At 66.9% G+C, this 54,848-nt stretch carries 48 protein-coding genes and 1 pseudogene; 24 read left to right on the top strand and 25 right to left on the bottom strand.

Annotated elements, in window-relative coordinates; all coding sequences use genetic code 11:
- Positions 1–49 precede the first annotated feature (49 nt).
- Entirely contained in the window at positions 50–661 is a 612-nt protein-coding gene (locus AC0MAZ_RS00285) for a DapH/DapD/GlmU-related protein (protein WP_475859752.1), read from the bottom strand.
- Positions 662–1,003: 342 nt separating this feature from the next.
- Between AC0MAZ_RS00285 and AC0MAZ_RS00280 the strand changes: the two genes are divergently transcribed.
- The 3 genes from AC0MAZ_RS00280 (at position 1,004) to AC0MAZ_RS00270 (ending at position 4,082) form a co-directional block, all read left to right on the top strand.
- Positions 1,004–1,375: a translation initiation factor Sui1 gene (locus AC0MAZ_RS00280; RefSeq protein ID WP_203650329.1), complete on the top strand. Its 372-nt coding sequence runs from the start codon at positions 1,004–1,006 to the stop codon at positions 1,373–1,375.
- 152 nt (positions 1,376–1,527) lie between these two features.
- A complete protein-coding gene (gene speA, locus AC0MAZ_RS00275) occupies positions 1,528–3,441 on the top strand; it encodes an arginine decarboxylase (protein WP_028691191.1) in 1,914 nt (637 codons plus the stop codon).
- A gap of 185 nt (positions 3,442–3,626) precedes the next feature.
- Complete coding sequence (locus AC0MAZ_RS00270; protein ID WP_203650338.1) at positions 3,627–4,082, top strand: REP-associated tyrosine transposase; 456 nt, start codon at positions 3,627–3,629, stop codon at positions 4,080–4,082.
- A 116-nt stretch (positions 4,083–4,198) separates the two neighbouring features.
- Here the strand turns inward: AC0MAZ_RS00270 and AC0MAZ_RS00265 are convergent, their stop codons facing one another.
- Positions 4,199–5,536, bottom strand: coding sequence for an MATE family efflux transporter (locus tag AC0MAZ_RS00265; RefSeq protein ID WP_475859749.1), 1,338 nt, complete (start codon positions 5,534–5,536; stop codon positions 4,199–4,201).
- Positions 5,537–5,805: 269 nt separating this feature from the next.
- Here AC0MAZ_RS00265 and AC0MAZ_RS00260 point away from each other — a divergent pair, with 269 nt between their 5' ends.
- Complete coding sequence (locus AC0MAZ_RS00260; protein ID WP_475859747.1) at positions 5,806–10,710, top strand: alpha-2-macroglobulin family protein; 4,905 nt, start codon at positions 5,806–5,808, stop codon at positions 10,708–10,710.
- Between the two features lie 112 nt (positions 10,711–10,822).
- Here the strand turns inward: AC0MAZ_RS00260 and AC0MAZ_RS00255 are convergent, their stop codons facing one another.
- Positions 10,823–11,116 carry a hypothetical protein gene (locus AC0MAZ_RS00255; protein ID WP_110735938.1) on the bottom strand — a complete coding sequence of 98 codons (294 nt, stop codon included), beginning with the start codon at positions 11,114–11,116 and terminating at the stop codon, positions 10,823–10,825.
- Positions 11,117–11,184: 68 nt separating this feature from the next.
- Between AC0MAZ_RS00255 and pbpC the strand changes: the two genes are divergently transcribed.
- Complete coding sequence (gene pbpC / locus AC0MAZ_RS00250) at positions 11,185–13,533, top strand: peptidoglycan glycosyltransferase PbpC (RefSeq protein ID WP_475859746.1); 2,349 nt, start codon at positions 11,185–11,187, stop codon at positions 13,531–13,533.
- Positions 13,534–13,674: 141 nt separating this feature from the next.
- Here the strand turns inward: pbpC and AC0MAZ_RS00245 are convergent.
- Together AC0MAZ_RS00245 and AC0MAZ_RS00240 are read right to left on the bottom strand one after the other, a co-directional pair.
- Positions 13,675–13,937, bottom strand: a pseudogene (locus AC0MAZ_RS00245) (DUF3077 domain-containing protein).
- A 153-nt stretch (positions 13,938–14,090) separates the two neighbouring features.
- Positions 14,091–14,333: a hypothetical protein gene (locus AC0MAZ_RS00240; protein ID WP_046854291.1), complete on the bottom strand. Its 243-nt coding sequence runs from the start codon at positions 14,331–14,333 to the stop codon at positions 14,091–14,093.
- A gap of 638 nt (positions 14,334–14,971) precedes the next feature.
- Here AC0MAZ_RS00240 and AC0MAZ_RS00235 point away from each other — a divergent pair.
- Both AC0MAZ_RS00235 and AC0MAZ_RS00230 read left to right on the top strand, forming a co-directional pair.
- Positions 14,972–16,519 carry a collagen-like triple helix repeat-containing protein gene (locus AC0MAZ_RS00235; protein ID WP_203650349.1) on the top strand — a complete coding sequence of 516 codons (1,548 nt, stop codon included), beginning with the start codon at positions 14,972–14,974 and terminating at the stop codon, positions 16,517–16,519.
- Between the two features lie 84 nt (positions 16,520–16,603).
- Positions 16,604–18,274, top strand: coding sequence for a ShlB/FhaC/HecB family hemolysin secretion/activation protein (locus AC0MAZ_RS00230; RefSeq protein WP_475859744.1), 1,671 nt, complete (start codon positions 16,604–16,606; stop codon positions 18,272–18,274).
- A 185-nt stretch (positions 18,275–18,459) separates the two neighbouring features.
- On the opposite strand, the gene AC0MAZ_RS00225 is transcribed toward AC0MAZ_RS00230, so the two are convergent.
- Both AC0MAZ_RS00225 and AC0MAZ_RS00220 read right to left on the bottom strand, forming a co-directional pair.
- Entirely contained in the window at positions 18,460–18,867 is a 408-nt protein-coding gene (locus AC0MAZ_RS00225; RefSeq protein WP_475859742.1) for a response regulator, read from the bottom strand.
- A gap of 47 nt (positions 18,868–18,914) precedes the next feature.
- Positions 18,915–19,097 (bottom strand): Flp family type IVb pilin, encoded by a 183-nt coding sequence (locus tag AC0MAZ_RS00220; protein ID WP_203650353.1) that lies wholly within the window; start codon positions 19,095–19,097, stop codon positions 18,915–18,917.
- A 289-nt stretch (positions 19,098–19,386) separates the two neighbouring features.
- Here AC0MAZ_RS00220 and cpaB point away from each other — a divergent pair, with 289 nt between their 5' ends.
- The 8 genes from cpaB (at position 19,387) to AC0MAZ_RS00180 (ending at position 26,978) form a co-directional block, all read left to right on the top strand.
- Complete coding sequence (cpaB, locus tag AC0MAZ_RS00215; RefSeq protein ID WP_475859740.1) at positions 19,387–20,334, top strand: Flp pilus assembly protein CpaB; 948 nt, start codon at positions 19,387–19,389, stop codon at positions 20,332–20,334.
- A 19-nt stretch (positions 20,335–20,353) separates the two neighbouring features.
- On the top strand, positions 20,354–21,643 hold the full coding sequence (locus tag AC0MAZ_RS00210) for a type II and III secretion system protein family protein (protein ID WP_475859739.1): 1,290 nt from the start codon (positions 20,354–20,356) through the stop codon (positions 21,641–21,643).
- A complete protein-coding gene (locus AC0MAZ_RS00205; RefSeq protein WP_203650360.1) occupies positions 21,640–22,830 on the top strand; it encodes a CpaE/TadZ family protein in 1,191 nt (396 codons plus the stop codon). The genes AC0MAZ_RS00210 and AC0MAZ_RS00205 overlap by 4 nt, the downstream gene beginning before the upstream one ends.
- Positions 22,827–24,083, top strand: coding sequence for a TadA family conjugal transfer-associated ATPase (locus AC0MAZ_RS00200; protein WP_028691362.1), 1,257 nt, complete (start codon positions 22,827–22,829; stop codon positions 24,081–24,083). Before AC0MAZ_RS00205 ends, AC0MAZ_RS00200 begins: the two co-directional genes overlap by 4 nt.
- Positions 24,080–24,961 (top strand): type II secretion system F family protein, encoded by an 882-nt coding sequence (locus AC0MAZ_RS00195; RefSeq protein WP_254465140.1) that lies wholly within the window; start codon positions 24,080–24,082, stop codon positions 24,959–24,961. The genes AC0MAZ_RS00200 and AC0MAZ_RS00195 overlap by 4 nt, the downstream gene beginning before the upstream one ends.
- A 2-nt stretch (positions 24,962–24,963) precedes the next feature.
- Positions 24,964–25,851: a type II secretion system F family protein gene (locus AC0MAZ_RS00190; protein WP_203650365.1), complete on the top strand. Its 888-nt coding sequence runs from the start codon at positions 24,964–24,966 to the stop codon at positions 25,849–25,851.
- A gap of 151 nt (positions 25,852–26,002) precedes the next feature.
- Complete coding sequence (locus tag AC0MAZ_RS00185; RefSeq protein ID WP_475859735.1) at positions 26,003–26,704, top strand: tetratricopeptide repeat protein; 702 nt, start codon at positions 26,003–26,005, stop codon at positions 26,702–26,704.
- Between the two features lie 13 nt (positions 26,705–26,717).
- Positions 26,718–26,978: a DUF3613 domain-containing protein gene (locus AC0MAZ_RS00180; RefSeq protein ID WP_232857068.1), complete on the top strand. Its 261-nt coding sequence runs from the start codon at positions 26,718–26,720 to the stop codon at positions 26,976–26,978.
- A gap of 161 nt (positions 26,979–27,139) precedes the next feature.
- Here AC0MAZ_RS00180 and AC0MAZ_RS00175 read toward each other — a convergent pair whose 3' ends face one another.
- Together AC0MAZ_RS00175 and AC0MAZ_RS00170 are read right to left on the bottom strand one after the other, a co-directional pair.
- Positions 27,140–27,922 (bottom strand): response regulator, encoded by a 783-nt coding sequence (locus tag AC0MAZ_RS00175; RefSeq protein ID WP_267967213.1) that lies wholly within the window; start codon positions 27,920–27,922, stop codon positions 27,140–27,142.
- Positions 27,923–28,035: 113 nt separating this feature from the next.
- On the bottom strand, positions 28,036–28,506 hold the full coding sequence (locus AC0MAZ_RS00170; protein ID WP_028691368.1) for an A24 family peptidase: 471 nt from the start codon (positions 28,504–28,506) through the stop codon (positions 28,036–28,038).
- 75 nt (positions 28,507–28,581) lie between these two features.
- On the opposite strand from AC0MAZ_RS00170, the gene AC0MAZ_RS00165 reads away from it, so the two are divergent.
- The gene (locus tag AC0MAZ_RS00165) at positions 28,582–29,025 is read left to right on the top strand and encodes a TadE/TadG family type IV pilus assembly protein (protein WP_203650371.1); all 444 of its coding nucleotides are present in this window, start codon (positions 28,582–28,584) and stop codon (positions 29,023–29,025) included.
- Positions 29,022–31,658: a PAS domain-containing sensor histidine kinase gene (locus AC0MAZ_RS00160; protein WP_475859732.1), complete on the top strand. Its 2,637-nt coding sequence runs from the start codon at positions 29,022–29,024 to the stop codon at positions 31,656–31,658. The genes AC0MAZ_RS00165 and AC0MAZ_RS00160 overlap by 4 nt, the downstream gene beginning before the upstream one ends.
- On the opposite strand, the gene AC0MAZ_RS00155 is transcribed toward AC0MAZ_RS00160, so the two are convergent.
- The 7 genes from AC0MAZ_RS00155 to AC0MAZ_RS00125 all read right to left on the bottom strand — a co-directional run bounded on the left by AC0MAZ_RS00155 (position 31,643) and on the right by AC0MAZ_RS00125 (position 38,401).
- The gene (locus AC0MAZ_RS00155; RefSeq protein ID WP_475859731.1) at positions 31,643–33,595 is read right to left on the bottom strand and encodes a pilus assembly protein TadG-related protein; all 1,953 of its coding nucleotides are present in this window, start codon (positions 33,593–33,595) and stop codon (positions 31,643–31,645) included. The genes AC0MAZ_RS00160 and AC0MAZ_RS00155 overlap by 16 nt on opposite strands.
- A 258-nt stretch (positions 33,596–33,853) precedes the next feature.
- Entirely contained in the window at positions 33,854–34,414 is a 561-nt protein-coding gene (locus AC0MAZ_RS00150) for a DUF4136 domain-containing protein (protein ID WP_475859729.1), read from the bottom strand.
- A 19-nt stretch (positions 34,415–34,433) separates the two neighbouring features.
- A complete protein-coding gene (locus AC0MAZ_RS00145) occupies positions 34,434–35,066 on the bottom strand; it encodes a DUF4136 domain-containing protein (RefSeq protein WP_203650385.1) in 633 nt (210 codons plus the stop codon).
- A gap of 20 nt (positions 35,067–35,086) precedes the next feature.
- Positions 35,087–35,836 (bottom strand): methyltransferase, encoded by a 750-nt coding sequence (locus AC0MAZ_RS00140; protein WP_475859727.1) that lies wholly within the window; start codon positions 35,834–35,836, stop codon positions 35,087–35,089.
- Complete coding sequence (locus tag AC0MAZ_RS00135; protein ID WP_203650387.1) at positions 35,833–36,138, bottom strand: MazG-like family protein; 306 nt, start codon at positions 36,136–36,138, stop codon at positions 35,833–35,835. The genes AC0MAZ_RS00140 and AC0MAZ_RS00135 overlap by 4 nt, the downstream gene beginning before the upstream one ends.
- 56 nt (positions 36,139–36,194) lie before the next feature.
- A complete protein-coding gene (locus tag AC0MAZ_RS00130; RefSeq protein WP_234562291.1) occupies positions 36,195–37,046 on the bottom strand; it encodes a MaoC family dehydratase in 852 nt (283 codons plus the stop codon).
- 2 nt (positions 37,047–37,048) lie between these two features.
- Positions 37,049–38,401, bottom strand: a complete 1,353-nt coding sequence (locus AC0MAZ_RS00125; RefSeq protein ID WP_475859725.1) for a 3-oxoacyl-ACP reductase — start codon at positions 38,399–38,401, stop codon at positions 37,049–37,051.
- A 115-nt stretch (positions 38,402–38,516) separates the two neighbouring features.
- Between AC0MAZ_RS00125 and AC0MAZ_RS00120 the strand changes: the two genes are divergently transcribed.
- Together AC0MAZ_RS00120 and AC0MAZ_RS00115 are read left to right on the top strand one after the other, a co-directional pair.
- The gene (locus AC0MAZ_RS00120) at positions 38,517–39,794 is read left to right on the top strand and encodes an acetyl-CoA C-acetyltransferase (protein ID WP_475859723.1); all 1,278 of its coding nucleotides are present in this window, start codon (positions 38,517–38,519) and stop codon (positions 39,792–39,794) included.
- 191 nt (positions 39,795–39,985) lie between these two features.
- Complete coding sequence (locus AC0MAZ_RS00115; protein ID WP_050703629.1) at positions 39,986–40,762, top strand: AraC family transcriptional regulator; 777 nt, start codon at positions 39,986–39,988, stop codon at positions 40,760–40,762.
- A 190-nt stretch (positions 40,763–40,952) separates the two neighbouring features.
- Here AC0MAZ_RS00115 and cueR read toward each other — a convergent pair whose 3' ends face one another.
- From cueR to AC0MAZ_RS00100, 3 genes are read right to left on the bottom strand one after another with little or no spacing between them, the layout of a single operon-like run.
- On the bottom strand, positions 40,953–41,357 hold the full coding sequence (gene cueR, locus AC0MAZ_RS00110; protein WP_050703630.1) for a Cu(I)-responsive transcriptional regulator: 405 nt from the start codon (positions 41,355–41,357) through the stop codon (positions 40,953–40,955).
- Positions 41,354–43,753 carry a heavy metal translocating P-type ATPase gene (locus AC0MAZ_RS00105; protein ID WP_475859721.1) on the bottom strand — a complete coding sequence of 800 codons (2,400 nt, stop codon included), beginning with the start codon at positions 43,751–43,753 and terminating at the stop codon, positions 41,354–41,356. The genes cueR and AC0MAZ_RS00105 overlap by 4 nt, the downstream gene beginning before the upstream one ends.
- A gap of 54 nt (positions 43,754–43,807) precedes the next feature.
- Positions 43,808–44,194, bottom strand: a complete 387-nt coding sequence (locus tag AC0MAZ_RS00100; protein ID WP_203650397.1) for a hypothetical protein — start codon at positions 44,192–44,194, stop codon at positions 43,808–43,810.
- A 146-nt stretch (positions 44,195–44,340) separates the two neighbouring features.
- Between AC0MAZ_RS00100 and AC0MAZ_RS00095 the strand changes: the two genes are divergently transcribed.
- Together AC0MAZ_RS00095 and AC0MAZ_RS00090 are read left to right on the top strand one after the other, a co-directional pair.
- Entirely contained in the window at positions 44,341–44,538 is a 198-nt protein-coding gene (locus tag AC0MAZ_RS00095; RefSeq protein WP_028691383.1) for a heavy-metal-associated domain-containing protein, read from the top strand.
- Positions 44,539–44,786: 248 nt separating this feature from the next.
- On the top strand, positions 44,787–45,968 hold the full coding sequence (locus AC0MAZ_RS00090) for a multidrug effflux MFS transporter (protein WP_198744452.1): 1,182 nt from the start codon (positions 44,787–44,789) through the stop codon (positions 45,966–45,968).
- Here AC0MAZ_RS00090 and AC0MAZ_RS00085 read toward each other — a convergent pair.
- Complete coding sequence (locus AC0MAZ_RS00085; RefSeq protein ID WP_082337625.1) at positions 45,919–46,116, bottom strand: hypothetical protein; 198 nt, start codon at positions 46,114–46,116, stop codon at positions 45,919–45,921. The genes AC0MAZ_RS00090 and AC0MAZ_RS00085 overlap by 50 nt on opposite strands.
- Before the next feature lie 490 nt (positions 46,117–46,606).
- Here AC0MAZ_RS00085 and AC0MAZ_RS00080 point away from each other — a divergent pair, with 490 nt between their 5' ends.
- Positions 46,607–47,317: a transcriptional regulator gene (locus AC0MAZ_RS00080; protein ID WP_475859718.1), complete on the top strand. Its 711-nt coding sequence runs from the start codon at positions 46,607–46,609 to the stop codon at positions 47,315–47,317.
- Here AC0MAZ_RS00080 and AC0MAZ_RS00075 read toward each other — a convergent pair.
- From AC0MAZ_RS00075 to AC0MAZ_RS00055, 5 genes are all read right to left on the bottom strand, one after another.
- Positions 47,314–48,264: an adenosine deaminase gene (locus AC0MAZ_RS00075; protein WP_203650402.1), complete on the bottom strand. Its 951-nt coding sequence runs from the start codon at positions 48,262–48,264 to the stop codon at positions 47,314–47,316. The two genes, AC0MAZ_RS00080 and AC0MAZ_RS00075, sit on opposite strands and share 4 nt — an antisense overlap.
- Positions 48,265–48,351: 87 nt before the next feature.
- Positions 48,352–49,038 (bottom strand): SDR family oxidoreductase, encoded by a 687-nt coding sequence (locus tag AC0MAZ_RS00070; protein ID WP_475859716.1) that lies wholly within the window; start codon positions 49,036–49,038, stop codon positions 48,352–48,354.
- 435 nt (positions 49,039–49,473) lie between these two features.
- Positions 49,474–50,058 (bottom strand): IMPACT family protein, encoded by a 585-nt coding sequence (locus tag AC0MAZ_RS00065; protein WP_198744448.1) that lies wholly within the window; start codon positions 50,056–50,058, stop codon positions 49,474–49,476.
- A gap of 9 nt (positions 50,059–50,067) precedes the next feature.
- Positions 50,068–50,730 carry a TetR/AcrR family transcriptional regulator gene (locus AC0MAZ_RS00060; RefSeq protein WP_023629633.1) on the bottom strand — a complete coding sequence of 221 codons (663 nt, stop codon included), beginning with the start codon at positions 50,728–50,730 and terminating at the stop codon, positions 50,068–50,070.
- An 85-nt stretch (positions 50,731–50,815) separates the two neighbouring features.
- Positions 50,816–51,733, bottom strand: coding sequence for a LysR family transcriptional regulator (locus AC0MAZ_RS00055; protein WP_234562993.1), 918 nt, complete (start codon positions 51,731–51,733; stop codon positions 50,816–50,818).
- Between the two features lie 119 nt (positions 51,734–51,852).
- Here AC0MAZ_RS00055 and aptA point away from each other — a divergent pair, with 119 nt between their 5' ends.
- Both aptA and AC0MAZ_RS00045 read left to right on the top strand, forming a co-directional pair.
- Positions 51,853–53,199: an omega-aminotransferase AptA gene (gene aptA, locus AC0MAZ_RS00050; RefSeq protein WP_203650409.1), complete on the top strand. Its 1,347-nt coding sequence runs from the start codon at positions 51,853–51,855 to the stop codon at positions 53,197–53,199.
- A 71-nt stretch (positions 53,200–53,270) separates the two neighbouring features.
- The gene (locus AC0MAZ_RS00045; RefSeq protein ID WP_279884499.1) at positions 53,271–54,764 is read left to right on the top strand and encodes a CoA-acylating methylmalonate-semialdehyde dehydrogenase; all 1,494 of its coding nucleotides are present in this window, start codon (positions 53,271–53,273) and stop codon (positions 54,762–54,764) included.
- Positions 54,765–54,848 lie beyond the last annotated feature (84 nt).

Raw genomic sequence — 54,848 nt, 5'->3', positions numbered from 1 at the left:
CAAATTTTTCGTGAAATAGCGCAAGCCCGGAGCGCTACAAGGCCCGTGTTCAGTCGTAGGCGTACTGGTCGATCAGCCCGAGGCGCGGCACCTGTGTACCCGGTTGCAGGAGTGCGCCAGGCGCGATAACGGCGTTTGCCCCGATCTTGCAGCCGTCGCCGACCAGTGCGCCGAATTTGCTGACCGCTGTCTCCATGACCCCCTCGCCGTGGCGAATCCTGATGGGGGCGCCGTCCAGCTCGTTGCGATAGTTGGCGATGATGGCGCCGGCTTCGACATTGACCGTTGAGCCGATCAACGAGTCGCCGACGAAGTTGAAGTGCGCCAGCTTGCTGCCGTCGAGCATGAAGCTGCTTTTCAGCTCGCAGCTCGGGCCGACGACGCACTGGCTGCCCAGGTAGACCCCGCCCCGCAGGTAGGCCCCGGCGGCCACGAAGCAACCCGCGCCAATGATGATCGGGCCTTTCAGGACTGCGCCCGGTTCGACGGTCGCGGTCTCGTGGACCACGCAATCGCCCTGGCGCCGGTAGCCTGGCGGCAGCCTGCCCAGCAATGCCAGGACTTGGTTGTGGCTGTCCTGGGTCACCTGCCAGGCCATGGGCGGAGCCAGGCGCAGTTCGTGCCAGCGGGCAATGAATGCGCTGATGGCGGGAATTCTCATTGGGCGGTCTCCTGCATGAGGGCTGGCGAAGTCCGTACTATGGCGGCTGCTCCAGTCATTGCCATAAACGAATCGTTACCGGGTGTTGGAGCAAGGCGTCCTCGCTGCAGGCTCCAGGTTCGAGCTCGCGGGCAAGGTTGTAGCGCCGCAATGCGCCAGGTCGCAAAACATTCGTAAAATGGCGCAATCCTGTACTTAGCAACAGGCAGAATTATCGTTACACTGCGCGCCCTTTTCGGGCTGTCGCAGGACCTTGCGGCAGTAGCGCCGCCCCTGCCAGAGTGGGGCTTCGCGGTCGACACCCGTCGACCAGTTTTTTGTCCTCGGCACAGAGGAACAAAAGTGGCCAAGAAAGCTTCTTCCTTCGCCGCCCTTGGCGGTCTCGTATATTCCACCGACGCCGGTCGGCACTGTCCCGACTGTGGCCAGACGGTGGACGCCTGCATCTGCAAGCAGCAGGTCATCCCCGAAGGCGATGGCATTGCCCGTGTGCGTCGTGAAAGCAAAGGTCGCGGCGGCAAGACCGTGACCACCATCACCGGCGTGCCGCTGCCCCTCGAACAGCTCAAGGAGCTCGCCAGCACGCTCAAGCGTCGTTGCGGCACCGGCGGCGCGCTCAAGGATGGGGTCATCGAGATTCAGGGCGACCATGTCGAACTGTTGCTCGGCGAGCTGATCAAACAGGGCTTCAAGGCGAAAAAATCCGGCGGCTGAGGCCGTCGCGCGACTTTTCGCCCAGCGCTTTCTAAACTCGATGCCGTGGCCAGGGTCTATCCGGGGGCACGGACGATTCGTCATTTTCAGCTTCTACACTGCGCCCGCCACCTGATGGGGCAGTGTCTTGGACTTATCTATAGGGGACTTGAATGTCCGTACGACGCACACGCAAAGACGATGGTAGCCAATGGACCGTGGCCGACAGCCGCAGTGTTTATGGCATCCGCCATTGGGGCGCTGGTTATTTCGCCATCAATGAGGCCGGGCGCGTCGAAGTGCGCCCCAACGGCCCGGACAGCGCGCCGATCGACCTGTTCGAGCAGGTTCAGGAGCTGCGCCAGAGCGGTCTGTCGCTGCCACTGCTGGTCCGTTTCCCCGACATCCTGCAGGACCGCGTGCGTCAGCTGACCGGCGCCTTCGACGCCAACATCGCGCGCCTGGAATACCAGAGCCAGTACACCGCGCTGTACCCGATCAAGGTCAACCAGCAGGAAGCGGTGGTCGAGAACATCATCGCCACCCAGAACGTCTCCATCGGCCTGGAAGCCGGCTCCAAGCCCGAGCTACTGGCGGTGCTGGCGCTGGCGCCGAAGGGCGGCACCATCGTCTGCAACGGCTACAAGGACCGCGAGTTCATCCGCCTGGCGCTGATGGGCCAGAAGCTCGGCCACAACGTGTTCATCGTCATCGAGAAGGAATCCGAGGTCGCCCTGGTGATCGAGGAAGCCGCGGAGTTGAAGGTCAAGCCACAGGTCGGCCTGCGTGTGCGCCTGTCGTCGCTGGCCTCGAGCAAGTGGGCCGACACCGGCGGCGAGAAGTCCAAGTTTGGCCTGTCCGCCGCCCAGCTGATCTCGGTGGTGCAGCGTTTCCGTGACGCAGGGCTCGACCAGGGCATCCGCCTGCTGCACTTCCACATGGGTTCGCAGATCGCCAACCTGGCCGACTACCAGCACGGTTTCAAGGAAGCCATCCGCTACTACGGCGAACTGCGCGCCCTGGGCCTGCCGGTCGACCACATCGATGTCGGCGGCGGCCTGGGCGTGGACTACGACGGTACCCACTCGCGCAACGCAAGCTCGATCAACTACGACATGGACGACTACGCCGGCGTGGTCGTCGGGATGCTCAAGGAGTTCTGCGACGCGCAGGGCCTGCCGCACCCGCACATCTTCTCCGAGAGTGGCCGCTCGCTGACCGCGCACCACGCCATGCTGGTGATCCAGGTGACCGACGTCGAGAGCCACAACGACGAGATGCCGACCATCGAGAACAAGGAGTCGCTGCCCGAGACCGTGCAGTGGCTGGCCGACCTGCTCGGCCCCACCGACATCGAGATGGTCACCGAGACCTACTGGCGCGCCACCCACTACATGGGCGACGTGGCCGCGCAGTACGCCGACGGCAAGCTGACCCTGGCTGAAAAAGCCCTGGCCGAGCAGTGCTACTTCGCCGTGTGCCGCCGCCTGCACAACTCGCTCAAGGCCCGCCAGCGCTCGCACCGCCAGGTGCTGGACGAGCTGAACGACAAGCTGGCCGACAAGTACATCTGCAACTTCTCGGTGTTCCAGAGCCTGCCGGACACCTGGGCCATCGGCCAGGTGCTGCCGATCATCCCGCTGCACCGCCTGGACGAAGAGCCGCTGCGCCGCGCCGTGCTGCAGGATTTGACCTGCGACTCCGACGGCAAGATCAACCAGTACGTCGACGAGCAGAGCATCGAGACCAGCATGCCGGTGCACGCGGTCAAGGAAGGCGAGGACTACCTGCTGGGCGTGTTCCTGGTGGGCGCGTACCAGGAGATCCTCGGCGACATGCACAACCTGTTCGGTGACACCGACTCGGTGAACATCTACCAGAACGCCGACGGCAGCGTGTACCACGCCGGCATCGAGACCCACGACACCATCGAGGACATGCTGCGCTACGTGCACCTTTCGCCGGAGGAGTTGATGACCCACTACCGCGACAAGGTGGCCAGTGCACGGATCACCGCCCGCGAGCGCACGCAGTTCCTTGATGCGTTGCGGCTTGGGTTGACCCGGTCGTCGTACCTGTCTTCGTAATCGCCGGGGCCGCCTTGCGGCCCTTTCGCGGCACAAGGCCGCTCCTACAGGGAGAATGCATACCCTGTAGGAGCGGCCTTTGTGCCGCGAAAGGGCCTCACCGAAAGCACAATCTGAAACGCTTTCTTCTAAAGCTGTCCGCCCCATGCGACTACCTTTGAATGCAATGTTCAAGGGAGTGACTCATGGAGCATCAAGGTAACCACCGACTGCGTAGAGGGCGCTTTTCAGAGGCAGGTCGTCCGTACCTGCTTACAACCACTACCCGCAATCGCACGCCACTGTTCACTGACCTGCGTTTCGCCAGGGCAGTTATCCAGCAACTTCGCTTGAGCGAGCAGGAAGGCACTTGCCAGTCCTTGGCTTGGGTACTCATGCCTGATCACCTGCACTGGCTGGTTGAACTCAGACAGGGCAGCTTGAGCAGTCTGATGCGTGCGTTCAAATCCAGAAGCAGTTGCGCACTCTTTCGTGTCGGAGTGGATCGTCAACGTGTCTGGCAACCCGGTTTTCATGATCGGGCATTGCGTCGAGACGACAACGTCAAGGCCGCTGCCCGCTACATTATCGCCAATCCCATTCGTGCCGGGCTGGTTCAGCGTGCCGGCGAGTATTCACATTGGGACTGTGTTTGGCTGTAAGTCCGCAGGTGAGGGCTGCGCCCTCATTTCGCGGCACAAGGCCGCTCCTACAGAAGACCGCGATCCCATGTAGGAGCGGCCTTGTGCCGCGAAAGGGCCGCAACGCGGCCCCAACGTCACCGAACCCAACGCCCCTTTTCCTGCAACCGCCACCCCACCCACCCCAGCGTCCCCGCCCGCAACGCCATGAACCCCAGAAACGCCAGCCACAACCCATGATTGCCGAACCCACGCATGGCCAACGCCACGGGCAACGCAATCACCACCGACACCAGCATCGCATTGCGCATCTCCCGCGCCCGCGTCGCACCGATGAACAACCCATCGAGCAGGTAACTCCACACCGCCACCAACGGCAGCACCGCCAGATACGGCAGGTACGGATACGCCGCCTCGCGCACGCTGGCGATATCGGTCTGCAGGTCGATGAACAGATGGCCGCCCAGCAGGAACAGCACCGCGAACCCCAGGCTGACGATCAACGACCAACCGCAGGCCACCACCAGCGCCCGTTTCAGGGCGCCGCGATCACGGGCGCCGATGGCATGCCCGCACAGCGCCTCGACCGCATGGGCCAGGCCATCGAGGGCATAGGCGGTGAGCATCAGCCCGTTGAGCAGCAGGGCATTGGCCGCTACCGTCGCTTCGCCCAGCCGGGCGCCCTGCACGGTCAGCAGCAGGAATACCAGCTGCAACGCCAGGCTGCGCAGGAAGATATCGCGGTTCACCGCCAGCAAGGGCCGCCAGGCCTGCCAACGTTTCAGCGCGGCCCAGGCAATGTGCCCGGGGTAGGCGCGCAGCGCCGGGCGGGTGAGGGCAAGGCCGAGCAGGGCGGCGCTCCACTCGGCGATCACCGAGGCCCGTGCCGAGCCGACCACGCCCCAGTCCAGGCCGAGCACGAACCACAGGTTCAGGGCGATGTTCAGCAGGTTGGTGGTCAGCAGGATCGCCAGCGGCGCCCGGGCGTTCTGCGTGCCGAGGAACCAGCCGACCAGGGCGTAGCTGGCCAGCGCCGCCGGCAGGCCGAGCAGGCGGGTGTGGAAGAACGCCTCGGTGGAGGCATGCAGCGCCTCGCTGGGCTGCATCGCGTGCAGCGCCAGCTGGCTGAAGGGCAGGGCGAGCAGGCCGATCAGCAGGGCGAAGGCCAGTGCCAGCAGCAGCCCCTGCACCAGCACCTGGCGCAGCGCGGCGCCGTCGCCGCGGCCGGCGGCCTGGGCGGCGAAACCGGTGGACCCCATGCGCAGGAAGCCCATCAGCCCGACCATGAAGGTGAACAGCGTGGCGCCCACCGCCACCGCGCCCAACTGGTGGGCGTGGGGCAGGTGGCCGATCACCGTGCTGTCGACCAGCGCCACCAGCGGCACCGAGATGTTGGACAGGATCATTGGCGCGGCCAGGGCCCAGACCTTGTGGTGGGTGGGGCGGTCGCGCCAGGCGGTGGACAGTGAAGACATGCGAGGTCCTGAGGAACTCGGGGCTGCTGCGCAGCCCTTTCGCGGCACAAGGCCGCTCCTACAGGAAACTGCATGCCCCTGTAGGAGCGGCCTTGCGCCGCGAAAGGCGTGCGCAGCGCGCCCCATTGACGAATGGCCAGCATTCTACCCGCCCAGCAACCAATCGGCGCGAACAGGGTCTCACTTGCCGCGCATCGCCAGGTAAGCCGTGCACCGTTGCGCTATAGTTGCCCCCCTCACGTACACGCTGCCGAAGAGTCCCCTCTCAAATGCTCAACAAAGGATTGTTGCTGGCCTGCGCGCTGGCCTTGCTCAGTGCCTGTGATTCCTCCACGCCGGACAAGCCATCGGCCCCCGCCGATGCCGCTACCGCCGTTGCGCCCGCCGAAACCAAGGCGGCCAAGCGCGAAGACCCGGCGCTGGTTGCCAAGCGCTACGCTGGTCGCGAGCTGACCGTGCTGGACGTCTCGGAAGTCCAGCTCGACGGCGCCAGCACCCTGTCGGTCAGCGTCTCCGCGCCGCTGGACGCCAACCAGGACTTCGCCGCCAAGCTGCACCTGGTCGACACCGTCAAGGGCAAGGTCGACGGTGCCTGGGAACTCTCCGACAACCAGATGGAACTGCGCCTGCGCCACCTGGAGCCGCAGCGCAAGATGGTCCTGACCATCAACAAGGGCCTGCTCTCGGTCAACGGCAACCAGCTTGAGGCCGAATCGGTCAGCCGCTTCGAGACCCGCGACATGCAGCCCACCGTGGGCTTCGCCAGCCGCGGTTCGCTGCTGCCCACGCGCCTGGCCGAAGGCCTGCCGGTGATCGCCCTGAACGTCGACAAGGTCGATGTCGAGTTCTTCCGCATCAAGCCGGACATGCTCTCCAGCTTCCTGGTCAACTGGGGCCGCAACTCAAGCCTGTACTACTACCAGTCCAAGGAAACCCTGGAGATGGCCGAGCTGGTCTACAGCGGCCGCTTCGACCTCAACCCCGCGCGCAACACCCGCGAGACCGTGCTGCTGCCGATCGCCGGGATCAAGCCGCTGCAGGAGCCGGGCGTGTACCTGGCGGTGATGCGCGCCTCGGGTACCTACGACTATTCGCAGCCGGCGACCCTGTTCACCCTGAGCGACATCGGTGTTTCCGCGCACCGTTACCGCGACCGCCTGGACGTGTTCAGCCAGGCCCTGGAAGGTGGCAAGGCGCTCAAGGACGTCACCCTCGAGCTGCACGACGACAAGGGCAAGCTGCTGGCCCAGGCCAAGACCGACGGCGACGGCCATGCCCAACTGCCGATCACCGCCAAGGCCGACACCCTGATCGCCACCCAGGGCGTGCACACCACCCTGCTGCGCCTGAACACCGCCGCCCTGGACCTGGCCGAATTCGACATCACCGGCCCCCAGGCCAACCCGCTGCAGTTCTTCATCTTCGGCCCGCGCGACCTCTATCGCCCGGGCGAAACCGTACTGCTCAACGGCCTGTTGCGCGACCAGGACGGCAAGCCGGTCAAGGCCCAGCCGGTGAATGTGGAAGTGCGTCGTCCGGACGAACAGGTCAGCCGCAAGTTCGTCTGGGAGGCCGACAAGAACGGCCTGTTCCAGTACCAGTTGCAACTGGCCAGCGAGGCCCCGACCGGCCGCTGGCAACTGCTGCTGGACATGGGCGGTGGCCGCAAGCAGGTCTACGAATTCCTTGTCGAGGACTTCCTCCCCGAGCGTCTGGCGCTGGAGCTCAAGGGCAGCAGCACGCCGCTGGCGCCGGATGAGACCGCCAGCATCCAGGTCAATGGCCGTTACCTCTACGGCGCGCCGGCTGCTGGCAACCGCCTCAGCGGCCAGGCCTACGTGCGCCCGCTGCGCGAAGCGGTGAAGGCGTTGCCGGGTTACCAGTTCGGCGCGGTTACCGAAACCGAGCTGAACCAGGACCTGGAGCTGGACGAAGTCACCCTCGATCAGAACGGCAAAGCCCGCATCGATATCGAAAGCCGCTGGGCCGAGGCCCGCTCGCCGCTGCAACTGACCGTGCAGGCCAGCCTGCAGGAGTCCGGCGGCCGGCCGATCACCCGGCGCCTGGAGCAGCCGATCTGGCCCGCTGACCGCCTGCCGGGCCTGCGCGGCCTGTTCGACGGCGAAGAGACCGACGGCGATGGCCCGGTGGAATTCGAGTTCCTGGTGGCCGACCGCAACGGCAAGAAGCTCGCCGCCGACAACCTGAAGGTGCGCCTGATTCGCGAGCGCCGTGACTACTACTGGAACTACTCGCAGAGCGACGGCTGGAGCTACAACTACAACGAGAAATTTCTCACCCAGGCCGAGGAGACCGTCAGCGTGAAGGCCGGCTCCACCGCCAAGCTGAACTTCCAGGTGGAGTGGGGCCCGTACCGCGTCGAGGTGGAAGATCCGCAGACCGGCCTGGTCTCCAGCGCGCGCTTCTGGGCCGGCTACCGTGCCCAGGACAACGCCGAAGGTGGCGCCGTGCGCCCCGACCAGGTCAAGATCGCCCTGGACAAGCCCGCCTACAAGGACGGCGGCACCGCCAAGGTCACCGTCACTCCGCCGGCCGCCGGCAGCGGCTACCTGATGATCGAGTCCGCCGATGGTCCGCTGTGGTGGCAGGAAATCGACGTGCCCGCCGAGGGCAAGACCTTCGACGTCGAGCTGGACAAGAAGTGGGCGCGCCACGACCTGTACATCAGCGCCCTGGTGATCCGCCCGGGCGAGCGCAAGGCCAACGCCACGCCGAAACGCGCCGTGGGTGTGCTGCACCTACCGCTGGACCGCGCCGAGCGCAAGCTGGCCGTGTCGCTGCAGGCGCCGGAGAAAATGCGACCCAAGCAGCCGCTGACCGTGAAGTTCAAGGCGGTCAACGCCGACGGCAGCGTGCCGAAGCAGGTGCATGTGCTGCTGTCCGCCGTGGATGTGGGCATCCTCAACATCACCGACTTCAAGACCCCAGACCCGTTCGCCAGCCTGTTCGGCCGCAAGGCCTATGGCGCCGACCAGCTGGACATCTACGGCCAGCTGATCGAAGCCGGCCAGGGCCGCCTGGCCAGCCTCGCCTTCGGTGGTGACGCCGCCATGGCCAAGGGCGGCAAGCGCCCGAACACCACGGTGACCATCGTCGCCCAGCAGAGCCTACCGGTGACCCTCGATGAGAAGGGCGAAGGCCAGGCCACCGTCGAGATCCCCGATTTCAACGGTGAACTGCGCCTGATGGCCCAGGCCTGGACCGAGGAACACTTCGGCATGGCCGAAGGCAAGACCGTGGTCGCCGCGCCGCTGATCGCCGAACTGTCCGCGCCGCGCTTCCTCGCCGGCGGTGACCGCACCCGGCTGGCGCTGGACCTGGCCAACCTGTCCGGCCGCGACCAGCAACTGAGCGTGCAGATGATCGCCGAAGGCCAGTTGAGCCTGGTTGGCGGTGCCCAGCAAAACTTCACCCTGGCCGAAGGCCAGCGCACCACCCTGATGATTCCGGTGCAGGCCCAGGGCGGTCTGGGCCAGGGCAAGGTACGGGTGCAGGTCAATGGCCTGCAACTGCCGGGCGAGCCGGCCAACACCTTCGAACGCGAATGGACCCTCGGTGTGCGCCCGGCCTACCCGGCGATGCTCAAGCACTACCGCGTAGCCCTCAAGGACCAACCCTGGAGCCTGCCGGACAGCGACCTGGCCGAGTTCGAGCCAGCGGGCCTGGAAGCAAGCCTGGCGTTGTCGAGCCGCCCACCGCTGAACCTGGCCGAGCAGATCCGCGCCCTGGAAGCCTACCCCTACGGCTGCCTGGAGCAGACCACCAGTGGCCTGTACCCGTCGCTGTACGCCGATGCCGACAGCCTCAAGCGCCTGGGCATCAAGGGCGAGCCGACCGATGTGCGCAAGCGCAAGATCGAGATGGGCATCGAGCACCTGCTGGGCATGCAGCGTTACAACGGCAGCTTCGGCCTGTGGAGCTCGGACAGCGAGGAAGAGTACTGGCTGACCGCCTACGTCACCGACTTCCTGCTGCGCGCCCGCGAGCAAGGCTACGGCGTGCCGGCCGAAGTACTGAAGAAGGCCAGCGAGCGCCTGCTGCGTTATGTGCAGGAGCGCAACCTGATCGAAGTCGACTACAGCCAGAACGCCGACCACACCCGCTTCGCCGTGCAGGCCTACGCCGGCCTGGTGCTGGCGCGCAGCCAACAGGCGCCGCTGGGTGCCCTGCGCAGCCTGTTCGAGCGCCGCTCTGACGCACGCTCCGGCTTGCCGCTGGTGCAACTGGCGGTGGCGCTGGACAAGATGGGCGACAAGCAGCGTTCGCAGCAGGCATTGCAGGCAGGCCTGGCCGTGACACGCGGCAAAGGCTGGATGGCCGACTACGGCAGCGCCCTGCGTGACCAGGCGCTGATCCTCGCCCTGCTGCAGGAGAACAACCTTGCCGGCAACCAGGTCGACCAACGCCTGTTCGGCCTGTCCGACGAGCTGGCCGCCAACCGCTGGCTGTCAACCCAGGAGCGCAACGCGCTGTTCCTCGCCGGCCGTGGCCTGCTGGGCAAGCCGGAAGGCAACTGGAAAGCTCGCCTGGACAGCGCCGGTGAAGTGCGCGAGTTCGACAACAACGACTCGGGCATGAAGCTTGAAGGCCCGCTGTTGGCCTCGCCGTTGACCGTGCAGAACCAGGGTGGCGACACCCTGTACCAGCAGTTGACCCTGTCCGGCTACCCGCGCCAGGCCCCGGCCGCCAGCGGCAACGGCATGGAGATCCGCCGCGAGTACCTGGGCATGAACGGCCAGGCACTGGATGTGCGCAACCTGCGCAGCGGCGACCTGGTGCTTGTGCACCTGGCGCTAAAGGCCCAGGACCAGGTGCCGGATGCCCTGGTGGTCGACCTGTTGCCGGCGGGCCTGGAGCTTGAAAACCAGAACCTGGCGCAGAGCGCCGCCAGCCTGGACAACGCCAGCAGTGCGGTGAAGCAGTGGCGCGAGTCGATGCAGAACGCCAGCGTGGTGCACCAGGAGTACCGTGACGACCGCTACGTGGCCGCGCTCAAGCTCGACAGCTACGGCACCACCCACCTGCTGTACCTGGCCCGCGCGGTGACCCCGGGCAGCTACCGCATCCCGCCGCCGCAGGTGGAGTCGATGTACCGGCCGAACCTGCAGGCGATCGGCGACAGCCAGGGCGAGATGGTGGTACGCGCCCGCTAAGCTTGCGCTGCTCCTGTGGGAGCGGGTTTACCCGCGAATACGTCGGTGATGCCACCATCGCATTCGCGGGTAAACCCGCTCCCACAGGATTCTGTACCCGTCCATGCAATGTTCAATGGACGACCCAACTCAACACCCACAACCCCAGCAGCGCCCAGATGATCCCGAGGATGATCGACGCCCGCATGAACGCGCGAACCGCCGAGTACAGCAGCATCAGGCCAACGATCAGCGCCAGGATGCTGACCAGCGAGGTGTCCATGCCCAGCGTGCGCGCCAGGCCATCGATGAAATTGCCGCCGGCGTTGGCCAGCAGGTTGAACAACCCGCTCAGGCCGTCGACGATGAAACGGATCACCGAACCCAGAACCTGGCCCAGCCACTCGAAAAAACCTTCTACATGCATAGTCGCTTCCTGATCAACGAATCGGCGATTCCCAGCCTTTGGCCATCACCTGGCCCGGTCGGTTCCCGATGCCAAGCTTAGCGCGCCCAGGTCTGCTCAAGCTGCTGCGGCGTGTCGCCATCACCCTGTTGGCGACCATGGCCCTGCTGTGGCTGGCCGACCGGATCTGGCCGCTGCCCATGCCCGGCGACGACCTGGCGCGGGTGGTGCTGGCCGAGGACGGCACGCCGCTGTGGCGCTTCGCCGACGCCGACGGCGTGTGGCGCTACCCGGTCGGCCCGGACGAGGTCTCGCCGCTGTACCTTGAAGCCTTGCTGGCCTACGAGGACCGCTGGTTCTACCACCACCCGGGGGTCAACCCCATGGCCCTGGCCCGGGCGGCCTGGCTCAACCTGCGCGGCGGGCGGGTGGTGTCCGGCGGCAGCACCCTGTCGATGCAGGTGGCGCGCCTGCTTGATCCGCACGACCGTACCCTGGCCGGCAAGCTGCGCCAGCTGTGGCGCACGGCGCAGCTGGAGTGGCACCTGTCCAAGGCCGAGATCTTGCAGTTGTACCTCAACCGGGCGCCGTTCGGCGGTACCTTGCAGGGTGTTGCCGCAGCCAGCTGGGCCTACCTGGGCAAGTCGCCGAAGCACCTGACCCCCGCCGAGGCCGCGCTGCTTGCCGTGCTGCCCCAGGCGCCGAGCCGCCTGCGTCCGGACCGGCATCCCGAGCGTGCCCAGCGCGCCCGGGACAAGGTGCTGCAGCGCCTGGCCGAGTACCAGGTGTGGCCGGCCCAGCGCATCGACGAGGCCCGCGAAGAGCCGCTGTTGCTGGCGCCCCGCCAGGAGCCGGCACTGGCGCCCTTGCTGGCCCGACGCCTGAACACCCCGGACAGCCCGCCGCTGATCCGCACCACCCTCGACGCCGCCCTGCAACGGCGCCTCGAAGACCTGCTGATGGGCTGGCGCGCGCGCCTGCCCGAGCGCACCTCGGCGGCGTTGCTGGTGGTGGAGACCCAGAGCATGGCGGTGCGCGCCTATCTCGGCTCCATCGACCTGAGTGACGAGCGCCGCTTCGGCCACGTGGACATGATCCACGCCCTGCGCTCGCCCGGCTCGACCCTCAAACCATTCCTCTATGCCATGGCCATGGACGACGGCCTGATCCATTCCGAATCGCTGCTGCAGGATGTGCCCCGGCGCTATGGCGACTACCGCCCCGGCAACTTCTCCATGGGCTTCAGCGGCCCGGTGTCGGCCAGCTCGGCGCTGGCGCTGTCGCTCAACCTGCCGGCGGTGCAGTTGCTCGAGGCCTATGGCCCGAAACGCTTCGCCGCGCAGATGCGCATGGGCGGCATGCCGCTGGTGCTGCCGCCGCTGGCCGAGCCGAACCTGTCGCTGATCCTCGGTGGCGCGGGCAGCCGCCTGGAAGATCTGGTCGGTGGCTATGCCGCGTTCGGCCGAGGCGGCAACAGCGCGAAGATTCGCCTGCAACCCCAGGACCCGCTGGTGGAGCGCCGCCTGCTGTCACCGGGCTCGGCCTGGATCACCCGGCGCATCCTCAGCGGCCTGGCCCGGCCGGACCGCGACCCCCATGCCGAACTGGTGCAGCGCCCGCAACTGGCCTGGAAGACCGGCACCAGCTACGGCTTTCGCGACGCCTGGTCGGTGGGCATAGGCCCGCGTTACCTGATCGGTGTGTGGATCGGCCGCCCCGACGGCACCCCGGTGCCGGGCCAGTTCGGCCTGGCCTCGGCGGCGCCGTTGATGCTGCAGGTGCACGACCTGCTGAGCAATCGCGACAGCCAGCGCGGCATCGAGGTGCCGGTCGAGCCGGTGCCGGCGTCGGTGGGCGTGGCGGCGATTTGTTGGCCCCTGGGCCAGCCGATGAACCGCCAGGACCCCAACTGCCGCCGCCAGCGTTTCGCCTGGACCCTGGACGGCACCACCCCACCAACCTTGCTGGCGGCAGACCAGCCCCTGGGGCTGGGCTTGCGCGAGACGGTGTGGCTCAACGACCAGGGGCTGCGCGTCGATGCCGGGTGCCTCGGGGCCAAGGCCCACGACGTTGCCTTGTGGCCGGCCCCGCTGGAGCCCTGGTTGCCCCGGGCCGAGCGCCGTGCCGCGCGGCTGCCCAGCGTGGACCCGGCCTGCCCGCCACAGCAGGTGGCCAGCGCGCCGCCGCTGTCGATCGTCGGCGTGCGCGCCGGCGACAACCTGCGCCGCCCGGCCACCAGTCACGAGCCTTTGCAGTTGCGGGTGTCGGCCCTGGGCGGCGCGGGGCGGCGCTGGTGGTTCCTGAATGGTCAGCCGCTGGGCGAGACCCAGGGGCAGGACAGTCTGCCGGTGCGATTCGAACAGGTCGGCAGCATCGAGTTGAGTGCGTTGGATGAAAGCGGCGAGACGGCGCGGGTGGCGTTTCAGGTCAGTGAGTGACTTGAGTTCACATCCTCTCAAACGCCAAGGCGCCTGCTTCGCGGGTAAACCCGCTCCCACAGGTACAGCGCTCGCCTTGAAGGCAGAGGTGACCCCTGTGGGACCTTGCCCGCGAAGAGGCCGGCACTGGCAGCACAGCCCTCAGTGCTTCATGCCGAGTTCGGCATCATCCATCAATGCCTTGGCCAGGGCGCTCAGGTAATACGACGCCCAGAGCAGCTGGGTTTTTTCCTCCATGATCCCGGTGATGGTCAGGTCGCGTACGCAGCCCATCAATTCCGAGGCCTGGTCGCGGGCGTGCTGGCAGGGGATGCCGGGCTCGATGCAGAACAGCGGGTCGGTCATGCCTTCGCCCTGGTAGAACTTGGTCTGCCGGCGGTGGTGGGGGTGTTGTCGGTAGTCATGATTTTTCTCCCTGAAATGGTGGGTGCCTGTGCGGGCCTCTTCGCGGGTAAACCCGCTCCCACAGGGACAGCGCTGGCCCCAAGGCACAGGTGAACCTGTGGGAGCGGGTTTACCCGCGAAAGGGCCCGACCAGGCAGCACATGCCTTGCGGCCTAGTGCAACGTCGGCGCCTGCGCCGGCATCTGTACCTGGATCAACGCCGCTTCGAGCAACACACGCAGCGACTCCATTTCATGCATCGACGCCATCATCAACACGGCAGCCGGCGACCTGGGTTTGAGCTGCACGGCATGATGGGCCACGGTCAGGGCGCACAGGGCGTATTCGGTGGCCTGTATGAGGGTGTCTTCGAGGGAGTGGGGGTTGTGGGGTGGATCGGGGACAATCTTTAGCATTTTGGGGCACCTGGATAGGGCCACCACACGCCTGCTGTCAAACAAGAAGGTGGCAGCTGTACATGGGTTGACAGACCGGTAGGCATCCCAAAACCCGGCGCACATAAAGTGCCCCACGCACAGCCGCCATGAAGGCTAAGCCACGGGAATAAACCTAGGACGGCCTGTCAAAGCCGGTCGCTGAATGTGCAGCGACTGCCCGAGACTAGAGGCCAACCCAGACCACCGCAATGGCTTGAAAGGGCTTGGGAGTATGTTTGGGAAATGGACTACAGGGAATGGGGAAAGTCTTATAAATAGGTGCCCATTTTGAAATCGCTGGGGCTGCTTTGCAGCCCTTTCGCGACACAAGGCCGCTCCTACAATGGGACGCGATTCCTGTAGGAGCGGCCTTGTGCCGCGAAAGGGGCGCGCAGCGGCCCCAGCATTCTGTCAGCCACCCGTACTAATGACTTATGACTAACTCTTTCGACACTGGGCGTTGTCCACCAAACGAAATCGGCTGAAATTCATACGCTTATGCTCCATCCCCGGCCCTCTCCCACAGGTACTAACACCAAGTTGTAATCTACCCCTCTCACCCCCCTCGGCTTTCACTGCTGGTAGCAAGCACAACAACCAGCAGCGGGAGTCTTCCCATGAACACTCAAGCGTGGATCAAGGCCGCAACGGCGCTGACGATGGTCATGTCCCTGGGCCTTACCGGTTGCAGCAGTGGCGGTGGCGGGCATCACAGCGAGGTCGACGGCTCCTCGGCCGACGGCGGCACGGGTGCAGGTGCGGGAGCTGGAGGTTCGGGCGGCGGGGCCGGTGACGGTGGCGCAGGCACCGGTGGTGGTGGCAGCATTCCGGGCGATGGCAGCGCAGGCACGGGTGGGGGCAGCGGCGGCTCCGGCGGCGGCACCACGCCTGGCGGCGGCGATGGCGGAACCGGTGGAGGCACGACACCCACCGCCCTGGTCACCGGCCAGGTGGTCGATCAGCTGGGCAACACCGTCTCCGGCGTTGGTGACGGCGTGAGTAATCTCGGCCAGGCAATCGGCTCGCTGCCCATCGCCGGCGACACCTCGCTGACCGGCGGCGTGGGCACGCTGGTGTCGTCCACCGGCAACGCGGTGAACAGTGTCGGCAGTGGCCTGAGCGACGGCCTGGGGCAACTGGGCACCGGCAACAATGCCGTGGGTACAACCGTCGGCGTGGTCGGCGCGGCCACCGCCGACCTGGGCACCGGCGTCTCAGGGCTTGGCCAGGGCGTGACCGGGCTGGCCAGCAACGGGCCGGTCGAGCAGGTACCGGTGGTCAACCAGCTGGTCGTCGGGGCCGGGCAGGGCGTCGACCGGGTTGGCCAGGCGGTGACCATGCTTGGCAACACCCTCTCGCCGGTTGGCACGAGCGGCCCGCTGGCCGGGGTGACCCAAGGCGCGAGCGATGCCCTGGTGCCGGTGGTCTCGCTGGTGGAAAACACCACGGCCAACGTCACCCGGCAGACCGGGCTCGCCGGGCCGCTCAACCAGACGTTGAACCAAACCGGCACTATCCTGAACCAGGCCGGCCAGCAACTGGCTGGCACGGGTAATCCACTGGGCACCACGCTCGGGCAGGCGGTCGCCAATACTGGCACCTCCGTGAGCACCGCCAGCGGGCTGGCGCCCGTTACCGGTGGCCCGCGCACTGGGCTGCTGGAAACCGCTGGCGGCGTAGTGGCCGGTGCCGGCAGTGGCCTGGCCGCGAGTATTGGCAGCCCGACGGTCAGCGGTATCGGCGGCAGCATGGTGCAGGCAGGCAACAGCGTCGCCAGCCTGGGCCCGGTGCTCGGCGGCAACGGCGTGACCAACACGGCGGCGGGCACCCCTGCCGCGGCACTGACCCAGCAAGTGGGCAGCGGGCTCAATCCGGTGGTCGCCGGTGTGTCCAGCGTGACCCAGCAGGTCGGCGCCAGTACGGGCGCGGGGGTGCCGGTGGCCGGGTTGCTGAACCAGGTCGGTGGTGCGGTGGGCAGCGTTGGCACGCAATTGACCGGCGCCACTGCCAATCCGACGGTCAGCCAGTTGGGCGCGACGGTAACGGCGGTGGGCGCAACGGTCGGCCAGGCCGGCACCTTGGTCAACGCCAACGGCACGCAGGGCGGTGGCCTCGGCGGTGCGTTGAGCGGCGTGACAGGCGCCCTGGCAGGCGGGCAGCGCTGACGCGACGGGCTACGCTCAAGGTGAGCGAGACCGACCGGTGCGCCGGTCGGTCACCCTGCCACCCGTGGATCATGGAGTGTCCGAATGCGCCGATGGCTGGTGACGATGCTGGCGCTGTCCGTGGCCAGCCTGGCGCGGGCCGAGCCCCTGCCGAGTTTCCTCAACAGCAACGAGACCGAGCGCCGCCTGCCCATGCCGAACCTGCCGGTGGACGCCTATCGCCCCGGCCCCGCCGGCCTGCGCGTACCCAGCGTGGACAGCGCACGCCAATCGCCGCTGCTGATGAGCACGCGGGTGGCGGTGCGCAAGGTGCGCTTCGAGGGCGGCACCGTCTACCCCCTGAGCGACCTGCGCGAGCACTACCAGCCGCTGATCGGCCGCGAGGTGACCCTCGCCGAGCTGATCGAGGTCACCCGCCGCCTCACCCAACGCTACCAGCAGGATGGCTACCTGCTGTCGTACGCCTACCTGCCGCCCCAGGACTTCGTCGATGGCCGGATGCGGGTGGTGCTGGTGGAAGGCTATATCCACGACTATCAGGTCGAGGGCGATATCGGCGCGGCGCGGGCTTACCTGGACCAGTTGATGGAGCGCCTCAAGGCCGAGCGTCCGCTGACCCGCGAGAGCTTCGAGCGCTATACCAGCCTGGCCGGGCGCATCCCCGGGGTGACCTTCCAGGCCCAGGTGCCGCCCCCGGCCACCACCGATGGCGCGACCCGGCTGCTGGCCCAGGTCTCGCGCAAACCGTTTACCACCACCCTGAGCCTCAATGACGGCAGCCGCGATGATCTGCAGGCGCTGCTCGGTGCCAGCAGCAACGCGCAGACCCGTTTTGCCGAGCAACTGAGCGCCAGCGTGCTGGTGCCGCCCGGCGAGGACAAGGAGCATTACTACCGCCTCGACTACAGCCAGTTCCTCGACGCCGAGGGCTCGCGGCTGCTGTTGTCGGCCTCGCGCTACCGCAGCGACCCCAAGGCGCGCATCCGCCTGGACAACGGTATCGACCTGACCCAGCACCGCGAGAACGAACGCTACTCGGTGGGCATCAGCCAGTCGTTGATCGCCTCGCCCAGCGAATGGCTGGAGGTGGTCGGGCGCTTCTATGTGGTCAACGACCAAATCGACTACCAGGTGGTGGGCTTTCCGTTGCGGCTGGACAGCGAGACCGACATTCGCGCGCTGTCCTTCGAAGGCGACTGGCGCAAGGCCGAGGCGCGGCGCCTGCGCATCCTCAGTGCCGGCGTCTACCAGGGGCTCGATCGGCTGGGGGCGAACACCAATGCCGACTACGACCTGGATTTTTTGCGCCTGCGGGTATCGGGGGTGCAGAGCGACAACTTCACCGACAACTGGCAGGGCGTGGCCTCGGCGGCGGCCTACTGGAGCAACGACAGCTTGCCCGACAGCGAGCGGGCGGTGTTCGGTGGGCAGAATTTCGGGCGCGGTTACCCCAGCGACCAGGGCTCGGGCGACAAGGGCTGGGGGCTGGCCTACGAACTCAACTACAGCTTCCACCGCGACGGCGCCTGGCTCAAGGTCGTGCAGCCGTACGTGGCGCTCGACACGGCGCGGGCCTGGTTCAACGAGCTGGACGTGAGGGACACGAAGATGTCATCGGCGGCACTGGGGCTGCGGTTTGGCGATATGCGCTACTACAACATCGCGGTCGAGGTGGCCAAGCCGATGTCGGACATCGCCCTGGACAGCTTCAACCGGCGGCCACGGCTGAACCTGAGTTTCAGTTATCAGCTGTAGGAGATCACACAGCCTTTCCGGGCTGCGCTGTCGCGCAGGGAACTGTTATCTCTGTGGGAGCGGGTTTACCCGCGAAGAATCCAGCGCGGTGTATGGCACCGGCTCCGCCGGTGTTCGCGGGTAAACCCGCTCCCACAGGGTCAAGCAAAATCAATGGGTTACGTGTTGTCCCATTGGGACGCCAGCTATTTAACGGCCTGCATCAACGGCTTGGGAAACAGGTTCTCCAGCGTCTCAAGCAGGCGCGCGTGATAGATCGGTTTGCGGAACAGGTCGAGCACCTGCAAGCGCAGCAGGTCGCTGACATCGTCCATGTCGGCATGCCCGGACATGACGATCACCGGCAGGTGTTGGCGCGCGGTGTGGTCGCGCAGGCGCTGCACCAGGCCCAGGCCGCTCTCCTCGGGCATGCGCAGGTCGGTGATCACCAGGGCGACGTCGGGGTGGCGGGTCAGTTGCTGCAGGGCGCCGCGCACCGAGGTGGCGGTGTGGCAACAGAAGCCCTCGTTCTCCAGCAGCTCGGCCAGCTCCAGCAGGGCCTCTTCCTCGTCGTCCACCAGCAGGATCTGTTGACGCAAGGAAGAGATCGGCATGGTCGGCTCCTGGCAGTGGGACTACGCGTCATGCAGGTGCTGCGCGATCACTGGGTGATCGCGGTCTTGATGGTGGTCATGATCGCCGACACCTCGGTCGAGATCGGCGTGACGAAGCCGGCCAGCACCACCGCCACCATGGCCGCGATCACCGCGTATTCGATACCGGAGGCGCCGTCCTTGCGCTGGAGGAAAGTCTTCACATGGATGAGGATCTGTTGCAGCAGCATGGCACTACTCCTTGCGCTCGATGGGCGCCGGTCGGCGGGGCTTGATAAGTGATACCCCTTTGCCATCAGAGCATCGCCAAGCCGTGGCGACCTGCAAATGTAAGAAAGCATTAATCCAAAAGTATTGGTTGTAATTGGCGGTGCTAAGTTTTTGTTTTGCCGACGCGTCAATTTCATGGCTCTAAAAATGCGATGCAGGTAATGGCGAAAGATAGCGGCTCAGCTACCGTCCAATAGCGAAATAGTTACCTTTTGCCATCATTGGTCCCGGGCGTAGGGGAGAGCGCAGATGAGCAGTCGCCTGACCATGATCCTCGCCGGCCTGTTCCTGATCGCGGCCTTGCTTGCCGGATACTGGGGCCTGCGTCTGAGCCGTCCGGCCGAGCCCGCGCCGGCGCCATTGGCGCCTCCCAGTGCAGCGGTGATCCCCACCGCGCCCGTTCCCGTAGCCGCGCCCGAGCCGCCGCGTTCGCCCATCGTGGTGCTGCGCAGGGCGGTGCCGGCCAACACCCCCTTGAGCGAAGACGATGTGCTGGTCGAGCGCCTGCAGGTGGTGCCGGCCGGCGCCTTCCAGCAACTCGACCAGGTGCTCGGGCGCCGCAGCTCCCGGCCGCTGGCGGCGGGCAGTTGGCTGGACGAGTCGAGCTTCCAGGCCGGTGGCCCGCTGGCGCGCATGATCCGCCCGCATGAGCGCGCCGTGGCGGTGGCCATCGACGATGTGAGCGGTGCCGCCGGGCAATTGCGCCCTGGCGATTTTGTCGATGTGCTGCTGTTCCTGCGCGAAGAGAACAACAACCCGCAGTCTTCCGCCCAGGTTGTGCTGCCGGCCCTGCGCGTGCTCAGCGTCGACCAGCAGACCGGGTTGGCCAACGACGGACGCCCGGCGCAAACGGCCGAAGAACAGAAGGCCCGCCGCGACCAGCAATCGCTGAACAGCAACACCACCCGCACCGTGGGTCTGGCCGTGCCCGAGGCCCTGGCCAGCAGGCTGATGCTGGCGGCCCAGGCCGGGACCCTGCGCCTGGCGGTGCGCAGCGCCGACGAGCCACTGCTGGCGGCCTACTGGTCCGGCCAGGACGCCAGCCCGCAGTTGCAGAGCGCCAACCGCGACCTCTATCGCTTCAGCCAGTTGTCCCAGGTGCCGCTGGCCAGCCAGGCTGCCTCCGCAGTGGCCGGCGCGCCGACCATGCAGATCATCCGTGGTGCGCAGAACGGCGACAACAACAAGACTCCCTGAACCGGCAAGGATGCGATCCATGCGTAGTTCTTTGCGTGTTACTCCACGAGGCGAATGGCTGGCCCCGGCGCTGCTGGCCCTGGTCCTGCTGGCGCCGTCGGCGCAGGCGGCCAAGGGTTGCGCGGCGTTCGGCCAGTTGCCGTCGGTGATCGAGATGGACCAGGGCCTGCAGCAGGAACTGCGCCTGCCGGTGGCCATCACCCGGGCGGCGGTGGGCGAGCCCAAGGTGGCCGATGTGCAGCCCAGCGGCGAGCGCGCCGTGCTGCTGACGGCGGTGGAGCAGGGCACCACCAGCATCATGCTGTGGACCGACTGCGCCGCGCAGCCGCACCGGGCGATGTTGTTCGTCAAGGGCCGGGCCAGCGCCGACATGACGGAAACGGCGCAGCTGCCCTCCGCCCAGGAGGACCTGCCGGTGCAGGTGCAGGCCGATATCCGCTTCGTCGAAGTGCGCCGCCTCAAGTACAAGGAGGCCGGGGCGCGATTGTTCTTCAAGGGCTCGAACAATAGCCTGATCGGCTCACCCGGCACCGTGCCCGACACGGTGGTGCGCCCAGGCTACGTGCCGAGCACCGCCAGCGTGCCGAGCTCGGCCAACTATGCCGACGCACGGCCCGGCATCCCCCTCGACAACAGCGTCTTCAATATCGTCTGGGGCGGCGGCAGCAGCCGCTTCCTGGCGATGATCAACGCCCTGGAGAACAGCGGCTTCGCCTACACCCTGGCGCGTCCCAGCCTCACCGTGCTGAGCGGGCTGACCGCAAGCTTCCTGGCCGGTGGCGAGATCCCCATCCCGGTCCCCAGCAGCGGTAGCGACAACGTGTCGATCGAGTACAAGGAGTTCGGTGTGCGCCTGGCCTTGACGCCCACCGTGGTCAGCCGCAACCGCATCACCCTGAAGGTCGCCCCCGAGGTCAGCGAGCTGGACTTCAACAATTCGGTGGTCATCGCCGGCACCCGGGTGCCGGGGCTGAGCGTGCGCCGTACCGACACCAGCATCTCCCTGGCCGATGGCGAGAGCTTCATCATCAGCGGCCTGATCAGCAGCAACGTGCGTTCGAACGTGGACAAGATGCCGGGCCTGGGCAACCTGCCGATCATTGGCGCGTTCTTTCGCCAGTCGGCGCTCAACCGCGAGGAGACCGAGCTGCTGATGATCGTCACCCCGCATCTGGTCCAGCCGCTGGCCGCCAATGCGCGCCTGCCGGAACTGCCGGGTGAGACGCTGCGCACCTACGACCCCAGCTGGGGCCGCCTGTTCTTCATGGAAAACGGCAATTTCGAAGGCCGTGGCGGGTTGTCCCAATGAACGAAAGCCTGAACCAGACCTACCTGGCCCTGACCCGCACCGACGAGGACCTGCACTGGCTGCAGGGCGCGCTGGCGCCGCTGGGGCAGGTGATCGGCGCCAGCAGCCCGAACCTCGACGAGTTGCTGGCGCTGGTCGACATGACCTTCAGCAACCTGGTGTTCATCGGCCTGGACCGCGAGCAACTGATCGGCCAGTGCGCGCTGATCGAGGGCATGCTCGAAGCCAAGCCGATGCTGGCCATCGTCGCCCTCGGCGATGGCATGGACAACCAGCTGGTGCTGCACGCCATGCGCGCCGGCGCCCGCGACTTCGTCGCCTACGGCTCGCGGGCCAGCGAGGTGGCGGGGCTGGTGCGGCGCCTGGGCAAGCGCCTGCCGGCGGTCACCAGCAACCCCAGCCTGGGCGGCCTGACCGTGCTCTTCGGCACCCAGCGCGGCGCCGACGGCGCGCTGCTCACCACGCACCTGGCGCGGGTGGTGCAGGACAGCGGCCAGCAGACCCTGTTGCTCGACCTGGGTTTGCCCCGGGGCGACAGCCTGGCCCTGCTGGGCCTTGAGGCGTCGTTTCATTTCGGCGATGCGCTGCGTCACCTGCGCCGGCTCGACGCGACCCTGATCGACAGCGCCTTCACCCGCGACAAGGGCGGCCTGCGCATCCTTGCCTATGCCGACAACGACGAGGCCCTGGAGCAATCCAGCGCCGCCGAGCTGTACATGCTGCTCAGCGCCTTGCGCCAGCACTTCCAGCACATCGTCGTGAACCTCACCGGGCAGGTCGACAGCGAGGCCCTGCGCACCATCGTCAGCCATTGCGACAAGCTGATCGTCTACACCGACCAGAACATCCTCGACTGCCGGCGCAACCTGGATGTGCTCGAACAGTGGCGCGACCGCGGCATCAAGCTGGAGCACGCCAGCCTGCTGGTGGACCGCTACCTGCGCCATGTGGCGCCGGATGCCGACGCCCTGGCCAAGCGCTACGGGCTGGCCCTGCTCAAGGTCATGCCCTACAGCCCGGAGGTGAGGCTGAACGCCAAGAACCAGGGCCTGAGCCTGTTCGAGCTGGCCCCGCGCGAAGGCCTGACCCAGGCCCTGCGCGGCCTGGGCGAACGCCTGGCGCAGCGTTCGGAAAACCTGGCGCCGGCAGGCCAGGGCTGGCTCAACCGGCTATGGGGCAACCGATGAGCAACGAAGAACCCTTTGGCGGGCCGCGCCATGCGGCCAGCGATCCGCAGGTGCTCAAGCGCGCCCTGCACCGGCATGTCATCGACGCCATCGAGGACAGCGGCCGCAACCTGCTCGAAGGCGCGCGTCCGGTACTGGCGCAGTTCGTATTGGAACAGGTGGGCGACTATGTGGCGCGCCTGCGCCTGGCTTTGTCGCGCTACGAGATGGAGCGCCTGGCCGAGGAGATCGTCGACGAGCTGACCGGCTATGGGCCGCTGGAGGTGCTGCTGCGCGACCCGAGCGTTACCGAGATCCTGGTCAACGGCCCGTACCGGGTGTTCGTCGAGCGGGCGGGGCTGTTGCAACAGACCGACCTGCGTTTCATCGACGCCCACCATGTCGAGCGAGTGATGCAGCGCATCCTCGCGCCCCTCGGGCGGCGCCTGGACGAGTCGTCGCCGATGGTCGACGCGCGCATGCCCGACGGCAGCCGGGTCAACGCGATCATCCCGCCGGTGGCCCTGGACGGGCCTTGCCTGTCGATCCGCAAGTTCCGCCAGGACATGCTCAAGAGCGCCGACCTGCTGGCCACCCGGGCCATCGACCAGCCGATCTACGACTTCCTCGAGCGCGCCGTGGGCCGGCGCTGCAACATCCTGGTCAGCGGCGGCACCGGTACCGGCAAGACCACCCTGCTCAATATCCTCAGCCAGATGATCGCGCCCCAGGAGCGGCTGGTGACCATCGAGGACGTGGCCGAACTGCAACTGCACCACCCGCATGTGGTGCGCCTGGAGACCCGCCCGCCAAATGCCGAGGGCCATGGCGAGATCAAGGCCAGCGAGCTGATCCGCAACGCCCTGCGCATGCGCCCCGACCGCATCATCCTCGGCGAGATCCGCGGCGCCGAGGTGCTCGATGTGATGACCGCGATGAACACCGGCCATGACGGCTCGATGAGCACGGTGCACGCCAACACTGCCCAGGACGCGCTGCTGCGCCTGGAGACCCTGGTCGGCCTGACGGGCCGCCAGGTGGCCGAGAAAACACTGCGGCAGATGATCTGCGCGGCGCTGGACGTGGTGATCCAGCTGACCCGCCTGGCCGATGGCCGGCGCTGCGTCAGCGAGGTGCTGGAAGTGGTCGGCGTGCGCGACGATGTGTACGTGACCAACACCCTGTTCCGCCTGGACCGGCGCAGCGGCGATGGCTTTCTGCGCGAGGCGCCGAACCCGGCCGGCAATAAGCTGCGTCACGAGGGTGTGCTGTGATGGGCCCATTGCTGCTGGCGCTGTCGCCCTTGTGCCTGGGCATGGCGCTGCTGCTGTTGCGTCTGGGCCTGTACAAGCGTGGCGAGGAGCGCATTCTTGAACGCCTGGGCCGGGCCTACCGCGCCGTGCGCAGCGGTAATGCCCGGCGCGACTGGCTCGACCCGCTGCTGCAGCGGGCGGGCTTGGCCCATGCCGACTTTTCCCCCAGGCCGTGGCTGTTCGGCTGGCTGGCGCTGACCCTGCTCGCCGGCCTGTTGGCGGGCTGGGTGGCGGCGTCGATGGTGCTGTTCGGCCTGCCGCTGCTTGGCCACCTTTACCTGGGTTGGCGTTGCCGGCGGCGCCTGCAACAGATCGTCCAGCAGTTGCCTGGCCTGCTCGACTACAGCGTGCGCAGTCTCAAGGCCGGGCGCACCCTGAACGAGGCGGTGCTTGGTGGCGTCGACAGCACCCGCGAGCCGCTGCGCTCGGCGATGCTGCGGGTACGGCGCAACGTGCAGCTGGGCGTGCCGTTGGAGGATGCGGTCAACGAATTCGCCGAACTGTATGGCCAGGCCGAACTGCGCATGTTCGCCCTGGGCCTGCGCATCAACCAGCGTCACGGCGGCAATGCCAGCGAGCTGATGGAGAACCTGATCAAGCTGATCCGCGAGCACGAGCAGGGCGACCGGCAACTGCGCGCCATGACCGGCGAGACTCGCATTACCGCGTGGATCCTCGGCGCGCTGCCGCTGGCCATGGTGGGTTACTTCCTGTTCGCCAATCCCACCTACCTGTTGGCGATGTGGCACGACCGCAGCGGGCAGCTGATGCTGCTGTTCGCCTTTGCCCTGCAGGCCGTCGGCTGCCTGGTGTTGTGGCGCATGATGAGGAGCCTGTGAGCATGGCCATGTTGCTCTGCGCGCTGTTCCTGTTCGCCGCGTTCGTGCTGCTGGCCTTGCAGGCCGCGCAGCAGTGGCGGGCCCGTCAGCGGGTGGCGCGGCGGCTGCAGGGACGGTTGGCCCGTGACGAGCGGCTCGGCGACTGGTTGCAGTGGTTGGGCAGCAGTCCGCTGGGGCGGCGCCTGCAACGACTGGATGGCGAGACCCAGACGCTGCTCGACCGCCTGGGCTGGCGGCGCAGCCGGCAACGGGCGCTGTTCGCCGCCGTGCAGCTGGGCCTGCCGCTGCTGGCGGTGAGCGTGGCGCTGCTGTTGGCCCATGGCCTGCCCGGGGAAAACCGCGGGCACTGGGGCGTGTTGGTGCTTTGCGCGATGGGCGCGGGCTACCTGCTGCCCAAGCGCCTGCTGGTGCTGGCGGCGGCGCGGCGCCAGCGGCAGATCGCCCAGGAGGTGAGCCTGCTGATCCCGTTGCTGCGCATCCTCTTCGAAACCGGGTTGGCGGTGGAGCAGGCCCTGCGGGTGCTGGCCCATGAAGGCCGCAGCCTGGTGCCGAACATCAGTGAAGAATTGCGCCTGGTCCTGCAGCGGGTCGATTCCGGCCTGGCCCTGGGCCCTGAGCTGGAAAAGACCGCGCGCCTGCTGGCGGTGGATGAGCTGATCGACACCTGCGTCATTCTCCAGCAGCTGCTGGTGCAGGGCAGTGGGTCGATGAAATCGCTGCTGGCGCTCAAGGAACTGCTCGACGACCGACGCCTGACTGGCCTGCAGGAGCGGGTGTCGAAGATGTCGGCGAAGATGTCGGCGGTGATGATGGTGTTCCTGTTCCCGGCGTTGCTGATCGTCCTGGCCGGGCCAGGTTTTTCCGCGCTGGCGCGGGCCTTGGGCTCATGAACATGGAATGTAGGAGCGGCCTTGTGCCGCGAAAGGGCCGCAACGCGGCCCCAGGTTCTCGACCCTGGCGAAAATGGCTGGGGCTGCTTTGCAGCCCTTTCGCGGCACAAGGCCGCTCCTACAGAGGTGGCATTGGAGAGGGGGAAATGCAATGAAAACGATTCTGCTGCTAAGCACCCTGTTGCTGCTCACCGGTTGCGCCGGCCAGCCCCCCGAAGGCCTGGCCCGTCTGCTTGGCGGCGGCACCTGCGGCAAGCCCGATGCCGACCAGCAACTGAGCCTGGACATGGCCGACCAGATGATCAGCGAGGGTCGCCCGCACGCGGGCCTGGCCCACCTCGAGCAGTTGCCCGACACCCTCGACCAGGTCCGCCTGCGCAAGGCCAAGGTGCTGCGCCAGCTCGGGCGCGGCGAGGCCGAGCCGCTCTACCGCAGCCTGCTTGGCGGCTGCCTGGCCGCCGAGGGCGAGCACGGCCTGGGCCAGCTGGCCTCGGCCCGTGGTGATGAGGTCCAGGCCCTGCGCAACCTGCAGCGGGCGGCACGCCTGGCACCCACCGACGAGAAGGTGCGCAACGACCTGGGTGTGGTGCAGATGAACCTGGGCAACCACGAACAGGCGCGCTTCGAGTTTCTCACCGCCATCGAGCTCAAGGACGACAACCCGCTGCCGGCGGTGAACCTGGTGACCCTGTCGCTGGTGCAGGACAACTGGCGCCAGGCGGAGGATCTGGTCAATCGCCTGCGCCTGAAGCCCGAGCAGTTCGCCGAGGCCCAGGCCCGGGCCCAGCGCATCAGGTCCAACGGGCGTGGCCCGCTGGCGGCGACCGAATCCTCGGCCGCGGCCATCAACTGATCGGGAGGTGATCATGTTCAAGCCCTGGATCGTCCTGGCCTGCCTGGCCACACCGCTGCTGGCGCAGGCCGAAGAACCACCGCGCCAACCGCGTCCGCAAACCGCCACCGAGGCCCTGCTGCAGGTGCAGGCGAGCAATCGCCAGGCCTCCAGCGTGCGCCAGGAACAGACCGACAAGGAGCGCGACCAGGCCATGCAGCGCTGGCTGGACAGCTACAAGTACGCGATTCCTGACTTCTATCGCTGGACCAAGATCAGTTCGTCGAACAATTGATATCGCACAACACTGGCACGATGCGTGTAGGAGCGGCCTTGTGCCGCGAAAGGGCCGCAAAGCGGCCCCGCAATCTCTGCATGAACGCAGGAGCCCAGGGGCTGCTTCGCAGCCCTTTCGCGGCACGAGGCCGCTCCTACAGAGAGGCGGTACTCACAAGGTCAGTGCGTGGTAAACCGCTGGTGCACCGGCGACGAACGCGGGGTCAACGCCAGCGCCAGCTGCGTGCGGTTGTGCATGTGGGTCAGGCGCAGCACCTGCGACACATAGAGCTTCACCGTGTTTTCGGTGATGCCCAGCTCGCAGGCGATCTGGTAGTTGGTCTTGCCCTTGCTCACCAGCCGGGCCACCTCAAGCTGGCGCGGTGACAGCTTCTCGAAGGCGGCGGGCAGCTCCGCCTCGCCGTCCTCGGCGTCGCTGGCGCGGCGGTGGGTGCCCTGGCCCCGGGCTTTTTCCAGGTCCTGGTAGAGATCGTCGATGGACTCGGCCAGCTCCTGCAGGCGCTGGTTGAGGCTGCCCAGCTCGCGGAAGTTGCGGCGCCGTTCGAGCAGCGCCGCTTCCTGGCGGCGCACCCCTTCGAGCAGTTCGTCGAGGTCCATGGGTTTCTGGTAGTAGTCGGCGAAGCCCTCGCGCAGGGCGCGAATCACGTCCTGCTTGTCGGCGCGGCCGGTCAGCATGATCGCCTCGAACATACGCTGCGGCCCGGCGATCTGCTTGAGGGTGCGAACCAGCTCGATGCCATCGCGCTCGGGCATGTGCAGGTCGCACAGGATCAAACCGATGGTCTCGTCGGCTTTGAAGCAGTCGATGGCCTGGCCAGTGGAATGGGCGGGGACGCAACGGTAGCCCTCGCTTTCGAGAAACTCGCACAACTCTTCGACGATCACTGGCTGGTCGTCGACCACCAGCACTTTCACCTCACTGACAGATTTATTCACGATCAACTCCCTGTTGTATCGGCTCTGCTCCCGGGCCAGACGCTCTGGCAGGTAGAAAAGTAGTCGCACTTTGCAATTATGTACATGCGCCTTGCCCGTCGAAGCGGCCCACCGGTCGGTTATTGGATCCAGACGGCCGTCAGCAGGAAGCCGGCCAGCACGTAGGGGGCAAAGGGCTGCTTGTCGCCGACCTGTTCGGCCAGCGCCTGCAGGCGCTTTTTCACCTTGGGATTGAGCAGGGTCCACAGGCGTCGCCGGCCGAACATCCAGGCCAGCACGGTGACCCCGGCGCCGATGAAGGTGCCGAGCACGTACTGCGGGCTGGTGGCCAGGGCCAGGGCGCCCATCAGCTTGACGTCGCCGGCGCCGAAGCGGCCGAGCATGTAGCCGGGCAGGGTGAGCAGCATGACGATGGCCAGGGCCCAGCCGGCCTCGCTGGCGTCGGCGCCAATCCAGCTGCGTCCGGTGGCGAACAGCCAGGCCAGGGCGCACGCCGCGACCCCGAGGGTAAGGGCGTTGGAGATTTGCCGTTCACGGACATCTTGTTCGGTGCACAAGGCAAGCCACATCAGGAGAACAATGCTTTGCATTGGCAAATTGCCATCCCTATTCGTTGAACGGTTCTATGCTTTCAGACAGGTCTCACAGTCAGGGTAGACGCGATCATGAAAGCAAGCCCGGCGGGACGGCAAAAAGGCGCGGCAGCCATCGAGTTTGTCGCGGTATTCATGGTGTTTTTCGCGGTGTTCTACGGGTTGGTCAGCTACGCCCTGCCGATGCTGATGCTGCAGTCGTTCAACCAGGCCAGCAGCGAGGCGGTTCGCCGCTGCGTGGCCGTGGACCCGACCAGCCAGACCTTTGAGCTGGACGTGCAGGGGCTGGCCCGCCAGGTGATCGGCCAGCAATTGGCGTGGATGCCCAACGCGTTGGGGTTCAACGTGCTCACCGACACCCGGGTCACGGTCGGTGTGGACAAGGTGCTCACGGTGGTGATCGACTACCCGCGCTCGCGCCTGACGCGGGTGCTGCCGACCCTGGTGCTGCCGGTGGTCGGTGACGTACCGAAGCTGCCCGCGCGGCTGCAGGCCCAGGCGAGCCTGCAACTGTGAGTGGTAGCCTGTTCGATCGCTGGTTTGCCGCGCCGGCCCCGGCCCAGACGCCCGAGGTAACGCCGGCCATTGGCCTGCAACTGTGGCTCGACGATCAGGCGCGGGTGCTGCGCCTGGCCGGCCCGCTGCGCAGCCTGCTGGCGCTGCCCGGCCAGGCAGGCGCGCAGGTGCATGACTATCTGGAACGCCACAGCTGGCTGGTGCTCGAAGGGCAGCCCGCCGACTGGCAGGGCCAGCCCCTGGACCTGGACTTTCACACCGTCATGGGCCATGCGTTGCACACCCGTGGCTGGCTGCAGCGCCATGAACAGGGCTGGATGCTGCAGCTGTTCGATATCGGCGACCTGTTGCGCGAACAGCGCTGGGATCGTCAGCGCCCCCTGCTCAGCGAGATCGGCCACGCCCTGCGCGAATGCGGCAGCGAGCGCCTGCTGCAGACGACCCGCGAACAGCTGCACAGCCTGGCCGAGCACTGGCAGGCGGCCGCGCTGCGGCTGATGCTGCGCGAGCCGGGTGGCTGGCGCCATTACGCCAGCAGCGACGAGACCTGGCCCTGGCCTGACGATCGCAGGCTGCGCGAGCGCCTGGACCGCTGGCCGGCCCATACCCTGATCGATGTTGATGACGACCCCGAACTGCTCGCCCTGTGCGGTGGTACGTCGCTGTTCCTGGTGCCCTGCCGCCAGGGCCTGGAGGCCGAGGCCTGGATACTGTGCGCCGGGGCGCGGCAGGCGCCCCCGGTCGACATGGCCCTGGCGCTGGTGCGGACCTTGACCGAGCCGCTGCTGGTGCGCCATCGCCGCCAGCAACTGCAGCATCAGGCCCATCACCTTGATGATCTGCAGCGCCAGCTGGGCGCAGGTTGGTGGGAATGGCCGGCGCACGGCGAGCTGCAGCTGGACCCGGCCCTGGCCGCGACCCTCGGGCTGGCGAACCGGATCAGCCTTGACCAATGGCTCGCCCGCCTGCACCCGGCGGACCGCGAGCCGGCGCAACTGGCCCTGGACCAGGCCCGTGACGGGCAAGCGCTGAGCCTCAGCGTGCGTTTGCCGGACCCCGATCCCCTGGCGCCGCCGCGCTGGTTCCATTGGGCCGGCCAGGGCCGGGGCGACCAGTTGCGCGGCTTCCTGCTCGATATCAGCGCCCTCAAGGCCCAGGAGCAGCAGGCCGGCGCGGCCCGTGCGCGCCTGGAGAACCTCATCGCCCGCTCACCCGCGGTGATCTACGTGCAGCGCTATGCCGAAGGCGCACTGCACAGCGACTTCTACAGCGCCAGCCTGGCGCCGTTGCTGGGTTGGGCGGCCGACAGCGAGCAGGCGCGCCAGCCGGGCCTGGCGGTGCATCCGGACGACCGCCCGCTGTGGCTGGAGCGCACCCGCAGCCTGTTGCGTGATGGCCAGGTGCGTTGCCGCTATCGCCTGCGCGATCACCTTGGTGGTTATCACTGGATGCTCGACGAGGCCCGCCTGTTGCGTGACGACCTCGGCCAGCCGCTGGAGGTGGTCGGCCTGTGGCTGGACGTCAGCGAAGCCACCGAGGCCGCCGAGCGCATGCGCCAGAGCGAGGAGCGCTACCGCGTACTGGTGGAGGACTCGCCGGCGATGATCTGCCGCTATCGCCCGGACCTGACCGTATTGTTCGGCAACCGACCCTTGGGCGATTACCTGGGCTGCACGCCTGAGCAGTTGCAGGGTGCCGACCTTGGGCAGTGGCTGTCTGCCGGCCAGCGCGAGGCCTTTCTCCTGCGCCTGCGGGCGCTGACCCCGGAGCAGCCGGTGAGCAGCGCGGAGATCTGCCTGCAACTGCCCGGCCGCGAGCACGCCTGGTGGGTCTGGGCCGACCGTGGCTTGTTCGACGCCGACGGCAACCTGCTGGAGGTCCAGGCCGTGGGGCGCGACAACACCGAGGTGCGGCGCAGCCAGCAGCAATTGCTGCAGGGCGCGAAGATGGCGACCCTCGGCGAGCTGGCCACCGGCCTGCTGCACGAGATCAACCAGCCGCTCAACGTGATGCGCATGGCGGTGGCCAACACCCTCAAGCGCCTGGAGAACGGCGCCGCCGATCAGGCCTACCTGCAGGACAAGCTGCGCCGTATCGAGGCCCAGGTCGAGCGCGCCGCCCGACTGGTCGACCATATGCGGGTGTATGGCCGGCGCTCGGCGGTCGAGCGCGAGTGCTTCGCCGCCTGGGCCGCGGTGGAAGGCGCCGGGGCGTTGCTCGAGGAAGGCCTGCGCGGCAAGGGCGTGACGCTGCGCCTGGAACCGCCGGAGGCCTTGGCGCAGGTGCTCGGGCACCAGGACCAGCTGGAACAGGTGCTGATCAACCTGATGGTCAACGCACGTGACGCCTTGCTGGAAAAGCAGGTGGCACAGCCGTGGATCCGGGTACGCCAGGCGCTGCATGGCGGATGCTTATGGCTGCTGGTGGAGGACAACGCCGGCGGGATCGATCCGCAGTTGCACGAGCGGATCTTCGAACCCTTCTTCACCACCAAGCCGGCCGGGGTCGGCACCGGGCTGGGCCTGTCGGTCAGCCATGGCATCGTCAGCCAGATGGGAGGCCGCCTGAGCGTGGACAACGGCGCCGACGGCGCGTGCTTGCGGGTCGAGCTGCCCCTTCACAGCACCAGTTGAGCGTGGCCGCTGGCGCAACTGAGGTTGGTGCCGACCTGGGCGTCGAGCAGGTCGATGCCGAGCACCTTGAGCAAGCCGTTGACCAGGGGGTCGAGCAGGGGGCCGAGCAGGTTCTTGATGACCGGTTCGAGGATGTTCTTCACCCCGTCCAGCAGTCCGGCGGTGAGCACCAGCACCTGGCCGAGGCCGCCATTGCCGGTGGGCTTGTAGGCTTCCAGGTGGATGCCCGCCAGGGTGTCGGACAGGCTCGCCACCACCTGGGCCTGGTCGCTGTCCATGGGTTGGTAGGCAGGTTCCTGGCCGATTTCGGTCGGGGCGTGGGCGCCGCTGAACAGCAGTGTCTTTTCGACCGGGCCATTGCCCAGCAGCTTGCTGTCCACCCGCAGGCCTATGCCACCGCCGGCATAGGGCACCCGTGTGCCGCAGGACGGCGGCAGGATCAGCAGGCGGCTGCAGACATTGGTGCCGATATCGATGACCGGCAGGGCCTTGACCACGGTGGTGCCGTTGCTGAGGAAGTCCGCCGGGGAATCGAACCTGCCGATGGCGATCTTCGCCGCCGAGCGCTGGGTGAGGGTGGTCAGGCTTTTCGGGGTGCAGGTGTAGTTGTCGGGTGGTGCCGGGCGCAGGCGGCTGCTGCCTTCGGCCACTTCGATGCCGATATCGATATGCACCTGGCCGTCCAGCAGCTTGATGTCGCTGACCTTGCACGGAATGCCCAGGGCGCAGGTCAGCGACTGCACGGTGCCCAGCAGGTTCAGGCTGAGCAGGTTGTTGAGCACATTGGTCAGTGGCGCGGCCAGGTCCAGCACGGCGTTGAGCAGCCCGGCGATGCCGCTCAGCAGGGGCAGGTCGAGTGACACCAATGCGCGGATCTGGGCGGTATGAATGCGCAGCTCGTCCGTGCGCGGGTCGCCCACCGCCGAGATCTGCGGGGGCTCGATCACCCGCAGTTGCACGCGGCCATTGACCAGCCCGAGCACATTGATCGGCAGGTTGGCGTTGACCGCGTGCTCGCTGGCTGCCAGCTGGATCACCCCTTGCACCAGTTGCAGCAGCTGGATGCTGGCATCCAGGCCGGCCTGGGCCGTGCCGTTCTGCAGGTCGAGCAGCTCGCCCAGTTGCAGGCCGCCCACCGGCAGGTCCGCCGCCAGCTTGCCCAGGTTGGTTATCACATCGACGGCGGCGCCGCTTTGCTGCAGCACCTTGACCGCGGCCTGCAGCAGCACGGTGGCGCTGGTGTCGGCATTGAGCAGTTGCTGGTAGTCGCCGATATCCAGGTGCAGGTCCACGGCCAGCTGGTCGAGGTACTTCAACAGGTCGAGCTGGGTGTTGGCGATGCCCTGCCAGCCCAGCACATCGAGCTGCGCCGAGCCGCCCAGGGCCTTGAGCAGGGCGTTGAGCACCGAACCCTGGGTCGAGTTGACGGTGGCCAGGGTGGTGCGGATGCTCAGCCGCGCCTGGGGCGTCCCGGGGCTGCCGGCCACCGCGCTGGCGCGCAGGGTGGTGGTGCGGGCGATGGCGCCGCCCTGGACCAGCGCGTACACCCCGCCGGCGACGCTGGTGACCACCACGTTGCTGACTTCGACCTTGATCGCCTCGTTGCGCGCGTTATCGGCGTTGAAGGTGCGCAGGTTGTCGATGCCGGTGCGCAGGTAGCCGCAGCTGGCGATCAGTGGATTGAAGGGCGAGTGGCCGTTGCGGGTGGCCGCGGTGCGGGCCAGGGTGGAGGCCTGTGGGCCGCTGCCGCTGCAGACGCCGCCGTGTTCGGCGGCTTCCAGGGCGGCCATGTCGGCGATGCGCTGCAGCTTGCGTTGTTCGAGGTAGAGGCGGCCGCTGTCGACGGTCAGGAGCATGAACACCAGGGCCAGGCCCATGGTCAGCGCGGCCATCAGGCCGATCGCGCCGCGTTGGCGCACAGCGGAACGGGGAACCACGGGCACTCCTTTGCCGGCCTGTGGCCCGGCAGCGCGGCGGCGGTGCAAGGAGTGTAGTCAAGGTGATGGCAAGTTGCCTTGTCTGCTGTTACGCCCTTATGGAACATACCGAAATTCTTTGATTTGGCTGGAGCCGCGTGGGAGCGGGCTTGCCCCGCGATGTGGTGCATGGCACCGGCTTTGCCGGTGATCGCGGGGCAAGCCCGCTCCCACGCTGGTGGTGCTTGCAACGCTGTCCTCCACGCGACAGCACAAGGTTCAATGCGGCGGGTAGTTGCTCAGCACCTGGGTCACGGTCTTCTGGATCGCCGCGTTGCGCTCCTGCGGGCTGGGCGGGTAGTTGTTCATGATCTGCTCGGCGCTGCCGCGCCATACCAGTTTGCCGTCACGTCCGTCGAACAGGTCGACCTGGATGGTCGCCACCTTGTAGTCGACGCTGCGCGTCTCGTTGTACATCGGTCCGCCCCAGTAACCGCCCCAGTAGCCACCCCAGGCCCCGCCGTAGTTGGTGGTGATCTGCTGCTGGCGGTCCTCGACGATCAGGTAGGCGCGCACCTTCACATCCGCCCGGGCATTGCCCTGGACCGGGCGCAGGCCGCGCTGGTCGAGCTGGCCGGCGACCGCCTGGCGAATGCGTTGCTCGGTCAGGTCGCTCTTGATCCGCGGGTCGTCCGGGCGATATTGCAGGCCCGGCTCCAGCCAGGCCCAACTGCGGTAAGCGGCGAAATCGCGGCTGGCATCGAAGTCGTGCTGCACGTTGTTGCTCGAACAGGCGGCCAGCAGCAGGGCCAAGGACAGTAGAACGAGACGGCGCAACATGGTGGTTCTCCGTTGAACGTTAGCTGGGAGGATAGCCGTTCATCGCCTTGCTCACCGACTCGCGCAGGGCGCCTTCGCGTTCACGCGGCGAGTCCTTGTCGCTGCCGCTTTCGGCGCTGGCGCTCCACACCGGCTGGCCGTTGCGGGCATCGAACAGGTCGATGCGCACCACCATCACTTCGACTTCGTAGGTGCGCACGATCGGCACGCTGGCGTAGCCGCCATAGCCGTTGCGGTAGCCACCGTAGCCGACGCTACCGTAGGGGTAGGGGCCGTAGTAGGGATCGTAGTCGTAGTCGCGCACCTGGCGCAGGCGCCGTTCCAGGCGTACGTCGGCGCTGACCAGCAGGTCGGCGGGGGCATTGTGGGCCGGGCGCAGGCCGTGCTGGTCGAGGGCGCCGCTCACCGCGTCGGCCAGCTGGCCCGGCGTCGCGTTGACCAGGCCTCCGGGTGGCTGGTTGTTGCGCCAGCTCCAGCTGCGATAACGGCCGTAATCGCGTACCGGCGCGGGATAGGCGCTGGCATCGAAGGTCCTGGCGGCCTGGGGCGGCGCCGGGGGCAGCGGCTTGCCGCTGGCGACATAGGGGTTGCTGCCCTGGCAGGCGGCCAGGGCGAGGGGGAGCAAGGCCAGGCAGAGCAGACGATACGGCATGGATCCTCCTGGCAAGCGGGTCAGTGGGGGCGGCACATCCAGTGCAGGTAGCGGCCCAGGCCGGCGAAGCTGGGATGGCGGCGGTGCGCCAGTTCCATCTCCAGCAGATCGAGCAGCTCGGCCTTGTCCTGGAACTCCTTGGGCATGTAGTCGTGGAATACCCGTACACCGCTCTCGCTTTCGACCTTCCACAGAGCTTCAAGTTGCGCCTTGAGCTCGCGCGGATCAAGTGGTTTCTGTGGCGTGAGACTCTGCTTTTCACCGGCCAGGCGATTGTGCCGCAGCTTGCGGAAATGCCCCTTGAGCAGGTTGCGGTAGACCAGCGCGTCGCGGTTGTAGAAGGCCAGCGACAACCAGCCACCCGGCGCGGTCAGTTGATGCAGGACCGGCAGGATGCTCTCGGGCTCGGCCAGCCATTCGAGCACCGCGTGGCACAGCACCAGGTCGTACGGCTCGGTGAGCTGGCCGAGCAGGTCCTGCCAGGGCGCCTGGATGAAGGTCGCCTGTTGGCCGGCCTCGGCGAAGCGCGCGCGGGCACCGTCGAGCATCGGCGCGGCGGGTTCGGCAAGGGTTACCTGGTGGCCGCGCTGGGCCAGCCACAGGGCCATGTGGCCGAGGCCCGCGCCGATGTCGAGCACCCGCAGCTGACGGTCGGGCAGGGCTTCAGCCAGGTCGGCCTGGAGCACCGCCAGGCGGATGGCGCCCTTGGCGCCGCCATAGATCTTCTCGGCGAAGCGGCTGGCCAGTTCATCGAAGTGACGGTCGTTCATTTGCCGAAGCGCCTCTCGCTGTCGGCGAGCTTGGCCCGCACCACCTCGTCCATGTCCAGGCCCAGTTCGCTGCACAGCAGCAACAGGTAAAGGACGATATCGCCCACTTCCTGACCGGCATGGGCGAGTTTGTCGGCGGGCAGCTGGCGGGACTGGTCCTCGCTCAGCCACTGGAAGATCTCTACCAGTTCAGCCATTTCGACGCTGGCGGCCATGGCCAGGTTCTTCGGGCTGTGGAACACCCGCCAGTCGTTGGTGTCGCGGATGCGGTGCAGGCGTTCGGTCAGTTCTTGCAGGTTCATCGGGGTCTCCTCGTGGCGCATAGCTTCCGGCGAGGTGCCTTGCAAAGCAAGCCCGATCAGAGCGTGCGCCAGCTGCCGAGCATATGCAGCAGCCCGCCGTGGCCATCCAGGCGCAGCTCGCCGCTCGGCCCCGCCTCGCTGGCGCTCAGTATCACCTCCGAAGGCAAGCGCACCGGCTTGTGGAAGTCCACCGCGAAGGCATACCCGGTCTTGGGCAGGTGCCCCTGCAAGGCCGCCAGCGCCATGGCCTTGCTCCACATGCCGTGGGCGATGGCCCTGGGGAAGCCGAACAGGCGTGCCGTGAGGCTGCTCAGGTGGATCGGGTTGTAGTCGCCGCAGACCCTGGCGTAGCGCCGGCCGATATCGCCGTCGGCATACCAGCGGGTCGCCTCGGGCAGCGCGGCGGGCGTCGTTTCGGTCAGGTCGGCCACTGGCGCGTCAAGCTTGAGGCCGCGCACCAGCATGCGGCTGGTCTCGCGCCAGAGCAGGCCGAGGCCGTCCTCGGCCTCGGTCACCAGGTCGAAGGTGCCGCCCTTTTCATGGGGCTGCAGGTTGTCGGCATACACCGCGAAGCGCAGCCCGTCGATGCCGCCCAGGGGGCGCAGCACCTGCAGGCTGTTGTGCAGGTGCACCAGCCCCAGCAGCGGGAAGGGAAACGCCTCGGCGGTGAGCAGCTGCAGTTGCAAGCTGAAGGCCATGATGTGCGGGTAGGTACCCGGCAGGCGGCCGTCGTCGGCGAAGTGGCAGAGCCGGCGGTAGGCCGCCAGGTTGGCGGGATCGACCCGCAGGAAGCAGCGCAGGCCCTGCTCCGGCAGCTGGCTGCCACGGATCTTGCGTTTGCCGAGGGCGCGCAGGTACAGGCTTAGCCGTGAGTCGGGGCTGTGCAGGTCGTGCCAGGGTCGGGTCATGGTCAGGCTCCCATCAAGGCCTGGCCGCAGACCCGCAGGGCCTGGCCATTGACCGCGCCCGAGCCTGGCTGGCTGAGCCAGGCGATGGCTTCGGCGACGTCCTGCGGCAAGCCGCCCTGGCCCAGCGAGCTCAGGCGCCGGCCGGCCTCGCGCAGGCCCATGGGCATGGCCGCGGTCATGTGCGTCTCGATGAAGCCCGGCGCCACGGCGTTGATGCTGGCGCCCTGTTCGGCCAGGCGTGGCGCCCAGGCCTGGGCGAAGCCGATCAACCCGGCCTTGCTGGCCGCATAGTTGGACTGGCCACGGTTGCCGGCGATGCCGCTGACCGAGGCGAGCAGGGTGATGCGCGCATCCGCGTGCAGCTTGCCGCCCTCGAACAGCGCCTCGGTCAGCACCTGGGGCGCCTTGAGGTTGACGGCCAGCACCGCGTCCCAGTACTCCGGGGTCATGTTGGCGAGGGTCTTGTCGCGGGTGATGCCGGCGTTGTGCACGACGATATCCAGGCCCTGGGGCAGGGCTTCGAGCAACTGCGCGGCGGCATCGGCGGCGCAGATGTCCAGCGCCAGGGCACGGCCACCCAGGCGCGCGGCGAGGGCGTCAAGGTCGCGCTGGGCCTGGGGCACATCGAGCAGCGTCACCTCGGCGCCGTCCCGGGCCAGGGTCTCGGCAATCGCCGCACCGATACCCCGGGCGGCGCCGGTGACCAGCGCGTGACGGCCGGCCAGCGGCCGAGTCCAGTCCTGTACCTGGGCGGCGCAGGGCGCCAAGCGCAGGACCTGGCCGGAAACAAACGCGCTCTTGGGCGAAAGGAAGAAGCGCAGCGCGCCCTCGAGCTGGCTTTCGGCGCCTTCGGCGACATACAGCAGGTTGGCCGTGGCGCCATAACGCAGCTCCTTGGCCAGCGAGCGGCTGAAGCCTTCGAGGGCGCGCTGGGCGACGCTGGCCTGCGCATCGACCACGGCTTCTGGCGCACGCCCGAGGATCACCACGTGGGCGCTGGAGGCCAGGCTGCGCAGCAGGGGTTGGAAAAATTCGCGCAACTGCTTGAGGTCATCGCTGTCGGACAGGTGACTGGCATCGAACACCACCGCCTTGAGCTTCGGCCCGAGACCCGCGACCCAGGCGGGGGCCTCGAGCGCTTGGCTGCCGAAGCCGTAGCAGTCGGCCGTCAGACGCGGGGCGATCGCCGCCACCTGGCCTGCCAGCGGCCCGCCGCCCAGCACCAGCGCGCCCTCGATGGGGCGCAGGCGTCCGGCCTGCCAGCGCTCCAGCGGCACCGGGCGGGGCAGGCCGAGGGCATCGACCAGTTTTCGTCCGAGGGTGGAGTTGGCAAAGCCCAGATAGCGGTCGCTCATGTACGGTTCTCCCTGAAGGCAAGCATGCAAGTGTGGACCAAGTTTGTGGCAGGGTCGTTCGGATGCGTGAAAAGAACCTAGGCTTAAGGCTCAAATTGTTTCAGGAGGAACAGGCATGCAGTCAATTCGCCGGGTCGCAATCCTGGGTGGCAACCGGATTCCCTTCGCCCGCTCCAACGGCGCCTACGCCAAGGCCAGCAACCAGGCGATGCTCACGGCGGCCCTCGAAGGCCTGGTGGAGCGTTACCGGCTGCACGGCCTGCGCCTGGGCGAGGTGGCGGCCGGCGCGGTGCTCAAGCATTCGCGTGACATGAACCTGACCCGCGAGTGCTTGCTCGGCTCAAGGCTGTCGCCGCAGACGCCGGCCTACGACATCCAGCAGGCCTGCGGCACCGGCCTGGAAGCCGCGTTGCTGGTGGCCAACAAGATTGCCCTGGGGCAAATCGACAGTGGCATTGCCGGGGGTGTCGACACCACCTCGGACGCGCCTATCGCCGTGAGCGAAGGGCTGCGGCAGGTCCTGCTGCAGGCCAACCGCGGCAAGAGCCTCGGCGAACGTCTCAAGCCCTTTTTGAAACTGCGCCCGGGCCTGCTCAAGCCCGAGCTGCCGCGCAATGGCGAGCCGCGCACGGGGCTTTCGATGGGCGAGCATTGCGAGCGCATGGCGCAGACCTGGCAGATCGGCCGCGAGGAGCAGGATGAACTGGCACTGCTCAGCCACCAGCACCTGGCGGCGTCCTACCGCGAGGGCTGGCACGACGATCTGCTCACGCCCTACCTTGGCCTGACCCGGGACAACAACCTGCGCGCCGACCTGACCCTGGAGCAGTTGGCCAAGCTCAAGCCGGTGTTCGAGCGCAGTGGTCTGGGCACGCTGACACCGGGCAATTCCACGCCGCTGACCGATGGCGCCTCGCTGGTGTTGCTCGGCAGCGAGGCCTGGGCCGAGGCGCAGGGCTTGAAGGTGCAGGCCTACCTGGTGGACGGCGAGGCGGCGGCGGTCGATTTCGTCCACGGCCAGGAAGGCCTGCTGATGGCACCGGTGTACGCGGTGCCGCGGCTGCTGGCGCGCAATGGCCTGACCTTGCAGGATTTCGACTTCTACGAGATCCACGAAGCTTTCGCCGCCCAGGTGCTGTGCACCCTCAAGGCCTGGGAGGATACCGACTACTGCCGCACGCGCCTGGGGCTCGAAGGGCCGCTGGGGTCGATCGATCGCGCCAGGCTGAACGTGAAGGGCAGCTCGCTGGCTGCGGGGCATCCATTCGCGGCGACGGGAGGGCGGATACTGGCGAACATGGCCAAGCTGCTGGGCGAGCGTGGCAAGGGACGTGGGCTGATCTCGATCTGCGCGGCGGGCGGGCAGGGAGTGACGGCGATCGTCGAGCGCTAGTGCCCTGTCTCGGAAATAAGCTGGCTTCGCTTTCGCACCGGCAAGCATCACCAGCGTGGGAGCGGGCTTGCCCCGCGATACGGATCGCGGGGCAAGCCCGCTCCCACGCCGTTCCGATTAAATCCTTGCGTCTTGTGTTGTTCCATCAGTTGGCTGGTACCCTTGTCCGACCCGAGACACCAGGCCTCAACATGTCGATCACCGGACCACGTCCCATCCCCGCCCTGGACCACCTGCCCAGACCGCTCTACGCCCGTGCCGAGAGCCTGGGCGCCGGGTCCTGGACTACTCGTCACCAGCACGACTGGGTGCAGTTTTCCTACGCCATCAGCGGCGTGCTTGGCGTCTACACCAGCGATGGCAGCTACTTCGCCCCGCCACAGTGGGGCGTGTGGATCCCCGCCGGCACCGAACATGAAGTGCTGACCTCGATGCAGGCCGAGATGCGCAGCCTGTACGTGCGCCGCGACGCCTGCCCCTGGGCGCCGGGCGAATGCCGGGTACTGGAGGTCACGCCGCTGGCGCGGGAGCTGATCAAGCAGTTCTGCACCTTCGCGGTGAACTACCCGGAAGGCGACAGTGCCGAGGCGCGGCTGGTGGCTGTGTTGCTGGACCAGTTGCGCACCCTGCCGCAGGTGGGATTCTCGCTGCCGCTGCCGCGCCACCCGGGCCTGCTGGCGTTGTGCAACGGCTTGATCGCCGCCCCCGACCAGCCCCAGACCCTGCAGCAGTGGGCGGTGCAACTCGGGGTGTCGGAAAAGACCCTGATGCGCCTGTTCCAGCGCGAGACAGGCCTGAGCTTTCGCAACTGGCGCCAGCGCATGCGCCTGCTGTCGTCGCTGGCGCTGCTGGAGGCCGGGGAGAGCGTCACCCAGGCCGCGCTGGGCTGCGGGTATGACTCGACCTCGGCCTATATCGCCGCATTCCGCCAGCTGTTCGGCGCGACCCCGGGGGAGCTGCGCCTGTAAGAGATTGCCTTGCGCTGTCGCGCAGGGAATAACACCCGAGAGAGAGTCGCTTATCCTGTGGGAGCGGGCTTGCCCGCGAACACCGGCGGAGCCGGTGCCATACACCGCGCTGGATTCTTCGCGGGTAAACCCGCTCCCACAGGGTCAAGCTAAATCAATGGGTTGCGTGTTTCTTCATGAGTGGCCGCCGTCAGTGACAGCACCCGCTGCCATTGGCCAGGTCCTTGAGGATCGGACAATCCGGCCGGTCATCGCCCTGGCAGTGGGCCACCAGCTCGCCAAGGGTGTCGCGCAGGCTCACCAGCTCCTCGATGCGCTTGTTCAGCGCCTCGATATGCTGCATGGCCAGGGCCTTCACGTCGGCGCTGGCGCGCTGGCGGTCCTGCCACAGGGTCAGCAGCCTGGCGACTTCCTCCAGGGAAAAACCCAGGTCGCGCGAGCGCTTGATGAACGCCAGGCTGTGCAGGTCCTCCTGCTGGTACAGCCGGTAGCCGCTTTCGCTGCGCGTGGCGGGACGCAGCAGGCCGATGGACTCGTAGTAGCGGATCATCTTGGCGCTGAGCCCGCTGCGGCGGGCGGCCTGGCCGATGTTCATGGGGCCTCCTGGTCGATGGCGGTGGGTTTCCAGGTCTTCAGCCACAGGGCATTGCTCACCACGCTGACGCTGGACAGCGCCATGGCGGCGCCGGCCAGCACCGGATTGAGGTAGCCCAGCGCGGCCAGGGGGATGCCGATCAGGTTGTAGATGAATGCCCAGAACAGGTTCTGGCGGATCTTCGCGTAGGTCTTGCGGCTGATCTCCAGGGCGGCGGGCACCAGGCGCGGGTCGCCGCGCATCAGGGTGATGCCGGCCGCCTGCATGGCCACGTCGGTGCCACCGCCCATGGCGATGCCGATATCGGCGGCCGCCAGCGCCGGGGCATCGTTGATGCCGTCGCCGACCATGGCCACCACGCCCTGCTGCTTGAGTGCGGCCACCGTGGCCGCCTTGTCCGCCGGCAGCACTTCGGCGTGCACGTCGTCGATGCCGAGGGCCTCGGCCACCACCTTGGCGCTGCCGCGGTTGTCGCCGGTCAGCAGGTGGCTGCTGATGTGGCGCGCATGCAAGTCGGCGATGGCCTGGCCGGCGCCGGGCTTGAGGCTGTCGCCAAAGGCGAACAGGCCCAGCACGCGGGGCTGGCTGCCACGCTCGATCAACCAGGACAAGGTACGGCCCTCGGCCTCCCAGGCCTGGGCGCTGGCCGCCAATTCGCCCGGCACCAACCGGCTCTCGTCGAGCAGGCGGCGGTTGCCCAGGGCCAGCTCGCGGCCATCCACCTGGCCGGCGATGCCACGGCCGGTGAGGGACTGGCTGTCGGCCACTTGCGGTACGTCAAGATCGCGTTCGGCGCAGGCATCGAGCACCGCCTTGGCCAAGGGGTGTTCGCTGCCACGTTGTAGGGCACCGGCCAGGCGCAGCAGTTCGTTGTCGTCGCCGCTGCTGGCCTTTTGATGGACGATGCGCGGGCTGCCGGAGGTGAGGGTGCCGGTCTTGTCGAACACCACGCGGTTGACCGCATGCGCGCGCTCCAGCGCTTCGGCGTCCTTGATCAGGATACCGTGGCGGGCGGCGACGCCGGTGCCGGCCATGATCGCGGCGGGCGTGGCCAGGCCCAGGGCGCAGGGGCAGGCGATCACCAGCACGGCGACGGCGTTGATCAGCGCGGTTTCCAGCGGTGCGCCGGCCAGCCACCAGCCGACCAGGGTGACCAGGGCCAGTACCAGCACCGCGGGGACGAACACCTGGCTGACCCGGTCGACCAGCTTCTGGATCGGCGCCTTGGCCGCCTGGGCGTCCTCGACCAGGCGGATGATGCGGGCGAGCACGGTCTCGGTGCCCAGCGCCAGGGTCTTCACCAGCAAACGGCCTTCGCCGTTGATGGCGCCACCGGTCACCGCGTCGCCGGGCTGCTTGGGCACCGGCAGGCTTTCGCCACTGATCAGGGCTTCATCGGCATGGCTGCTGCCTTCGAGCACCTGGCCATCGACCGGGAAGCGCTCGCCGGGCTTGACCAGCACCACATCCTCCAGGCGCAGCTGGCTGATGGCGACGTCTTCCTCGCGCCCCTCGACCACCCGCACGGCGCGTTCCGGGCGCAGGGCTTCCAGTGCCCGGATGGCGCTGGCGGTCTGGCGCTTGGCGCGGCTTTCCAGGTACTTGCCCAGCAGCACCAGGGCGATCACCACCGCCGAGGCTTCGAAATACAGGTGCGGTTCCATGCCGGTGTGGGCATTGGCCCATTGGTACAGGCTCAGGCCGTAGCCGGCGCTGGTGCCCAGGGCGACCAGCAGGTCCATGTTGCCGGCACCGGCGCGCACGGCCTTCCAGGCGGCGACATAAAAGCGCGCGCCAAGGATGAACTGCACCGGGGTGGCCAGCAGGAACTGCGCCCAGGCCGGCAGCATCCAGTGCAGGCCGAAGGGTTGCACCAGCATCGGCAGCACCAGTGGCAGGGCCAGCAGCAGGGCGGCGCCGACCGCCAGGCGTTCGTTGCGCAGGCGGCGTCGGGCCTGGGCCTGGTCATCGTGGGGAGTACGCGGCAGGGTGGCGCTGTAGCCGGCCTTCTCGACCGCGGCGATCAGCGCGCCGTCGTCGACGCCCTCGAGCACTTCGAGGTGGGCGCGTTCGCTGGCCAGGTTGACGCTGACTTGCTCGACCCCCGGCAGCTTGCCGAGGGCGCGCTCGACCCGGCCGGCGCAACTGGCGCAGGTCATGCCGCCGATCTGCAGTTCGAGGGTGCGGGTGGGGACGCTGTAACCGGCGTCGCGCACCGCGCCGACCAGTGCCGGCAGGCTGTCGGCCGGGGCCTGGACCCGGGCCTGCTCGGTGGCGAGGTTGACGCTGACGTGTTCGGTACCGGTGACCTTGCGCAGGGCGCGTTCGACCCGACCTGCGCAACTGGCGCAGGTCATGCCGGCGATCGGCAGGTCGAAGGTGGTGGATGCGGGCATGGCTCTCTCCTCCGTGGACTGGCCTCCAGCATCAACCTTGCCATGCGGGCAAGGTCAATAGCCCAGGCCGGCTCGCTTCAGCACCAGGCCATTTTGCCCCATCGCAATGCGGTACTTGTTGATCTGGCCCGCCTGCAGGGTCAGGCGCGTGCTGCGTTGGTCCTCGACGCCCGGCGCGCAGCCGGGTACCTGCCCTGGCAGCAGGCGCAGGCGTACATCCACCGGGCCCGGCGGCAGGTTGAACGAAGTCGCCTGCTCCTGGAACAGGCGACCGGACAACTGGTCGTTGAGGTAGATGCCGATCTCGCAGCTGGTGGCCACTTCCAGGCGTTCCCGGGAAATGATCAGCACGCTGTAGTCCGAATTGCCCTCGGCGCTGACCGGTGGCACGACGGCCAGTGCGCCCAGCAATCCGACGAGGCCCAATGCTGCCCTGATCATGAAAAATCTCCTGCTTGCCAAAATCGTCAAAGGCGCAGCTTGGCCGAGCCGCGCGCGGATTTCCAGCCCGGCCGTTTTCCGCGGAACTTGACCTTGCCCCGATGGCAAGGCTGAGACTGGGCAAAACCCACAAGGAGGCAACCTCGATGCAAGTGTTCAATGTGCAAGGCATGACCTGTGGCCATTGCGTGAAGGGCGTGACCCGGGCGGTGCAGGAGCAGGATGCGGCGGCGCGGGTGGAAGTGGACCTGGCGGCGCGGCAGGTGCGGGTGGAAAGTGCCCTGGCGGCGGATCAGATCCTGGCGGCGATTCGTGAAGAGGGGTATCAAGCCGAAGTGGCCTGAAAAGGCGACCTCTGTAGGAGCGGGCTTGCCCCGCGATAGCGCCAGAACAGGCAATGATGTTGGCCTGGGTGGCCTCATCGCGGGGCAAGCCCGCTCCCACGCAGATCCTCCCACGCCGATCCTGCTGCAACCCTGTTTTCTGCCTTTTCCTACAGGACACGCAGGATCAATTATTACAAAGGTTTTCAACGCCGGGCGATCCAGTGCAGGTAGACTAGCAAACTTGCTTAGCCTGCTATGGATTCTCCATGAACCTGCGAACCTTGCTGATTCTCGGCGCCCTCAGTGCGTTCGGGCCTCTGGCGATCGACTTCTATCTGCCGGCCTTCCCGGCCATGGCGCATGCCTTCGGCACCGACGAAAAGCATGTGCAGGCCACCCTGGCCGCCTACTTCCTCGGCCTGTCCCTGGGCCAGCTCGCCTACGGGCCGGTGGCCGACCGTTTCGGCCGGCGCCTGCCGCTGCTGTTCGGGGTCGGCCTGTTCACCGTGGCATCGCTGGCCTGCGCCTATGCGCCCAATCTCGACAGCCTGATCCTGGCGCGTTTCGTCCAGGCTCTGGGCGGTTGCGCCGGGATGGTGCTGTCGCGGGCGATCGTCAGCGACAAGTGCGACGCGGTGGCCTCGGCCAAGGTGTTCTCGCAGTTGATGCTGGTGATGGGCCTGGCGCCGATCCTCGCGCCGATGCTCGGTGGCGTGCTGGTCAACGTGGCCGGCTGGCAATCGATCTTCCTCGCCCTGGGCCTGTTCAGCGCCGCGTGCCTGCTGGCGGTCGGCCTGGGCTTGCCGGAGAGCCTGCCGGCCCATATTCCACGCCAGCCGCTGTCGGGCGCGCTGCGCCAGTACCTGAGCCTGCTCGGCGACCGAGTGTTCGTCGGCCATGCGCTGACCGGCGGCATCGCTATCGCCGGGATGTTCGCCTACATCGCCGGTTCGCCGTTCGTATTCATCAAGCTTTACGGCGTGCCGCCCGAGCACTACGGTTGGCTGTTCGGCACCAACGCCGCCGGCTTCATCCTGATGGCCCAGGTCAATGCGCGGCTGCTGGCCAAGCGCGGCCCGGCATTCCTGCTGGCGCGGGCGGTATGGTTGTACCTGGTGGCGGCGCTGGCGCTGCTGGTGGTCGCGGCGTTGCGCCCGGCACAGCTCTGGCCATTACTGGTGCCGCTGTTCGTGTGCATCGCCAGCCTCGGCTGCATCATCCCCAATGCCTCGGCCTGTGCCATGAGCGGGCAAGGTACGCGGGCGGGCAGCGCCTCGGCCCTGATGGGCTGCCTGCAGTTCAGCGTCGCCGCGGGCGCGGCGGCGCTGGTCGGGGTGCTGCACGACGGCAGCGCGGTGCCCATGGCGCTGGTGATCAGCCTGTGCGGCGCGTTGGTGGTCAGTGTCGCAATGCTGACCCGGCGCCTGCAGGCCAGCCGGCCTGCGTGAGCGGGTGGGGCGCGTTGAGACGCGCCTCCAGCAGGGCGACGAACGATCGCGCCTCGGCCTCGCTACGGAAACTCACCACATGCTGGTCGAGCTGGACCTGCCAGGGGCAGGCGGGATTCCGGTTCGACGCACTGACGACAATCTTCATCGCGATCCACCTCCAGTGAGCGGGAGCGGATCTAGTGTAGCGCCGCCCCCGGCCCGTGCCATGACCGGGATCAGTCCCCTGACTGACGGTCATGACGGTCTGAAGTAGGGAGACGTTCTGTTTTGCAAGACGGAAATTTTCCCCCTCCTTGTCAGATGCATCGACCCCCCTGATAGCGACTGTCAGCCTCGTTCCCGCTAGAGCCACGGTAGTACGGGGGATGAGCAGAATCAGCCGTCTGTCACTCTGACAGACGCATCTTTCAGAACGTTTTGGGGGAGGCAAATCCCGACCCATCCGGGGCATGCCTCCCTCACGGCGAGCACCCTCCAGCGGCTTATACTGCCTCCGGTGACCAGCGCGGGATGAGCGTTTCCCGGGGCTGGCGTCCACCCTCCGGCACACGAACCATCCCGCGCTTGCCCACACCGGAGGCAGGGCATCTGCAGCGTTCGCCAGCAGGCGGGATTCAACAGGGAGCTTCAGGTTCATGAACGCAGTCCGCAGCATCAGTCAGGTCGCCAACCTGATGGCCGATCCCAAGCGCAGCGCCATGTTGTGGGCGTTGATCGATGGCACCCCGCGTGCGGCGGACGAGCTTGCCGTACTCACCGGGCTGAGCACCTCGTCGGCCTGCGCGCATCTGTCATTGTTGTCCAGTGCCGGGCTGCTCAGGCACGAGGCGCGTGGCCGCAAGCGCTTCTTCCGCCTGGCCGCGCCGGAAGTCGGCACTGCGGTGGAGGCGCTGGCCAGCGTTCAACTGGCGACCCGCATACCTGCAGAGCAGGGCACGACGCTGCAGATTCCCCTGTCGATGCGCAAAGCGCGCCTGTGTGGCGACCACCTGGGCGGCGAAGTGGCCGCCGCGCTGCTCCACCGCCTGCATGTAGCCGGTTGGCTGGAAGGAAACGAGCAGTACCTGTCGGTGAGCCAGGAGGGCAAGGAGCACCTGGAGGCGCTGGGGGTGTTCATCGACGCGTTGGCCGCCGGTGACCGGCACGGCTGCGTGATCTGCCATTGCAGCAAATGGAACGATCAGGGCCCGCACCTGGGCGGTTGCCTGGGCAAGGCCCTGCTCCGCTTGTTCACCCAGTCGGGTTGGGTGCGTGAGCAGGAAGGCAGCCGGGCGGTACAGCTCACACCGCTCGGCCAGCAGCAAATCAACGCGATCGCCTGCCTCCCGGCCCGGCAGGTCGGCTAACGGACCAGCCGTGCGTCCAGGCTGTTCTGCGCCAGGCGGCGTGCCTGGTCCTGGGTCATGCCCAGGTGCTGGTGCAGGGCGTGGAAGTTCTCGGTGACATAGCCACCGAAGTAGGCCGGATCATCGGAGTTGACCGTGACCTTCACGCCACGCTCGAGCATGTCGAGGATGTTGTGCTGGCCCATGTGTTCGAACACGCACAGTTTGGTGTTGGATAGCGGGCAGACGGTCAGCGGGATCTGCTCGTCGATGATGCGCTGCATCAGGCGCTCGTCCTCGATGGCGCGCACGCCGTGGTCGATCCGCTGGATCTTCAGCAGGTCGAGGGCTTCCCAGATGTACTCGGGCGGGCCTTCCTCGCCCGCGTGGGCCACGGTCAGGAAGCCTTCGCTGCGGGCGCGGTCGAACACGCGCTGGAACTTGCTTGGCGGATGGCCTTGCTCCGAGCTGTCCAGGCCCACGGCGATGAAGGCGTCGCGGAACGGCAGGGCCTGGTCCAGGGTCTTGTGCGCTTCGTCTTCACTCAGGTGGCGCAGGAAGCTGAGGATCAGGCCACTGCTGATGCCCAACTGCTCGCGACCATCCTTCAAGGCCCGGTTGATGCCATCGAGCACCACCTCGAACGGAATGCCCCGGTCAGTGTGGGTCTGCGGGTCGAAGAAGGGTTCGGTGTGGATAACGTTCTGCGCCTTGCAGCGTTGCAGGTAGGCCCAGGTCAGGTCGTAGAAGTCCTGCTCGGTGCGCAGGACATCGGCGCCCTGGTAGTAGAGATCGAGGAACTCCTGCAGGTTGTTGAAGGCGTAGGCGCTGCGCAGGGTCTCGACGTCCGCCCAGGGCAGGGCGATCTTGTTGCGTTCGGCCAGGGCGAACAGCAGTTCGGGCTCCAGCGAGCCCTCCAGGTGCATGTGCAGTTCCGCCTTGGGCAAGGCGTTCAGCCATTCATACATGTGTGCAATCTCGATCAGGTACGGTTGGCCGCCATTCTACAGGGCCTGGCCGGGCAATGCGCCCACCCAGGCCTGCATCGCCCGGGATTACCAGATGAGCGTCTCGCCCTTGTAGTTGATGAAGCGCAGGCCGCCATTGCCGCTCTGGGCCTTGACCTGCTCGAGCATGCCACGGGTGCTGGTGAGCACGTCGATCTCGGCGTTCTCGCCGCCCATGTCGGTCTTCACCCAGCCCGGGTGCATGGCCAGCACGGCCAGGTCGGGGCGCTGCAGCTCGACCACGAAGCTGTTGATCATCGAGTTGAGCGCGGCCTTGCTGGCCTTGTACAGGCAGACTTCGCCACCGTCGGGGATGGTCACGCTGCCCAGGATCGAGCTCATGAACGCCAGTACGCCGCTGCCTTCGCGTACCTGGCCGGCCAGGCGGCGGGCCACACGGATCGGCGCCACGGCGTTGGTCATGAACAGCTCGCCGATCTGTTGTACCTGCACGCTTTCCAGGTCTTGCGGCAGCGGGCCCATCACCCCGGCGTTGACGAACACCAGGTCGAACACTTCACTTTGCAGGCGCTGCTTGAGCCCGTCGAGCTGGGCAGTGTCGTTCATCTCCAGGCGCTCGATGCGCACCCCGGAGACTTCGCCCAGCGCACCCGGATTTTGCGGATCGCGCACGGTGGCGATTACGTTCCAGCCATCTTCGCGCAGGCGTTGCACCAGGCCCAGGCCAAGGCCTCGGGAGGCCCCGATGATCAGGGCGTTCTTGTTGGCGGTCATAGCGATACTCCATATCAAGGGCGGGGCGAGCGGTTTCGCTCACCGCGCGACAGCGGGGGAGATTGCCCTCCGCAGGGGAAGGCCTGGGTGACGAGCATAAACCAGCTTCCGGTCGGTTGCCCCGTCACCACTGATCAAAAAATGATCGATGGTATGAAAGGCCGGTGGAGCCGGGGTCTGGCAGGGTGGTTCACGGGTTATCCACAGGCTGCTCCACAGTAATTGTGTGCAAGCGCAGCGGCCTGGAAATATTCGCTCCAGGGCATGATGGCGCTGACGCCTGGGGATAACTCATCGGCTTTCAGTGACTTGGGTCTGTGTCACACAATTGTGATCAAAATATGCTCAATGCTCTACAGGCCTTGCCGCACAAGGCCTGTATCGGAATGCCCCAAGCTTATCCACAGGCAGGCCCACAGTAGTTGTGGGCAATGCTCAGGCCCGTTCCAGCAGGATGCGCCCACGGCTCAGGTCGGCGAGCTGCTGCTGCAGCACCTCGAGATGGCTGTCACCCAGGGCGATGCGCAGATCGACGCCGTTGGCGGTGAACTGCTCGTCCAGCACCAGGCCGTCGACTTCGCCCAGGCGCAGCTTGACCAGCGCCAGTTCGCTGAAGGTGCAGCTGCAGGTGAACTCGCTGCGCTGTACCAGCAAGCGCTTGGGCGCCTGCTGCAGGCACTTGTTGGCGCCGCCGCCATAGGCCCGGGCCAGGCCGCCGGTGCCCAGTTGGATGCCGCCGTACCAGCGGATCACCAGGACCACCACCTGGTCGCAGTCCTGGGCCTCGATGGCGGCCAGGATCGGGCGCCCGGCCGTACCACCAGGCTCGCCGTCGTCGCTGCTGCGGTATTGGCCGCCGAGCTTCCAGGCCCAGCAGTTGTGGGTGGCCGCCAGGTCGCTGTGGCGTTCGATGAAGGCCATGGCCTCGGCCGGGCTGCTGATCGGGCCGGCGAGGGTGATGAAGCGGCTCTTGCGGATGTCCTCGCGGAACTCGCAGAGCTCGAGCAGGGTAGAAGGCATAAGTCCGGGTCAGGCGGGCGTGCTGATGCCGCAGCCTTTGAGAATGATGTGGATAAGGTTGTTGCTGGCGTCTTCCATGTCCTGCTTGGTCAGCCGGCTGCGTCCGGTCACCTGGCAGATCTGGGTGGCGAAGTCGGCGTAGTGCTGGGTGCTGCCCCAGAGCAGGAAGATCAGGTGCACGGGGTCCACCCGGTCCATCTTGCCGGCGTCCATCCAGGCCTGGAACACCGCGGCCCGACCGCGGAACCATTCGCGGTAGTCGGCGCTGAAGTACTCGCTCAGGCATTCGCCGCCGCTGATCACTTCCATGGCGAAGATCCGCGAGGCCTGTGGGTTGCGCCGGGAGAACTCCATCTTGGTGCGGATGTACTGGCTGAGCGCTTCGGCCGGGTCGTCCTCCACGCTCAGGGCGTTGAAGGTGCTGTCCCACAGCTCGATGATGTTACTCAGCACCGCGATGTACAGGCCCAGCTTGTTGGTGAAGTAGTAGTGCAGGTTGGCCTTGGGCAGCCCGGCCTTGAGCGCGATGGTGTTCATGCTCGTGCCCTTGTAGCCGTGCCGGGCGAACTCGTCTTCGGCGGCCTGGATGATGGCCTGTTCGTTCTTCTGGCGAATGCGGCCGGCGGGCTTGCCCGAGGCGGGGGAGCGATGCGCAGGGACTTCTAGGGTCATGGACGATTCCGGGCGGGTCGTTACGGATGTCCGACAGATTACCTGCCTGTGCCGAAGTGACAAGCATTAGCGGTACAGATGCGTATCAACGTGTCGCAGCCAGGCTCTCGAGGAAGCTTTCCAGCACCAGGTTCGGCCGGCGGCCCTTGCGGGTCACCCAACTCAGGCCCAGGTCATAGAAGCGCTGGGCGGGCTTGAGCGCACGCAGGCGTCCCTGCTGCACCCAGAACATCGCGTAATGGTCGGGCAGGTAGCCGATGTAGCGTCCGGTCAGGATGAGAAAGGCCATGCCTTCGCGGTCCGAGGCACTGGCGGTGCAGCGCAGGGCCTGGTAATGGGCCTGGATGTCGGCCGGCAGGCGGAAGGTCGGGGCGATCGCGTCCTGGCCATTGAGGCGATCGTCGTCGATCTGCTGGTCGTCGGCATAGAACAGTGGATGGCCGACCGCGCAGTAGAGCAGCGAGCGTTCGCTGTACAGCGGCTGGTACTCAAGCCCCGAGAGCGGGCTGGTCTGCGGCACCACGCCGACATGCAGGCTGCCGTCGAGCACGCCCTGCTCGACCTGGCTCGGCGCGATCATGCGGATCTGGATGCGCACGTCCGGGCCGCGGTCCTTCAGTTCGGCCAGGGCATGGGTGATGCGCATGTGCGGCAGGGTCACCAGGTTGTCGGTGAGGCCGATGTTCAGTTCGCCGCGCAGGTGCTGGTGCAGGCCGTTCACTTCGGTGCGAAAGGTTTCCAGGGCGCTGAGCAGTTGCAGCGCCGAATGGTAGACCTCGCGGCCTTCCTCGGTCAGCGAAAAACCGGCGCGGCCGCGTTGGCACAGACGCAGACCCAGGCGTTGCTCGAGGTCGTTCATCTGCTGGCTGATCGCCGAGCGGCCGATCCCCAGTACGTTTTCCGCTGCCGAGAAACCGCCGCATTCGACGACGCTGCGGTAGATTTTCAGCAGGCGGATGTCGAAATCGCTGACCTGGGCGAGGGGATCGGGGCGTCGGCTCATTAGTTTAGTTATCCGCTGACTGAAGATTAGAAATGCTGGGTTTTTCGAACTTTATCGCCGTGACAATTTAGCTGCAACAACACCCATCGTTGCCTAATCGTCTTCCGAGGAATCGCCCGATGAACATGCCCGAAACCGCCCAGGCCGGTCTGGCCAGCCAGCTCAAGCTGGACGCCCACTGGATGCCGTACACCGCCAACCGCAACTTCCAGCGCGACCCGCGGCTGATCGTGGCAGCTGAAGGCAACTACCTGGTCGATGACAAGGGCCGCAAGATCTTCGACGCTTTGTCGGGGCTGTGGACCTGCGGCGCCGGGCATACCCGCAAGGAAATCAGCGAAGCGGTGGCTCGCCAGGTGGCCACGCTCGACTACTCGCCGGCCTTCCAGTTCGGCCACCCGCTGTCGTTCCAGCTGGCCGAGAAGATCGTCGACCTGGTGCCAGGTGACCTGAACCACGTGTTCTACACCAACTCCGGCTCCGAGTGCGCCGACACCGCGCTGAAGATGGTCCGTGCCTACTGGCGCCTGAAAGGCCAGGCCACCAAGACCAAGATCATCGGCCGTGCCCGTGGTTACCACGGTGTGAACATCGCCGGCACCAGCCTGGGCGGCGTCAACGGCAACCGCAAGATGTTCGGCCAGCTGCTGGACGTCGACCACCTGCCTCATACCGTGCTGCCGGTCAACGCCTTCAGCAAGGGCATGCCGGAAGAGGGCGGTATCGCCCTGGCCGACGAGATGCTCAAACTGATCGAACTGCACGATGCCTCGAACATCGCCGCAGTGATCGTCGAGCCACTGGCCGGTTCCGCCGGCGTGCTGCCACCGCCGAAGGGTTACCTGAAGCGTCTGCGTGAGATCTGCACGCAGCACAACATCCTGCTGATCTTCGACGAAGTCATCACCGGCTTCGGCCGCATGGGCGCGATGACCGGCGCCGAAGCCTTCGGCGTCACCCCGGACCTGATGTGCATCGCCAAGCAGGTCACCAACGGCGCCATCCCGATGGGCGCGGTGATCGCCACCAGCGAGATCTACCAGACCTTCATGAACCAGCCGACCCCCGAGTACGCGGTGGAATTCCCCCACGGCTACACCTACTCGGCGCACCCGGTCGCCTGCGCCGCCGGCATCGCCGCACTGGACCTGCTGCAGAAGGAAAACCTGGTGCAGTCCGCCGCCGACCTGGCGCCGCACTTCGAGAAGCTGCTGCACGGTGTGAAGGGCACGAAGAACGTCGTCGACATTCGCAACTACGGCCTGGCCGGCGCCATCCAGATCGCCGCGCGCGACGGTGACGCCATCGTCCGTCCGTACGAGGCGGCCATGAAACTGTGGCAAGCCGGCTTCTATGTGCGCTTCGGTGGCGACACCCTGCAGTTCGGGCCGACTTTCAACACCCAGCCGCAGGAACTGGATCGCCTGTTCGACGCGGTGGGCGAAGCCCTGAACAAGGTCGACTGACTTTTCTGAATTCGATGTCGGGCGCGTGAGTACCACGCGCCCGCTTCCACCTTCTTTATCTGGAGTTCTGCATGAGCATTGTTCAGCACCTGATCCACGGCGAGCTGGTCACCAAGGGCGAGCGCACCGCCGATGTCTTCAACCCGTCCACCGGCCAGGCCGTGCGCAAGGTCGAACTGGCCAGCCGCGCCACCGTCCAGCAGGCCATCGATTCGGCCAAGGCCGCCTTCCCGGCCTGGCGCAACACCCCGCCGGCCAAGCGCGCCCAGGTGATGTTCCGCTTCAAGCAGTTGCTGGAGCAGAACGAGGCGAAGATCTCGCAGATGATCAGCGAGGAGCACGGCAAGACCGTGGAGGACGCCGCTGGCGAGCTCAAGCGTGGCATCGAGAACGTCGAGTTCGCCTGCGCCGCCCCTGAACTGCTCAAGGGTGAGTACAGCCGCAACGTCGGCCCGAACATCGACGCCTGGTCCGACTTCCAGCCGCTGGGCATCGTCGCCGGCATCACCCCGTTCAACTTCCCGGCCATGGTGCCGCTGTGGATGTACCCGCTGGCCATCGCCTGCGGCAACGCCTTCATCCTCAAGCCGTCCGAGCGCGATCCGAGCTCGACCCTGTATATCGCCCAGCTGCTGCTGGAGGCCGGCCTGCCGAAGGGCATCCTCAACGTCGTGCATGGCGACAAGGAAGCGGTCGATGCGCTGATCGAGGCGCCAGAGGTCAAGGCCCTGAGCTTCGTCGGTTCGACCCCGATCGCCGAGTACATCTATGCCGAGGGCACCAAGCGCGGCAAGCGCGTCCAGGCCCTGGGTGGCGCGAAGAACCATGCGGTGCTGATGCCCGACGCCGACCTGGACAACGCCGTCAGCGCGCTGATGGGCGCGGCCTACGGTTCCTGTGGCGAACGCTGCATGGCCATTTCGGTGGCTGTGTGTGTCGGCGACCAGGTGGCCGATGCGCTGATCGCCAAGCTGGAACCGCAGATCAAGGCGCTGAAGATCGGTGCCGGCACTGCCTGTGGCCTGGACATGGGGCCGCTGGTGACCGCCGCCGCGCGTGACAAGGTGGTGGGTTACATCGATGACGGCGTTGCTGCTGGCGCCAAGCTGGTGGTCGATGGTCGTGGCTACCGTGTGGCCGGTAATGAGGATGGCTATTTTGTCGGCGGCACCCTGTTCGACAAGGTCACCCCCGAGATGCGCATCTATAAGGAAGAGATCTTCGGCCCGGTGCTGTGCGTGGTGCGGGTGAACAGCCTGGAACAGGCCATGCAGCTGATCAACGAGCACGAGTACGGCAACGGTACCTGCATCTTCACCCGTGACGGTGAGGCGGCGCGCTTGTTCTGCGACGAGATCGAAGTGGGCATGGTTGGGGTCAACGTACCGCTGCCGGTGCCGGTGGCGTACCACAGCTTCGGTGGCTGGAAGCGTTCGCTGTTCGGCGACCTGCATGCCTATGGCCCGGACGGTGTGCGCTTCTATACCCGTCGCAAGGCGATCACCCAGCGTTGGCCACAGCGGGCCAGCCATGAGGCTTCGCAGTTTGCGTTCCCGAGCTTGTAAGGCGCAGGGGTGAAAGCGGGGCGGCCGAGAGGCCGCCCCGCTTTGCTTTTTGGGCTGCTTTATATAGGTGTCGGGGCTGGCAGG

It is taken from the genome of Pseudomonas sp. A (assembly GCF_056270345.1).
The sequence above is the reverse complement of the archived record's forward strand: the minus strand, read 5'-3'. Positions and strand labels throughout refer to the sequence as shown.

What these genes read in the sequence shown, in the direction of transcription:
- AC0MAZ_RS00285 (WP_475859752.1), bottom strand. Translation starts at nt 661, where the DNA reads ATGAGAATTCCCGCCATCAGCGCATTCATTGCCCGCTGGCACGAACTG.
- speA (WP_028691191.1), top strand. Translation starts at nt 1,528, where the DNA reads ATGTCCGTACGACGCACACGCAAAGACGATGGTAGCCAATGGACCGTG.
- AC0MAZ_RS00270 (WP_203650338.1), top strand. Translation starts at nt 3,627, where the DNA reads ATGGAGCATCAAGGTAACCACCGACTGCGTAGAGGGCGCTTTTCAGAG.
- AC0MAZ_RS00265 (WP_475859749.1), bottom strand. Translation starts at nt 5,536, where the DNA reads ATGTCTTCACTGTCCACCGCCTGGCGCGACCGCCCCACCCACCACAAG.
- AC0MAZ_RS00260 (WP_475859747.1), top strand. Translation starts at nt 5,806, where the DNA reads ATGCTCAACAAAGGATTGTTGCTGGCCTGCGCGCTGGCCTTGCTCAGT.
- AC0MAZ_RS00255 (WP_110735938.1), bottom strand. Translation starts at nt 11,116, where the DNA reads ATGCATGTAGAAGGTTTTTTCGAGTGGCTGGGCCAGGTTCTGGGTTCG.
- pbpC (WP_475859746.1), top strand. Translation starts at nt 11,185, where the DNA reads ATGCCAAGCTTAGCGCGCCCAGGTCTGCTCAAGCTGCTGCGGCGTGTC.
- AC0MAZ_RS00240 (WP_046854291.1), bottom strand. Translation starts at nt 14,333, where the DNA reads ATGCTAAAGATTGTCCCCGATCCACCCCACAACCCCCACTCCCTCGAA.
- AC0MAZ_RS00235 (WP_203650349.1), top strand. Translation starts at nt 14,972, where the DNA reads ATGAACACTCAAGCGTGGATCAAGGCCGCAACGGCGCTGACGATGGTC.
- AC0MAZ_RS00230 (WP_475859744.1), top strand. Translation starts at nt 16,604, where the DNA reads ATGCGCCGATGGCTGGTGACGATGCTGGCGCTGTCCGTGGCCAGCCTG.
- AC0MAZ_RS00225 (WP_475859742.1), bottom strand. Translation starts at nt 18,867, where the DNA reads ATGCCGATCTCTTCCTTGCGTCAACAGATCCTGCTGGTGGACGACGAG.
- AC0MAZ_RS00220 (WP_203650353.1), bottom strand. Translation starts at nt 19,097, where the DNA reads ATGCTGCTGCAACAGATCCTCATCCATGTGAAGACTTTCCTCCAGCGC.
- cpaB (WP_475859740.1), top strand. Translation starts at nt 19,387, where the DNA reads ATGAGCAGTCGCCTGACCATGATCCTCGCCGGCCTGTTCCTGATCGCG.
- AC0MAZ_RS00210 (WP_475859739.1), top strand. Translation starts at nt 20,354, where the DNA reads ATGCGTAGTTCTTTGCGTGTTACTCCACGAGGCGAATGGCTGGCCCCG.
- AC0MAZ_RS00205 (WP_203650360.1), top strand. Translation starts at nt 21,640, where the DNA reads ATGAACGAAAGCCTGAACCAGACCTACCTGGCCCTGACCCGCACCGAC.
- AC0MAZ_RS00200 (WP_028691362.1), top strand. Translation starts at nt 22,827, where the DNA reads ATGAGCAACGAAGAACCCTTTGGCGGGCCGCGCCATGCGGCCAGCGAT.
- AC0MAZ_RS00190 (WP_203650365.1), top strand. Translation starts at nt 24,964, where the DNA reads ATGGCCATGTTGCTCTGCGCGCTGTTCCTGTTCGCCGCGTTCGTGCTG.
- AC0MAZ_RS00185 (WP_475859735.1), top strand. Translation starts at nt 26,003, where the DNA reads ATGAAAACGATTCTGCTGCTAAGCACCCTGTTGCTGCTCACCGGTTGC.
- AC0MAZ_RS00180 (WP_232857068.1), top strand. Translation starts at nt 26,718, where the DNA reads ATGTTCAAGCCCTGGATCGTCCTGGCCTGCCTGGCCACACCGCTGCTG.
- AC0MAZ_RS00170 (WP_028691368.1), bottom strand. Translation starts at nt 28,506, where the DNA reads ATGCAAAGCATTGTTCTCCTGATGTGGCTTGCCTTGTGCACCGAACAA.
- AC0MAZ_RS00165 (WP_203650371.1), top strand. Translation starts at nt 28,582, where the DNA reads ATGAAAGCAAGCCCGGCGGGACGGCAAAAAGGCGCGGCAGCCATCGAG.
- AC0MAZ_RS00150 (WP_475859729.1), bottom strand. Translation starts at nt 34,414, where the DNA reads ATGTTGCGCCGTCTCGTTCTACTGTCCTTGGCCCTGCTGCTGGCCGCC.
- AC0MAZ_RS00145 (WP_203650385.1), bottom strand. Translation starts at nt 35,066, where the DNA reads ATGCCGTATCGTCTGCTCTGCCTGGCCTTGCTCCCCCTCGCCCTGGCC.
- AC0MAZ_RS00140 (WP_475859727.1), bottom strand. Translation starts at nt 35,836, where the DNA reads ATGAACGACCGTCACTTCGATGAACTGGCCAGCCGCTTCGCCGAGAAG.
- AC0MAZ_RS00135 (WP_203650387.1), bottom strand. Translation starts at nt 36,138, where the DNA reads ATGAACCTGCAAGAACTGACCGAACGCCTGCACCGCATCCGCGACACC.
- AC0MAZ_RS00130 (WP_234562291.1), bottom strand. Translation starts at nt 37,046, where the DNA reads ATGACCCGACCCTGGCACGACCTGCACAGCCCCGACTCACGGCTAAGC.
- AC0MAZ_RS00125 (WP_475859725.1), bottom strand. Translation starts at nt 38,401, where the DNA reads ATGAGCGACCGCTATCTGGGCTTTGCCAACTCCACCCTCGGACGAAAA.
- AC0MAZ_RS00120 (WP_475859723.1), top strand. Translation starts at nt 38,517, where the DNA reads ATGCAGTCAATTCGCCGGGTCGCAATCCTGGGTGGCAACCGGATTCCC.
- AC0MAZ_RS00115 (WP_050703629.1), top strand. Translation starts at nt 39,986, where the DNA reads ATGTCGATCACCGGACCACGTCCCATCCCCGCCCTGGACCACCTGCCC.
- cueR (WP_050703630.1), bottom strand. Translation starts at nt 41,357, where the DNA reads ATGAACATCGGCCAGGCCGCCCGCCGCAGCGGGCTCAGCGCCAAGATG.
- AC0MAZ_RS00105 (WP_475859721.1), bottom strand. Translation starts at nt 43,753, where the DNA reads ATGCCCGCATCCACCACCTTCGACCTGCCGATCGCCGGCATGACCTGC.
- AC0MAZ_RS00100 (WP_203650397.1), bottom strand. Translation starts at nt 44,194, where the DNA reads ATGATCAGGGCAGCATTGGGCCTCGTCGGATTGCTGGGCGCACTGGCC.
- AC0MAZ_RS00095 (WP_028691383.1), top strand. Translation starts at nt 44,341, where the DNA reads ATGCAAGTGTTCAATGTGCAAGGCATGACCTGTGGCCATTGCGTGAAG.
- AC0MAZ_RS00090 (WP_198744452.1), top strand. Translation starts at nt 44,787, where the DNA reads ATGAACCTGCGAACCTTGCTGATTCTCGGCGCCCTCAGTGCGTTCGGG.
- AC0MAZ_RS00085 (WP_082337625.1), bottom strand. Translation starts at nt 46,116, where the DNA reads ATGAAGATTGTCGTCAGTGCGTCGAACCGGAATCCCGCCTGCCCCTGG.
- AC0MAZ_RS00080 (WP_475859718.1), top strand. Translation starts at nt 46,607, where the DNA reads ATGAACGCAGTCCGCAGCATCAGTCAGGTCGCCAACCTGATGGCCGAT.
- AC0MAZ_RS00075 (WP_203650402.1), bottom strand. Translation starts at nt 48,264, where the DNA reads ATGTATGAATGGCTGAACGCCTTGCCCAAGGCGGAACTGCACATGCAC.
- AC0MAZ_RS00070 (WP_475859716.1), bottom strand. Translation starts at nt 49,038, where the DNA reads ATGACCGCCAACAAGAACGCCCTGATCATCGGGGCCTCCCGAGGCCTT.
- AC0MAZ_RS00065 (WP_198744448.1), bottom strand. Translation starts at nt 50,058, where the DNA reads ATGCCTTCTACCCTGCTCGAGCTCTGCGAGTTCCGCGAGGACATCCGC.
- AC0MAZ_RS00060 (WP_023629633.1), bottom strand. Translation starts at nt 50,730, where the DNA reads ATGACCCTAGAAGTCCCTGCGCATCGCTCCCCCGCCTCGGGCAAGCCC.
- AC0MAZ_RS00055 (WP_234562993.1), bottom strand. Translation starts at nt 51,733, where the DNA reads ATGAGCCGACGCCCCGATCCCCTCGCCCAGGTCAGCGATTTCGACATC.
- aptA (WP_203650409.1), top strand. Translation starts at nt 51,853, where the DNA reads ATGAACATGCCCGAAACCGCCCAGGCCGGTCTGGCCAGCCAGCTCAAG.
- AC0MAZ_RS00045 (WP_279884499.1), top strand. Translation starts at nt 53,271, where the DNA reads ATGAGCATTGTTCAGCACCTGATCCACGGCGAGCTGGTCACCAAGGGC.